This is a genomic window from Taylorella asinigenitalis MCE3, assembly GCF_000226625.1.
Classification (GTDB): domain Bacteria; phylum Pseudomonadota; class Gammaproteobacteria; order Burkholderiales; family Burkholderiaceae_B; genus Taylorella; species Taylorella asinigenitalis.
The window spans coordinates 1,499,461-1,557,131 of the sequence record NC_016043.1; the positions used below are offsets into that span (position 1 = coordinate 1,499,461).

Genomic DNA, 57,671 nt, shown 5'->3' on the forward strand with positions numbered 1-57,671 from the left:
TTGCTTAGAAGGGATAATTACATCAGGAAGGTCGGGAAACTCTTCTTGGCTGAAATCTTTTTTTGATATTTCTGAAAAAGAGGATTGAACTTCATCTTTGATTTGAGTGGCGTGTGTTTTTATACTTTGGGCAGCATCTGTCAATGATGATTTTATAGATCGCAGTTCATCTGCATCAATTTCATGCTCCATATCCTTTTTAAAATCGCTCATATATCGATTTACGCGGCCAGTAATGTGCCCTATGCTTCTGGCAACTTTTGGGAGCTTTTCGGGGCCGAACACCAATAAGGCGACCACCCCAATAACGAAAAATTCGCTAAAACTTAATCCAAACATTAAGGATTTTTGATTTGATCAGAGTCAACTTGGTCTTTAACTGTAGGTTTAGGTACAGATATATCTTGATCTAAACCACCTGATGGCACAACTGGTGGGGATGGAATAACTGCAGGTTTAGAATCCTCGTAATCAGTATCAGCATCCTTCATACCTTTTTTAAATCCCTTAACTGCTCCACCAAGATCTTCACCGGCATTCCTTAGTCTCTTAGTACCAAAAACTAATATCACTACAAGTAATACTATTAACCAGTGCCAAATACTAAAACCACCCATAAATATCTCCTAATCGTTAATGGAATCTACTATATCAATAGCATCTTGTAGGCTATAGTTACCTTTATCAAGACATTTCCCTAAAATAATTCCATCTACTCCGTAATCGACCAAGGTTTTAATTTCTTTGAATCTACTGACTTGATCTATATCGCCGCAAGCTAACACGGGAACGTCCACATTTTGAGCAAAATTAATCGTAGCTTCATAATTAAGTTCAGTCATATCGCCGTTTGGACCCATATCTGTATAGATTATAGAATCAATCCCTTCATCTGTAAGTCTTTGGGCAATGCTTATGGCATCAAACTTAGTAACTTTAGACCAACTATCCGTCACAACTTTTCCGTCTCGTGCATCTAAACCCAAGATAACCTGACCATTAAAAGCTGAACAAGCATCGTTCATAAAATGCGGGTCTTTCACCCCTGCAGATCCAACAACTACATAATCAAACCCCATATCTAGATAAGATTCAATCGAAGCCATTGTTTTAATACCGCCAGCAATTTGAAGTGGCAAGTAATGACTAACTTCATCTACAATTTTACCCAGCACATCATTGTTTTTTGAATATGTTGCCGCATTTTGCGAAGCCGCATTGGGACCAAGTTGAACAATGTGCAATCTATCAGCTCCAAGATCGGCCCATTTTTTAGCCTGTTCAACTGGATCTACATCAAAAGGCGTAGAGCTAGTCTTATCGCCATAACTAACATGGACACATTTGCCATCTTGAATAAAAATTGAAGGAATAATCCACATACAAATTACTTTTATTTAGGAGATTCTTTCTATATCTACACCAACTTTTTTGAGCTTTTCTTCTATCTTGTAATAACCGCGGTCAAGATGATAAATACGATCAATTATCGTCTCACCTTCAGCGGCAAGTGCTGCTATTATAAGGCTTGCAGACGCCCTAAGGTCAGTGGCCATCACTTTTGCACCTTGAAGTCTCTCAATACCGTGTATTTGAGCCTTATTTTCTATAACATTTATATCCGCACCCATTCGATTTAATTCTGGCACATGCATAAATCTATTCTCGAAGATGCGTTCATCAATTGTGCTCTCCCCGTCAGCCAATGCATTTACTGCCATAAATTGTGCTTGCATATCTGTTGGAAAGCCTGGATATTCTTTAGTAACTATAGAAACAGGTTTTGGTCTTCTGTTCATTGTAGCTTTGATTGAATTCTCTCTGACCTCTATTTCTAGCCCTGCTTCAGTTAATTTTTCAAGAATGCAATCCATTGTATGTGGCAATGCATTCGTTAACTCTAATGTACCTCCTGTAGCACCCACGCAGCATAAAAAGGTTCCAGCTTCTATCCTATCAGGCATGATACTGTAATCAGTGCCATGCAATTTTTCTACACCCTCGATAGTGATCCTAGATGTTCCATGCCCTGAGATTTTAGCCCCCATAGAATTTAGCATCTCTGCAAGGTCGTACACTTCAGGCTCTTGAGCTGCATTTTCCAAAACAGTAGATCCAGAAGCTAATGAAGCCGCCATAAGAAATTGTTCGGTTCCACCAACTGTAACCATGTCTGTACGAATAGAAGCACCTTTCAAGCGTTCGGCTTTTGCAACAACAAACCCATGTTCTATTTCAATATCGGCCGATAGGGTTTTAAGTCCCTTAATATGCTGGTCTACTGGCCTCTGACCAATTGCACATCCCCCTGGCAAGCTAACTTTAGCTTCTCCAAATCTAGTTAATAGTGGACCCAAAACTAAGATTGAAGCACGCATTGTTTTAACTAATTCATATGGAGCCTCGTAGGATTTAATATCGTCAGCTTGTAATTTCAGAACTTCTGGCTCAACCCACTCAGCTTTAACTCCGAGCTGTTGCAAAACTTTTATCGAAGTTTTGATATCGTTTAGTTTTGGAACATTTCTAAGAATTACTGGCTCTGATGTAAGTAATGTGGCACATAATATAGGTAGAGCCGCATTTTTTGCACCTGAAACTTTGATTGACCCTTCTAGCCGTTTGCCGCCTATGACTTTTAGTTTATCCATTATCCCTGCTTGGCCTTGTGTTCTTCTGGTGTAAGTGTAGTCATGGATAAGGCGTGGATTTCTTCTTTCATACGATCCCCCAAAATTTCATAAACCATCTGATGACGCTGTATAAGTCGCTTTCCTGTAAAAGCTTCACTCACGATAGTAGCAAAAAAATGAGTCCCGTCCCCTTCAACATAAATGAATTCGCAAGGTATTTCGGTGGCAATGAGCTCTTTAATTAAATCTTCTCTTGATTGCGTCATAGTAATTAAGAACGAAGTTTGTAACCTGTCTTTATGATTCTAATGGTAACTAAGGAAACAATAATAAAACAAACAAGTACCACTATTAAGCTATGCCAAGGCGAAACATCGGAGACACCAAAAAAGGCATACCTAAAACCATCTATCATATAAAAAACTGGGTTGTAATACGATACAGACTGCCAAAAATTAGGCAAACTGTGGATTGAATAAAACACTCCTGATAAAAATGTCATGGGCATTACTAAAAATGTCTGGAAATTTGCTAATTGGTCCCATTTATCCGCAACAACTCCATTGAGTAATCCTAAAGCGGCAAAAGTCGCACTACATAAAATAGCAAAAACAATTAGCCACAAAATATTTTCAGGGATTATTAATGCATATAAAAGACTGCACAACCAAATAACAAAGCCAACTAAGATTGCCCGAGCCACTCCCGCTAATGTATAAGCAAAATACATCTCATAGGTCGATATCGGTGGCAATAGAATAAATACAATATTGCCGCTCATTTTAGACTGCAAAAACGAAGAAGCTGAATTGCTATAAGCATTTTGCATCATAGACATCATCATAAGTCCTGGTGTTAAGAACTTAACGTATGGTATTGAGCCATAAGCTACCCTATCACTTAATACTTGAGCAAATACCACTAAGTACAAAATTGTGGTCATAGTAGGAGCAGCTACAGTTTGAAAAATAATTTTTTTGAATCTATCAATTTCCTTACTTAATAGTGCGGGAAATCCAGAACCAAACTCTAATTTGGATTGCAGTCTATGGTTTTCCATTAAATCAACTCTCTTCTGGAAGTATCATAAAAATCATCTAATTGACTTAACTTCATAAATGCACTCTCTAGATTGTTAACGCCCAATGAATTTAATAGATTTGAAGTTTCGTCTAACGCAACTAGATTCCCGTGGCTTAAAAAGGCAATACGATCACACATCTCTTGAGCTTCTTCAAGGTAGTGAGTAGTAAGAAGTATAGTATGTCCCTGTGCATTTAATTCTTTGATAAATTTCCAAAGGCTCTGACGAAGTTCAACGTCAACGCCAGCTGTTGGTTCATCAAGGATAATTACTGGTGGTTTATGAACTAGTGCTTGAGCAACTAACACCCTTCTCTTCATGCCACCCGACAAAGCTCGCATATTAGTATTAGCTTTATCTGTAAGATTTAGTTTTTCTAGAAGTTCTTCAATCCAAGACTCATTTTTATATAGCCCATAAAAACCAGATTGATTTCTTAAAGTCTCTATCACAGTAAAAAAAGGGTCAAAAACTAACTCCTGTGGTACGACTCCTAAACACCTTCTAGCTTGTTTATAGTTATCTTGAACATCAAAATTAAAAATCTTTGCACTACCTGAGGTAGGAATTGATAAGCCAGCTAGAATGGAAATAATCGATGTTTTACCTGCACCATTAGGCCCAAGTAAACCAAAAAACTCACCCTCTTTAATATTAAAACTGACTTCTTTTAATGCTTGAAAACCAGCTCCAACAGGTCGGCCTAAAAGGCTTTTGATAAAGCTGGTTTTCTTTGCATAAATTTTTGTTATATTTTTTATGCTTACTGCTTCAGACATAACCTAATTGTTTTTCTCCAGAGCTTGAATCAAGCCATCGATCCCGCCTTTGTTGATTTCTCCAGCGAACTGATTTCTATAGTTTTGTATCAACCATATATTCTCTACATTAAAGTCATAGAACTTCCAAGTGTCACCAGATTTTTCTAATCGGTAGTCAACTTCAACTATTCCTGAATTGTTTTTGATTTTAGTTCTTACAACAGCATCATTTGCGTTAGGATCACCGCGAAAAGGTTCCATAATAATCTCTGTAGAATCGTCTACTTTTGAGAACGCACCACTATAAGTACGAATAAGTGTTTTCTTAAAAGCCTCTGTAAGTGCTGATTTTTGCTCAGGAGTAGCTTTTCTCCATGGCTGACCAGTAGCTAAACGAGTAGTTTTTTGTATATTAGAAACTGGGATTAATTTATCGTTTACGATTTTTTGGATTGCAGCAGTATCTCCGCTTTTAGCCGCAGCATCGTTTTGAATAACTTTAATAGTATCCTCAGCCACTTTCTTTACGAAATCATTTGGATTTTCTGCCGCTTGTATGCCTATTGTTAAAGCAAAGAGAGAACTAGCCAAAAGAGTTTTAGTTAATTTATTCATATCTCCTCCTGTGTTTATAAGTTGTATGTATTAATAATAAATTATTAAATAAGACACTATAGAATTAAAAGTAGAAATAATATTTCAATTAATTCCTTATTCACCAGGATCTTCGTATTGAGGAACTGATGGATCTACATACTGGGGAGTGCTTGGCGAAGCAGCCTCTGGATCCTCGTACTGAGGTAAATCACTCTCTGGGTCATCGTATTGAGGGAGGTTTGACTCAGGATCTTCGTACACAGGTAAATTATCTTTCTGAATCAAAACTTTTGATTGTTTTGCCCTTTTTTCAGCAGCCAATTCTTCTTGATATAAACCATTAGGCTCCAACTTGCTTCTAACCAAGGCACGTCGGTTTTGTAAGTAAGCATCACGAATGAAGGCATACTCATCTAAAGCCAAACCTTTAGTCATGTTTTCAACTTCCAAAAGCTTATACCTTATATCTGTATATTTAAGCCCTAGTAGAGTATTGCGCAACCTAACATTTTCTATTGCTGAAGGTGATGAATACACTAACGTGGTACCCACTGAATCTCCTAAAAGACCTACACCATCTCTTAAATTCGATGGTCCTAGAATGGGAAGATATAAATATGGACCTTCACCCAACCCCCAAACAGCTAGTGTTGTTCCAAAATCGTTTGGAATTTTAGGAACACCATTCTTAGTTGCGACATCGAAGCATCCACCAACACCCATAGTTGAATTTTGTACAACCCTACCTAAAGTGTTGAAGAAATCGACACCTCTACCCTGAAGTAAACTGTTTATACCCGACCAAACATCATCTAAATTTGAGAATATATTTGATATACACCTCTTAGCTCCACCAGGCAAAACTGCAGAATAAAGTTCCGCAACGGGACGTACAATAGCATCATCCACTGTTTTATTTACTTTATATATTGTGCGATTCATACTTTCATATGGATCACCTTTGGTAGGATGTTGTACAGATACGCAAGCTGATAAGATGCTGACTAAAAATAATGATTTGATAGCTCGGATTATATGTTTATTCATTCTTTAGTAGTCCCTTCTTTTTCTGCCGTAGAGAAAAGGAACTTACTAATCAATTCCTCCAAAACAATTGCACTTTGAGTGTACATAATCTCATCACCTTCTTTAAGATTACTCTCCTCAGCTCCAGGAGTAAGACCAATATATTGCTCTCCTAATATTCCTGATGTCATGATTGTTGCAGAGGTATCTAAAGGAAACAAATATTTTTGATTAATATCTAAAGACACCACACCTTTAAATTCAGAATTATCAAATTCTACCGAATCAACTCTACCTACAACCACACCATTACTACGAATTGCTGCTCTTGCTTTAAGAGAGCCCACATTATCGAATTTTGCAGTTATGCGATAAGTTTTCTCAAATGTGTATGTATTTAGATTGCCTGCTTTGAGAGCTAAAAATGCTATTGCTACAAGACCTAAAAGAAAAAATAATCCAACTAAAAAATTTGTTTTGTTGCTGTGCATAATCCGAACACCTATGTAAACATTACAGCAGTAAGCAAGAAATCAAGTCCAAGCACACAAAGCGAAGACTTGACGACAGTATGAGTAGTAGCTTTTGCTACGCCCTCTGGGGTTGGAACTGAATACCAGCCCTCATATAAAGCAATCAACATGGCGGCTACACCAAAGACGAAACTTTTGATAACACCATTTAATATGTCATGAACTATATCGGTACCAGACTGCATCTGTGACCAAAAAGAACCTGAATCAACGTCAATTAATACGACCCCCACTACCCAGCCACCAATTACACCAATAGATGAAAAAATAGCAGCCAATATAGGCATGGCAATGGTACCGCCCCAAAATCTAGGCACAATAATTCGATTAATTGGATTTATACCCATAACATCCATTGCGGCTAATTGTTCACCTGATTTCATAAGCCCAATTTCAGCAGTTATTGCAGTTCCTGCTCGTCCAGCGAACAACAAAGCAGTAATTACTGGTCCTAATTCACGGGTAAGTGCCAATGAAACCACCAATCCCAAAGAAGACTCAGATCCATACATGGATAAGGTATGGTAGCCTTGAAGACCTAACACAAAGCCTACAAACAACCCAGAAACAGCAATAATAATTAGAGAGTGATTACCTATAAAATGAAGCTGTTCAATAACTAATGATGGTCGTCTTATACTAGTGCCTATTCCTAAGAATATGGCCCACATAAATTTAGCAAAAGCACCCGCAGCACTTATGGCTGCGATAATAAAAGCTCCAAATCGAGAAATTAAGTTAAACACCCAGTTTCTCTCCTCTGGACTTGTACCACATATCAAAACTATCTGTCATTGGATATTCAAAGACAACGGGCCCATCAGGTTTGCCATATAAAAATTGATTAACATAATCATCACTTGATTCACGTAGTTGATCGGGGGTACCTTCAGCTATAACTCTACCCTGACCAATCATATATACATAATCAACAATAGCAAATGACTCCTCAATGTCGTGAGTAATAAGTATGGAGCCGCAATTTAAACGGTCCGCTGTATCCCGAATAAGCTTAGCCGTCATACCAAGCGATATAGGGTCCAACCCTGCAAAGGGTTCGTCATAAAGAATTACTTTAGGCTCTAAAATAATCGCTCGAGCAAGTCCAACCCTGCGAGCCATACCACCAGAGATTTCAGATAATTTAAGATGTGCTGCAGTCTTAAGACCAACAGAATCCAAAGTCATAAGAACCTTTTTAAATATCTCTTTTTCGTTATCTTTCGTAAGCTCTCTTAATGGAAAAGCGACATTATCGTAAACATTAAGATTTGTAAAAAGAGCCCCATGTTGAAATAGAACCCCCATTTGCTGACGTAATTTGTCCAGTTTGGCTTTAGAAATATTATTAAGGTCTTGGCCAAATAGAGTAATATGCCCAGCCTGTGGTTTTAATTGCCCAGTAGCAGCTCTAAGAATAGTAGTTTTGCCCGAGCCAGATCCACCGATTAAAGCAATAATCTGTCCTTTTTGTAAACGAACATGCAAATCGGAAATGATAACATTAGGACCATAACCCAAAGTAACATGATCAAATTGTAATAAGGTCTCTGAATCCGACACGTTCTTTAAATCACTTAAATAAAAACTGACATTTTAACAATTTATTGCTTTCTGGTAGTTACCATTAGAGAGCTTTGTAATTCTGCCCTCAATTTCCCAATTAATTAAATTCTCTATAGCTGCATCTATGGGCATGCCTAAAGAGTACACTAAATCACTTATTGTAAATTCGTGATAACCTATAGAGTCAAGAGGGTGATGCACATTTCTTATTTCAGAGTGTCCCAAAAGATCTGATTCCTTAATTTTGCCATCGCCCCAAGCTATATTCTTTATAACAAACTCAGCAGTATCAGCAAGCATCGCACCTTGTTGTATCAAGTTATGACAACCTTTATGAAAATCAGTAAGAATCGAACCAGGTACAGCAAACACATCTCGCCCATTTGTCATAGCTAGTTCAGCAGTATAAAGAGAACCACTCTTCTTAGCGGCCTCTACAACTACAACTCCGAGGGACAGTCCCGCAATAATTCTATTTCTAGCAGGAAAATGAAAATTTTTTGGTTCAGTACCCAAGGCATATTCAGAAATTAAAAGACCTTTTTGTGCAATTTCTTCTGATAAAGATTCATTTTCTATGGGGTAAGTTATATCTAGTCCACATCCCATCACAGCTATAGTACTCATATCAGATGTACTACTTAAAGCACCAATGTGAGCATTAGAATCTATTCCTCTAGCCATACCACTTACAACACAAAATCCACTGTTTGCAAAACCTTTAGCAAAACTTCGTGCCGTGAAATTCGAGTGATACGTTGACTTACGTGAACCTACTAGGGCTATGCATGGTTTGCTTATTGTTTCTCTTTTTCCGCGTAAATATAAAAGTACTGGTGGATCTGGAATTTTTTTAAGCAATGGTGGATAGTCCGAATCGAAAATACTTAATATCTGATTATGTTCTTCTTCAAGCCAATCCAGTGTTCTATTTAGCTGGCTATGGTTAAAGCGATTTTCTTGATGTATTAAGGTATAAATATCTCCCCTATAGTATCCACCAGATGCTTTAAATAAACTTAACGCAGAATTAAATTCAGACTCTTGAACCTCAAATACTTTATGTGCCTCCTTAAAATGTTTGATTAAGAAAAAAATTAGTTTCGATGGTAACTCATCAAATAATGAGAGCTTTATAAGAGATTTTGTGTTTTGCATGTGAACTCAAAAAATCCCAGTATAAGAATTAACGCAGATTCATTTAAGGGGGTGGAAAAATTTGTCCATAATGAGTTTTTACTATAATTAGCTATTCATAATTTCATTTTTAACTATGGCTTTATTACCTATTCTTAAGTATCCTGACCCTCGTTTAAAAAAAATAGCTAGTGATGTTGAAGTCGTTGACGATTCTGTTCGAAAAATTGTTGAGGATATGGCAGAAACGATGTATGCATCAAATGGTGTTGGACTGGCGGCCACACAAGTTGATATTCATAAACGCATAGTTGTGATTGATGTGAGCGAAGAAAGAAATAACCTACTCGTATTAATTAATCCTGAAATTACTTGGTTTAGTCCAGAAAAAATTGTGCATGAGGAAGGCTGCCTTTCTGTTCCAACAATTTACGATAATGTTGAACGATTTTCAGAGGTGCGAGTTAAGGCCTTAGATTTAAACGGCAAAGAATTTGAACTAAAAGCTGATGGGCTATTAGCGATTTGTATTCAACATGAACTTGACCACTTAATGGGTAAAGTTTTTGTAGAAAAACTGTCGGCCTTAAAACTAAATCGAATAAAAACTAAGATTAAAAAAATGCAAAGGGAAGAAAGTAAAAACTAAATTCTCTCAGACATACCTTGTTTATAATCACGGTCACCGAAAATTGCGGTTCCAATTCGAATTTCAGTGGCCCCTTCCTGAATTGCAATTTCAAAATCTCCACTCATACCCATAGATAATTGTGGCAATGCTAAACCTGTAATATCACGGCAACGCTCCGCCAACTCTCTTAAGTCAGAAAAGCACTTACGAACTGCATCTTGATTTGAAGTATTTTCCGCAATCGTCATAAATCCTTGTAGATCTAGAGTTTGTATACCTGATTCTTTTAATTCATTTAAAAATTTAGGAACTTCGCTAATTTCTAGACCAGATTTCGTCTCCTCAGGACTTGTTTTTACTTGTATCAAAGCTTTAATTGATTTCCCAGCGGATTGAAGACGGTTATCCAAGGCTTTAGCTAATTCGATACGATCTAAAGATTGAATCTCTGAAGCATAAGTAGCAACTTCTTTAGATTTATTAGTTTGTAAATAGCCGATAATCACCCACTTTAATTGATCGTATTCTTCAAGTTCGATTGCTTTTTCCTTTAATTCTTGAGCCTTATTTTCTGCGAACCTGTGATATCCCAAATCGATGGCCATTTTAATGGTATCAGTGGAAAACGTTTTTGTAACTGGCAATATATTTACTGACCCTGGCTCTCTTCCAGCTTGCTTACAGGCTTCGTTTACTCTTTGCTCTATTGCACGAAAATTATCTGCTAAAAAAGTCATAATAAATCCTCGAATCAAAAAAATTAAAAAATGTAATAATTTAGCCTTAAAATGAAAAACCTTGTTTTTAAAATGGTGGTGGCACCAACTATATGATAGATATATTAATAATCTTATTTCTAACCTTCATTAATGGCATATTCGCCATGTCCGAAATCGCAGTAGTGTCATCCAAAAAAACACGCCTTCAAAAACAAGCAGAAGATGGAAAATTATCAGCAAAAGCTGCACTAGCACTTCAACATGATCCATCAAGATTCCTATCTACAGTTCAAATTGGTATTACCTTAATAGGAATTTTTTCGGGTGCTTTTGGTCAAGCTTCTTTAGTTTCAAAGCTGACTCCAATTTTAACGCCTATTTTCGGCAATTTTGCCAGTGAAATATCTTTAGCAATAGTAGTTATATCAATTACTTTCTTATCGATAGTTTTTGGGGAGTTGGTTCCCAAACGACTTGCGATTCACTATCCGGAGCGCATTGCCAACTTAATATCGCGGCCTATGACCATACTATCAAAAGCCGTTGCTCCATTTGTGTGGATTCTTTCTTTTAGTACCAACCTTGTTTTAAAACTAATCGGTATATCAAAAAAAGAAGAAAACAGTTTGACCGAGGAAGATATAAGTGGCATTTTGCATGAAGGGGCTTCGGCTGGTTTATTTGAGAAAACAGAACACAATATCGTGGAACGGGCACTTAGTCTTGATGACAGGCACATTGCCTCCATAATGACTCCTCGAAGTGAGATTCATTATATTGATATTAATGCACCATTGAGTGATACCCTAAATACTATTGCAGATAGTCCGTATTCAAGGTTTCCTGTGGTCGACGGGCAGTTAGATAATGTTTTGGGCATAGTTGATGCGGGTTCTTTATTTGAGCAGCAAATTCGTGGGCAAGAAACTGATATCCGCAAGACAATGAAGCCTGTTAAATTTGTTCCCGAAAACATAAGTGCCATGGATTTATTGGAATCATTGCAGGAACATAAATCTGAAATTGCTGTGGTCATAAATGAATATGGCGAAGTTGAAGGTGTTGTTACACTAAGAGATATATTGACTGTATTGGTAGGCCATACTATTCCAGTTAATGAAAATGAAATGCTAGATGCAGTCCAGAGAAAAGATGGTTCATGGCTTATTGATGGCACGATGACTCTTGAGAGATTTGAGGAAATTTTTGATCAAGATTTAGAGGAAGCAGGAGATGAAGACTCGCATTATCACACAGTTGCAGGCTTTATCATGCATAAATTGGGCCATATTCCTAGAGAAACTGAATCGGTTGAATGGAACAGCTATTATTTTGAAGTAGTTGATATGGACAAGCATAGAATCGATAGGGTATTGGTTAAGATTCAAAATTAACGCAATAGAATTACAAATTATTTCATGGGGTAGGCTGGTGGTCTACCCTTTTTCGTATAATTTATTACCGTTTTATTAAGCGTAAGTGGAGAGCAATATGTGCGGCATTGTGGGTGGCGTTACAGAAAGTAAAGATGTAACTTCAATCTTAATTGAGGGGCTTAAAAGGCTTGAGTATCGAGGATACGATTCATGCGGGGTTGCAGTAATACAAGACGGTGAACTACGTAGATCAAGAAGCACCCAAAGAGTACAAGAACTAAAGTTGCAAGTCGAATCTGATGGGCTGCATGGAAGCGTAGGCATTGCCCACACAAGATGGGCTACGCATGGAGCTCCTGAAACTTATAATGCTCATCCTCATTTTTCGCTTAAAGACGGAGTACCATTCATTGGCATAGTACATAACGGGATTATTGAAAACTATGAATCCTTACGTAACGACCTTACCCAAAAGGGATTTGTATTTGAAAGCCAAACAGACACAGAGGTAATCGCCCATCTGATCCATTCTTTGTACGAAGGGGATATTTATGAGGCCGTAAAAAAAGCTTGCAAATATCTTCAAGGTGCTTTTGCATTAGCTATTGTTTCGAAAACCGAACCCAATGTTTTAATAGCGGCTAGACGTGGGTCGCCTCTTGTAATTGGTTTGGGAGATGGACACAAAGCTAATTACATTGCCTCTGATGCACTTGCCCTCTCAGGTGTAACTTCTAAAATCATTTATCTTGAAGAAGGAGATATAGCAAGGGTTACGAAAGATTCAATTGAAATTGTCGATGAAGATTTAAACCCTGTCGAACGCGAATTTCATAACATAAATGCCTACACGGCTTCAGCTGAATTAGGGCCATATAGCCACTATATGCAGAAAGAAATATTTGAACAACCACGTGCAGTATCAGACACATTGCAGGATATTGAAAATATTAATCCGTCTTTATTTGGTGAAGGTGCTGAAGAGATTTTCAAACGTATAGATAAAATTCTAATCTTAGGATGTGGAACTTCTTATCATGCTGGATTGGTAGCGAAATATTGGATTGAATCTATAGCGAAAATACCTGTGTCTGTAGAAATTGCGTCTGAATATCGCTATCGTGACAGTGTTCCAAGCCCTAACACTCTTGTTATTACAATTTCTCAATCTGGAGAAACGGCAGATACTATTGCGGCCTTAAATCATGCAAAATCTCTTGGCATGGAAGACACTCTTACTGTTTGTAATGTGGCTACTTCGGCCATGGTTAGAGAATGTAAGCTTAGATTCTTAACAAGAGCCGGAGTTGAGGTTGGTGTCGCATCTACAAAAGCATTTACCACTCAATTAGTTGGGCTATATCTTTTGACAGTGTGTTTGGCTCATATTAAGGGACATGTTTCGCAACAAGATCAAGAAAATTTCATTAAGCAGCTGCGTCATTTGCCAGTTGCAATCTCATCGATTTTAGCTCTAGAGCCACAAATAATCGCATGGGCCGAAAAATTTTCTCCTCGTGAACATGCATTATTTTTAGGGCGTGGTGTTCACTACCCTATAGCAAAAGAAGGTGCTTTAAAACTAAAAGAAATTAGCTATATTCATGCTGAAGCATATCCAGCAGGAGAATTAAAACATGGACCTCTTGCACTTGTCACAAGAGAGATGCCAGTCGTGGTCATTGCCCCCCATGACAAACTATTAGAAAAACTTAAATCAAACATGCAAGAAGTCAAAGCACGTGGCGGTCAATTATATGTGCTTGCAGATTCCGATACGCATATTGTTCAAGCTGATGGAATGCATGTAATTCGAATGCCTGAACATTATGGGCATTTATCGCCGATTCTTCATACTGTGCCTTTGCAATTATTGGCTTATCATACGGCCATTGCCAGAGGTACAGATGTAGATAAACCTAGAAATTTAGCAAAAAGTGTAACCGTTGAATAAAGAGACTTACCTATGGGTAAATTTTTGAAAGTTTTATTTTCTGTGTTCTTAGTGGCTGCAACTCAGATTGCTTGCTCACAAGCAAAATCTAATAGCACACTATCGCAACTAAAGGACGTGGACAACAAAAGTTTTAATATTGATTCGTCAAAACCAACACTAATTAAATTTTGGGCTAGTTGGTGTCCATTATGTTTGGGTGAACTGCCAGATGTAGAAAATTGGTATAAGGATGAAGCATTTAAAGGAGTTAATCTCGTGACCATTGCCTCCCCTTCATATCTATCAGAAAAAAAGGAAGAGGCCTTTAAAAATTGGGCCAAGCAATCTGGTATATATAAAAGTGGAAGCTTCCCAATATATGTAGATCCTAAGGGTTCACACGCAAAAAAATGGGGCATAAAGGTCTACCCTTCATGGGTGCTTTTAGATAAAAATCAACAAGTTCAAAGAATTATCAAAGGAAGCATTTCTAAAAAACAAGCATTAGCACTAATAAACAATAAGGATGCAAATTTAATGGAAACCGAAAAAAAATACTATAAAGAATCAAATAACGGAGAAAGCAAAATACCTCTACGCACAGAGACAATTTATCTTGCAGGGGGCTGCTTTTGGGGCGTTGAAGCTTACTTTCAAAAAATACCTGGCATAGTGGATGCCGTATCAGGCTACGCAAATGGCAATGTTGAAAACCCTCATTATCGTTTGGTCACAACTGGCACCACTGGATTTACAGAAACCGTAAAAATTACATACGATATCGATAAAATCGGTATACAAGAGATTCTTGCACATTACTTTAGGATTATTGATCCTACAAGTTTAAATAAGCAAGGTAATGATAGGGGCACGCAATATCGTACTGGTATTTATTACGAAAAACCTGAATACAAAGAGATTGTCGCTAAGGCTTTGGAAGACTTACAGAAAAAATATTCTGAACCAGTAGTCGTAGAAAATATGCAATTGAAAAACTTCTACATGGCCGAGGAATATCATCAGGATTATCTTATCAAAAATCCAAACGGATATTGCCATATTGATTTAAGTTTAGCGGACAAACCTCTTGAGGGAGTTAAAAAAATGAAAAAGGGATTCGATGAGGCTTCATACGTAAAACCGTCAGACGAGGAATTAAGAAAAACATTGACACCTGAACAATATCGTGTGACTCAAGAGGAAGGTACTGAGTTCGCATTTAGCCATGAATACGACAATTTATTCGAACCTGGTATCTACGTGGATGTTGTAAGTGGAGAGCCCTTATTTAGTTCAGATGATAAATATAATTCTGGATGCGGTTGGCCAAGCTTCTCTAAACCAATTGAAGACGATAATATTCACGAGAAAAAAGATTTCAAAATCGGATATCCACGTACTGAAGTTCGCAGTAGTGCCGCTGACTCGCACCTTGGTCATGTTTTTAATGACGGTCCTAAGGAATTGGGTGGCCTTCGTTATTGCATAAATGGAGCTAGTTTGCGATTCATTCCTTATAGCGAAATGAAAGAGCAAGGCTATGAAGAATGGATGGATAAAGTTAAACCAATCAAAGGCGGTGCTACCGAAGTAAATAAAAAATAATCGCACATTAATAATGACTAGGGGGCCTATTGAAGGCCCTTTTTTATATATTTATGCATTCTTTAATAAAGTTCGAATAACTATTTCCGTTAGAGTCTAATTCCAGTAAAAAACCCACATAAAAGTGGGTCATAAAAATTAGAATGGAAAATCATCTACTACAAAATCAACATCCGAATGAGAAGAACCTACATTCGGGGCATCAGGTCTAGTAGAGCTTGAACCTGTGCCATATCCAGTTCCTGAAGATCTGCTAGGCCTTTGATTGCTAGTAGATTCTCTTGAGTAACCGCTGCTACTATCAGAATCACCCTTACTACCAAGCATCTTGAGAGTTTCAGCGATAATGTCAGTAGAGTATTTTTCTATGCCATCCTTATCTTGATATTTATTAGTTTTAAGACGCCCTTCCACGTAAACTTGAGCACCTTTTTTAAGATAATCTCTAGCTACTTCAGCAGTGCGTCCGAAAAACACTACTCGATGCCACTCTGTTTCTTCGCGGCGCTCTCCAGTATTTCTATCATTCCAAACTAGGTTGGTACCAAGACTAATCCTAGTCACTACTCTGTTATCCTGACCAGTTCGAACATCTGGATCATTTCCCAACCTACCAATAAGAATAACTTTATTTACTGTCATAAGAGCACCTTGAATTTGATTATTTAGTAATTTTAACGGTAAAAAATCAAAAAAGCGTCGAATTAATTTGCTTCAATCATTTCGATTTCTTCCTCCCCTTCTGCCTCATGACCTCCATTATCCTGACTAGGTGGGCGATTAAGCATAAGCATAGTATTCGCATAGATTTCGGTGATATATTGATCATTTCCATCTTCGTCCTCCCATTTCCTGTTTCTTAGACGTCCCTCTATATAAACATGACTTACTGTTTTAAGAAATTTCTCAGCCAAATCCGCAAGGTATCCGAACATAATTACGCGATGCCAGTCGGTGCGTTCATGACGTTCTGAATTTTCCTTATCCGTCCAAACCACAGAGGTGGCAATGCTTAGTGTCGCTACTTTTGTATTATTTTTATTCGTACGTATTTCTGGATTACGGCCAAGATGACCTATAAGAGTTACTTTATTTAAATTTGCCATGATATCTCCTTAAAAAGTAATAGCCTTATTAGATTAAGAAGATAAAGCTTGATTTTTAAGGGGCTGGATAAAAAAGTCTATTAGGATTTAGACGCAGAGAACTTGCTTGAGAATGCCACTACAAGCCATGATGCATAAAGTAATGCAATTAATAAAAAAAGTGATACTTCACTGTAGTATTGAAGAACATAACCGCCTACAAAACCGCCAAAAGCCACACCAATGGCTTGAGCCATGTTATAAAGCCCCATAGCCAATCCCTTATGCTCAATAGGCGTTACACGTGAAACCATAGAAGGAATCAAAGCCTCGATAACATTAAATGCCGTAAAAAATACCGTAAGCAACGCAGCCGTCCACCAAAACGAACTCAGATTCACTGCCCAAAGCAATGCTATCGCTAATAACAATAAAACGCTAGCTATCAACCCCTCTTTATGCTTATAACGTGTCTCTATGCGAATTATGGCAGGAATCATTGCGACAATAGCAATAAGAATAACCGGAAGATAAACGGTCCATAAATTCCCGACAGCAATGCCCATTCGTCCTAGCAAATCGGGCATAAGCACAAACAAAGCCATAAGAGAGGCATGCAGAACAAACATGCCATAATTAAGACGCATCAACTCAGGAGAAAAAAATACGCTCGCAATAGATGCATTGGACATGGACTTCGTACTCATATCTACCACTGGAGTAAGCAAGGTGGCAATGCCTATGCATACTATCCCTAGTCCTGTAATCACCCAAAATAGCCCGCTCAATCCAAGATATTTAACCAATAATGGCCCAAGAACAAGCGATAGTGCAAAAGATAAACCGATAGAAGATCCTACCATAGCCATGGCACGTGTTCGAACTTCTTCGCGAGTGGCATCAGCCACCCAAGCTGTGATAGCCGCAGATACGGCTCCAGCCCCTTGTATGGCCCGTCCAATCATTACTAAATGCAACGAATCAGCAAGTGCACAAATGGCTCCACCAATTACAAAAAGTGAAGTGCCGATAATAATAATGGGTTTTCTACCATATCGATCTGACAAAAATCCAAATGGCAACTGCATTATTGCTTGTGTAATGCCGTAAATTCCAATGGCGAGCCCGACTAAGGATTTTTGATCACCGCCTTCTAATTCAACAGCGGCAGCAGCAAAGACTGGGGTAAGAAGAAATAACCCGAGCATGCGAATAGCAAATAAAAATGCCAGTGAGGAAGATGTTTTTTTCTCAAGGGATGTAAAGGAAACTTTACTTTCTTTAGGCATATTTACTGGGTTAAAATGATAAATTAGTCGTAAATTTTAGCAAAGCTTTTTGGGGATATGAATAATTTCATTAGAATTCGTGGGGCTAGAACTCACAATCTAAAGAACATATCGATCGATATACCTCGAGAAAAATTCGTAGTAATTACGGGTGTTTCTGGATCTGGTAAGTCGTCGCTAGCATTTGACACCCTATTTGCTGAAGGACAAAGAAGGTATGTTGAAAGCCTCTCCCCATATGCTCGTCAATTTTTACAGCAAATGGGCAAACCTGATGTGGACTTGATAGAGGGTCTTTCGCCTGCTATTGCTATTGAACAAAGGTCTGCTAGCCAAAATCCTCGCTCTACAGTAGCAACGACAACCGAGATACATGATTATTTGCGCCTACTTTATGCACGAGTAGGCACCCCATATTGTCCCGATCATCATATTCCTATGATAGCCACGACTGTAACTGAGATAGTCGATATGATACTGAGTCAGGCGAATGAAGATAAGATTATGATATACGCACCCATTGCCACAGGGATTACGGGAGCTCAGGGTATTTCTGATCTGAAATCTAAAATCGCACAATTTGTATCTCAAGGGTATATAAGGGCAAGGCTAAACGGAGAGACTTATCTACTGGAGTCATTGCCACCTCTATCTGAAAATGAGATATATGATCTGCAATTAGTTGTGGATAGGCTTCGTGCAAAACCTGATAATAAGCAACGCTTAGCCGATAGTTTAGAGATGGCTTATGAACTCTCAGGGGGGCGACTTATTGTAGAACGCGATAACGGCAAGGAAACGACTGCCGCTATTTATTCGAGCAATTTCTCCTGCCCTATGTGTGAGCGGAATATACCTGAGCTAGAGCCTAGGCTTTTTAGCTTTAATAACCCGGTGGGGGCTTGTCCGCATTGCAAGGGGCTTGGGCAGCTTGATGTATTTGATGAGCGGAAAGTGGTGTCATTGCCATCGCTAAGTATTAACGGTGGGGCTATTGCGGGATGGGACATGCGAAACAGTTTCACTCGAAGCATTATGAGCAGTTTAGCGGATCATTACGGCTTTAGCTTAGATATACCATATGAAGAATTGTCGGCACAGGTCCGCGAAGTTCTTTTGCACGGATCTGGAGATGAAAACATAGGTTTTGCTTATCTTGGGCAAAATGGTCGAACAAGCATTCAATATCATCCTTTCGAAGGGATTATGCCTAATTTGCTTAGGCGTTGGGAAACGACCGATTCTTCAAACGTTAAAGAGGCTTTAGGCAAGCTTCGCACTAATACAGTTTGTCCAAGCTGTCATGGTTCTCGATTAAGGGAAGAGGCACGATTCGTAATGCTTGGAGATCAAAAGCGTGAAGATTCAGAGAGCATGAAGGGCCTAGGAATCTATGAGATTGAGGGGCTATCTCTTGTTGATTGTTTAAGCTGGTTTAAGGAACTAAAACTTGAAGGTGCGAAGGGAGACATTGCCACCCCAATGCTGCGGGAAGTTGTGAATCGCCTTCAGTTTTTAAATGATGTAGGTCTATCATATCTATCGCTTGATCGGCGGGCAGACACCATCTCGGGCGGAGAGGCTCAGCGCATCAAGCTTGCTTCGCAAATCGGGTCGGGCCTATCGGGTGTGATGTATGTTTTGGATGAGCCTTCAATTGGTCTTCATCAACGAGATAATGAGAAATTAATTCGCACTTTGCAAAATCTTCGTGATATTGGAAATACAGTAATTGTGGTCGAGCATGACGAGGACATGATTCGCGAGGCAGATTGGATTATCGATATGGGGCCAGCTGCTGGAGAACATGGTGGACTCGTGATTTCGCAAGGTACTTTCGATGAAATACTGGCTGATAATGCATCTGTGACGGGTCAATATTTAGGCGGTAAGGTGAGCATGATCTCAAGTGAGGCTCGTGGGCTGGATGAAGAACAAAAATGGCTTAAATTCACTGGCTGCCGAGGAAATAATCTGAAGAATATCGATGTGCAGATTCCGCTAGGGCGATTCGTATGCTTTACGGGAGTTTCGGGCTCAGGGAAATCGACTTTGGTAAACGAGACCATTGCCACCACATTAGCGAGAAAACTAAATCGAGCACAGGCTGAATCTCAACCATTCGACGAAGTGCATGGACTCGAGTTCTTGGACAATGTAATAGTTGTAGATCAAAGCCCAATTGGACGAACGCCAAGAAGTAATCCTGCGACATATGTGGGCGTTTTTATAGCGATTCGAGAACTTTTTGCATCTACTAAGGACGCCCGTCAACGCGGATATGATGCGGGCCGCTTCTCATTTAACATTAAGGGCGGGCGATGCGACGTGTGCGATGGGGACGGCATAAAAAAAGTGCAGATGCATTTTTTGCCGGATATGTATGTTAAATGCGAGGCCTGTGATGGTACGCGATATAACCGTGAGACGCGTGAAATTTATTATCGCGGGAAAAACATAAGCGATGTGCTTGAGATGACCGTAGAGCAAGCAGCCGAATTTTTTGCGAATATTCCTAAGATTTCAAATAAGCTTTCGACATTAGTTGAGGTGGGACTTGGGTATATCAAACTTGGGCAAAGTGCGACCACATTATCAGGCGGTGAGGCTCAACGCGTGAAATTGGCCCTGGAACTATCTAAGCGAAGTACAGGGCGCTCTGTTTATATTTTGGATGAGCCTACTACTGGATTGCATTTTTCTGATATTGATCAGCTGCTTCGTGTTTTGCAAAAATTTGTTGACAGCGGAAATACTGTGATTGTGATTGAACATAATCTTGATGTTATTAAGAATGCCGATTGGATTATTGATCTCGGTCCAGAAGGTGGCAATGGTGGCGGCCAAATCATCGCATTTGGTACTCCTAAAGATATCGCAAAACATCCTAAGAGTGAGACAGGAAAGTATTTGGCTAAATTGATTTAGGTGTTAAGTTCTGATTTATAATTATCAGAACTTAAGAAGGTTTTTATATATGCTTAATGTCTTTGATGTTGCAGATTATTTCCTTAGTCCCGCTAATAATGAGGACTCGGAACTTATCACTCATCTTAAACTACAAAAACTTCTTTATTATGCTCAAGGTTACAGTCTTGCATTGCTAGATGAACCACTATTTCCAGAAGAAATTTTAAAATGGGAGCATGGTCCAGTTGTAGTTGAAATATGGAACACTTACAAAAAATATTTAGCCACACCCCTACCACAATCAATGTTTGAAGTTTTAAAATTCAGCGATAAACAACTCCATTTGTTGGAAAGGGTGAGAAAAGAAAAAGGGATGTATACAGCTTGGGCTCTTAGAGATATGACTCACAATGAAGCTCCTTGGCTTAATACAGGATATGATCAGATAATGCAAAAAGATTATTTAAAAGCTTATTTCAAATCTACTATCGAAAAGCCCGTTTTAACTTTTGATTTGGAACGCATTAAGAATTCAATTGAATCGGGATTTATCGAACTCCCTAAATTTGATGACATTGAAGAGGGATTGAAATATTTAGAAGAAACTACATGAAAGTATTCTTAAGTAATTTCTTTTTTAAAAATTTCTGTAATTTCCCTAAAGTCGATAAAGAAAAAATTATTAAGTTCATAATTCATGTCGAAAATTATGGATTGACAAACTTAGAAGGAAAACTTAAGAGGTCTGACGAAATTCCTAATGATCATCCCAACTGGCTTGAAATTATAACTTTTGTTCAAGAGTATAATCTATGGCACTATCACATAGGTATACCAGAGTATATTTATTCGGACAAGGGAAATACATCTAAATACTTATTGCATTTTTTAAGAGGAGAAAATTATATTAAGATAGTAGATATGAATGACCACCCTCCTTTTGCTCTACCTGATATTAACAGTTTTACATAATCAAAACTTAAACAAAAAACCAAGTTCTTTGTTAGTTCCCTACATTGAAAATCTTTTTATGTTCTTTGATTGCAAATCTGTCTGTCATCCCCGCCACATAATCCGTTACAGATAAAATCAATTCATCTCTAGATGATTTTTGGTAATCAGGTGGCAATAATCTCGGTTCCTCCATAAACACATCAAATAAATCTGTGATGATTTTCTGTGCTTTGAATGCCATTCTCCAGACCTTATAGTGCCTATAAAGATTAGTTAGCAAAAATTTTCTAAGCTCCGCCTCTTTTAAAGCCATATCAGGAGAGAACTCAACCAAAACTGGGGCTTTATATACATCTTCCAACGATTTAATATCGTGAGCAACAATATTTTTTCTTGTTTGCTCAACCAAATTCACGATTAAGGTATTAATCATGCGACGAGTAGTTTCCGATATGATGCGTCGTCCTTTGAGATTTGGATATTCTGCCATAACCACATCAAAATGTTCTTTAAATAGAACGACTTCCTGCAGTTGCTCAAGGTTTATAAGCCCAGATCGCACCCCGTCATCTATATCATGATTATTGTAGGCAATGCCATCGGCTACATTCGTTACTTGTGCCTCCAAACTTGGCCGCTTATTGCTTAAAAATCGCTCTGCAATATCCCCAAGTCGTAATGCATTTTTTCGAGAGCAATGCTTTAGTATTCCTGCACGTGTCTCAAAACTCAAATTAAGCCCTGGAAATTCCGCATACCTTTCTTCGAGCAAATCTACAATCCGCAAACTATGCATATTATGCTCAAATCCAAAACCGTCGGGGTCATATCGTTTAACGCAATCGTTTAAGGCATCTTGCCCTGCGTGACCAAATGGTGTGTGACCTAAATCGTGAGCAAGGGCTATGGATTCGACTAAATCTTCATTAAGATGCAGTTGTCTGGCAATGGCTCTGGCTATCTGTGCAACCTCTAATGTATGCGTCAGACGGGTTCTAAATAAGTCTCCTTCGTGATTAACAAAAACTTGCGTTTTATATTCAAGCCTACGAAAGGCTGTACTATGGGTTATACGATCCCTGTCTCTTTGAAACACGCTTCTTGCTGGATCAGAGGGTTCACTGTGAATTCGGCCTCGAGTTTCATCCTCTTTGGTCGCATATGAAGCGTGATATTGTGCACAAAAACTAGAAGTCATAAGCATTGCCATTTCAATAGGTTTAAATCTTAACATTTCACCATAGAAATGACTTAAAAATAATGCTTATAGGATAAAATTGCCATATGAGCAAAAAAGTAAATAGTACAACTAAGAAGCCCTCAAAAACCAATAAGAGTTCCTTCTTATCTCGATATATCCTTAAGCCCCTAGTATTTGTTGCGGGCTTAGGTTTATGTTTTCTTTTAATAGCCGTTCTAGCAATCAAGTTGACATGGTCATCATTGCCAGATTTAAGTGCTATGACGGAATATAAACCTAGACTACCGCTTTATGTATATTCTAGTGATGGCGTTCTATTAGGTGAATATGGGGACGAAAGACGTAATGTTTTGAATCTCCAAGAAATTCCTATGGTCATGCGTCAGGCGATTCTTGCAGCTGAAGATGATGGATTTTATAAGCATGGTGGTGTGGATTGGAAGTCCATGGGACGAGCAGTGCTTGCCAACCTTACTTCAGGAAGACATAGCCAAGGGGCCAGTACTATTACGATGCAGGTTGCACGTAATTTCTATTTATCTTCAGAAAAGAAACTCACTCGTAAGTTCTATGAGTTGTTATTGACCTACAAGATTGAGCAAACACTAACTAAAGATCAGATTCTTGAACTCTATATGAATCAGATTTATTTAGGTCACAGGTCATATGGATTCGCAGCTGCAGCTAGGACTTACTTTAATAAACCGCTTTCGGATGTAACTTTAGCCGAAGCGGCTGCACTTGCTACCATCCCCAAATCACCTTCTCGCACCAATCCTCGAACAAATCTTAAAGCCGTAAAAATCCGTCAAAAATATGTTCTTAGAAGGATGGAGGAACTTGGTTTTATAACGCAAGCAGAGATGGATGCTGCACTTAAAGAATCATTAATTCCGCAAGAGGTTGAAGTTGAACGCGATAAAAACTTCGCTCTATTTGGTCAATACGTTGCTGAAACTACAAGACAGTTGATCTATTCAATGTATGGAGAAAATACATATGGACGCGGCTTAAAAGTTGTGACCACAGTAAGTTCCGAGGATCAGAGAGCTGCTTATAGAGCTGTTCGCAATGGGGTTATGTCCTATACTCGTCGCAAACCTTATCCAGGTCCTGCTGGATACATAGAGCTTCCTAAAGATATAGAAAAAGATCAGGAAGCTATGGTTGAAATTCTAGAAAGAATGCACGAAAAATATCCAGATAACGATGAATTAGTTGGAGCTCTTGTACTGGAAGCAAGTCCGACTAAGGTAGTTGTTGTTCGTAACGAGGATGAGATAATTGAACTTCAAAAAGATCAATTAAAAACCGTACAAAGAGCTCTAAAACCTAATGCTAAAGATAATGTAAAAATTAAACGTGGTTCAGTAGTATATCTAGAACAGATTAAACTGAAGGATGAGTATGTATGGAGTATTATAAATTTACCGATTGTACAAGGCGCACTCATTGCCATGAACCCAAATAATGGGGCTATTAAAGCTATGATTGGCGGCTTTGATTTTACAAATGGTGGATTTAATAGGACCACTCAAGCATGGAGGCAGCCAGGGTCTACATTTAAACCATTTATTTATGCTGCTGGTATAGAGAAAGGACTTACACCTGAGTCTAATATATCGGATCAACCTTTTGTTTTATCCTCACGTCAAACAGGGGGCAAACCATGGACTCCGAAGAACTACGGGAATAACTATACTGTAAGCCAAACTGTACGCAGGGGCTTATATAAATCGAAAAACATGATTTCAATTCGAGTATTAAAAATAGCCGGTGCTGATTATGCTGCTGATTTTTTAACTCGCATGGGTTTTGATATGAAGAATCAACCTCCTAAAGGTGCATATCTAACTATGGCTTTGGGTGCTGGAAGTGTAACACCTCTTCAAATGGCCACTGGATATTCGATTTTCGCAAATGGTGGATTCCGCATTAATCCTTACCTTATCGATTATGTTGAAGATTTAAATGTTCAAGAAGACGAACCTGTAGTAATTATGCGAGCTCAGCCGATTAAAGCAGGAAATGAAGCGAATCGTGCAATTGATGCAAGGACAGCTTGGATTATGAATAATCTTCTTCATGGCGTTGCTACCTCTGGTACAGCTGCAAGGTCAACTGTACAGCTAAAACGTCGTGATTTGCACGGAAAAACTGGTACAACTAACCGTTCTGTGGATGCGTGGTTTGTTGGATATACCCCAGAGTTGGTAGGTGTTACATGGCTAGGTTTTGACCAACCAACTCCATTGGGTAATCGTGAGACTGGTGGTGGATTGGCTATGCCTATGTGGATTGAATTTATGAAAACTGCCCTAAAAGACATACCACAGGCTAAACCAGCTCCAAGACCTAAGGGAATTATTGCTTCAGGAGGTAATTACTATTTAACAGAGTATCCTCCAGGAAAAGCAATCGCAAATGTGGGAGTCGATGGCCTTCCTACTAACAACTTAACAGCACCAGTATTTACATCGATAAGTACAAGGCCTAAGGCACCAGATGCAATCGGTGACTTAATTAAGTCCATCACTCCAAACTCAAATTAGAGTTGTGCTTTAAGCCATATCTAAATAGTTTGTTCTAGACTCCATATGTCCTTAATGTTCTGAGCTTTGCGAATTTGATAAAGCTCAGAACCGTCAACCATATATTCGGCTAAAAATGGGCGAGAATTATAATTGCTGGCCATGGTCGTACCATAGGCACCCACAGACTCAATAGCAATTAGATCGCCCTCTTGAATGCTAAGATTTCTATCCTTAGCCAACCAATCACCTGTCTCACAAATTGGCCCTACAATATCGTAAGTATCAGTATCTCCATCCCGTTCTATCACAGGCAACACGCCATGAAAAGCTTCGTATAAGCTTGGCCTAATAAGATCGTTCATACCTGCATTAAGAATCACAAAATTCTTAAATTCAGTCTTTTTGATCACAATAACAGAAGCCACGAGAATCGCCGAATTAGCGACTAATGAGCGGCCTGGTTCCATAATTACTTGCATATCGCCCAATTCCGCTTCCCGCAGCTTTGAGTCGAGTGCCTGACGCAAATAGATAATATCTAGCGGCTTTTCATCCAAATATCGGATACCAAAGCCACCCCCGATATCGATATGTTTTAGCTCAATCCCTGCTTGCACAAGGGCTTTAATTAAATCAATCACGCGATCAACCGCATCAAGATACGGCTCAGTCTCTAAAATCTGTGAGCCAATATGACAATCAATACCAACAATCTCAAGAGAATCAAGAGTAGCCGCCCTTTTAAAAATATCTAAAGCCCTAGAAAATTCAATACCAAATTTATTTTCCTTAAGCCCTGTAGATATGTAGGGATGTGTTCTTGCATCGATATCTGGATTAACTCTGATTGAAACTTTAGCTTTAATACCCGCTTCCCTCCCTATGGTGGCAATGCGCTCGAGTTCGGACTCACTCTCTACATTAAAGCATTTAATACCACTCTCCAGTGCAAGTTTTATCTCCCAATCCTGTTTGCCCACTCCAGAGAATATAATTTTTTTCGGGTCGGCCCCTATCTCCAAACATCTTAATAATTCACCGCCCGATACAATATCGAATCCAGAACCCGCACGAGCAAAATACTGAAGTATTGCGAGATTAGAATTTGCCTTCACGGCATAGCAAATTAAAGTATTAGGATAATTTTTTGCAATACTGCCATATGCTGACCAAGCCTCATCTAATGCAGCTTTAGAATAAAGAACAAAAGGTGTTTGCACATTTTTTTTTGAAATTGTTTCTGAAACTGAAAGGTTTTCTACGTAAAGAAAACCGTTTTTGTAATGTATATGTGGAAATGAAATTGGAGATTGCAAAATAAATCCTTAATTTGTTGGTTTGCTTGTAGTTTGGATAGCTTTCGCTTCTTGTTTTTTCTTAGCCTCTAAACGACGAGCCTCTTTTCTAGCTTTGATTCTTGCATTTCTTTCTTTTACTTGTTGAAGCTCTTCATCAGTAGGAATTCGTAGATCAGTTTTATAGCCGCAAGCAGACAAAAACCCTAAAAGCATAATTGCTAAAACGGTCTTATTGATAGAGGATTTAGTAAAATTAAGCATCTTCAAAGTTTTAAATCAAAATGACGGAATCAGAATTTTTAATACAAGCAAATAATTATCTTACAAAAATCGAAACCTTAGCAGAAAAATGGATTGATGAAAATATAGATATAGACTGTTCTCGTCAAGGTAATGTTCTAACTCTTGATTTTAATGGACAACAAGTCGTTTTGAATATACAGACACCTATGAAAGAGTTGTGGATAGCTTCTAAGTCAGGTGCATACCATTACAAATTCGACGGTTTAAAATGGGTTAATACAAGAGAGGGAAAGAACGACTTAGATACTGAACTAACTGAAGTTTGCTCATCCCTCTCAGGCGTCAAGCTGACAGTTTAAAGCTGCCCGTAAGAGTGAAGTCCCGATAAGAATATATTCACTCCAATAAATGCAAAAGTAGTTATAACCAATCCGATTAATGCCCAATAAGCGGCTACTAATCCTCGCATACCCTTAATAAATCTTAAGTGAAGCCAAGTTGCGTAATTTAACCAAACAACTAATGCCCAAGTTTCTTTAGGGTCCCACTGCCAATATGTGCCCCAAGCATCAGCCGCCCAAAAGGCCCCTAATACTGTAGCGATAGTGAAGAATACAAATCCCACGGCAATCGACTTATACATAATATCGTCTAGCACTTCAAAAGAAGGCAATTTGCGTGCAAGTCTTTTGCGAATCATAAGTATGCCTGCAACAAGCACTAAACTTATTGCAAAATAGACTAGCCAAAATATTGAAATTTTGCCGCGATTACCGAATATAAATACTTCTGCCACTAACATAGCACCTACTATTAATACAGGCAGTAATGACTTCCACGAAGTTGTATTTTCGTGATGCTTCACTATATAGGCAAACCCAACCATAGCTGCAAGTGCAAAGGTGCCATAACCAACAAAATTTGCAGGGACATGTAGTTTCATCCACCAGCTATCGAGTGCATTATTTAGAGGGCGAATAACTGCCGCATCGCGTTCAAACGTATACCATAACAAGAAAATAACTGCGGCTGAAACGACCAACATAACAAAGCCACCAAGTGACCTAGTTTGATATCGTCTTTCGTAGAATAGATAAAAAAGAGTAGTAATTAAAGCAAATAGAATAAATACTTCATAAAGATTAGATACTGGAATATGGCCTAACTCATAGGCAATCAAATGCCCCTCACGCCATCGAACCAATAACCCAGAAAAACCAAGACCTATACCTAGCCATGTAAATAGGCTGCCCATCCAGCTTAAACGTTCCACAAAATAACCAAGCCAGTATGAGACTGTGGCAATGATAAACATCGCACTCATCCAAAGTATGGATGATTGCGAAGATAATAAGTATTTAAGCCAAAATTTCTGGTCCCCATTTGCGATATTACCGTCGTACATTCCAATGGCTAATAAAGCCATAGATCCAGATATAAGGGCAACTTTTCTAATAGCTGGCCAATACCAACCTAGTGCAGATAATACTATAACCATACCGACCAATATCCACTTCTCGTAAATATTCATAGAATCTGGCCAATACATTAATAGATATGCAGCTCCTGCGGCTAACAATAAGAAAAATGCAATATCCCACAGCGTAATGCCTCGTGATGAAGTCTTTTCTTTTAATTTAATTTTTTTCTGTACGGTCCATTTATCAGAATTTAATGGAACTTTAGTTTGAATAGTGCTAGACATGTGAATCCGTCCTCGCTAACTCTTTAAAATCATTTTTAAATTCCTCGAAATCTTCATGGAAATCGAGCGTGTTTTTCTTACTGTTCATGGCGGCTTCAAGATGCACTCCACCATCTTGTAGAGGTGTCATCCACACCCAGATTCTACGTTCAGTGATATAGGTCATCAGATAAATACCAAACATTAAGAATACACATCCTAAGTATACAATCCATTTACCTGGTGAACGAGTAGCTTGTAACACCGAAGCTTGAATATGGTTATATTCTTTAATTTGAAAGGCAATAGGTGAAGGGTAGAAACTTAAATCTGAAATCGCTTTAATAGCTGTATCAAACCATAATGCAGATTTTTTATAAGCTTCTTGGTCTAACTTATCGTACTCAATTTTAGGCATTCCAATTCTTTCACGCACAAGTGTACGCAATTCAACAGAAGCAAAAATTAAATACTCTGCTATTATTTGTTTCATAGGCTCTCGAATTCTTTCAGGAATTCTCTCGGCTTCTGGTATCCCTACTCCGTTAACGAAATCTTCCACCCCTTTAAACCCATTTTCGGAGAATACTTTAAGAGCTCTCTCTGCAAGGGTGGCAATGGCCGCCTTCTCTAATCTATCATCTTTTACCTTATTGCTATATGCTCGAGCAGCTCTAGCTCTTAAAGCTGCATCACTAAAAGCAGCCCTAAAAGCTTGGAATTCATCTAAAGAAATATTTTCGTCTGCAGGAATGCGAATATACCTAAATCCAGGTTGTCCTGGATATTCGACACCAAATAAATAAATTAATTGCTCATCTAACTCAATAGGAAGCATGTAATTTTGGTATTTGATGGACTGATTGCTTTTATCAGTAAGTGTGTATTTAACAAGAGGGCCTACATTCCTCTGATTTGCAGCATTTTTATCTTGAGCCGCACCAGTTACATCGAGAATTCTTTCTTGAAAAGATTTCTCTTTAGCCATGCTATTTGTATCGTTAATATTCTCTACATTTATAGGTCGAAAATCATCAACAGTTAATTTATAAACCCTATCTTCGCCCTTAAAGGAAAATTTGATTTCTGAAGATTTTCCTACAAATGTTTTAAGCTCAAATGGCTCGTTAGTATTACCTTTTAGAGGAACACCAGTAAGTGTTAATTTAGAGCCACCATCATGAAAACTTGATTGATATAAAGTAATTCCATGAATAGTGTAAGGGTGATTTACTTCAACGATTTTATTGATAATCTTATCGTTATTTAAGTGATCAGTAATGGTTATGTCACTAGCAAATCGTTTAGGCATACCATTTGTTTCGTAGTACTCAATAATAAATTTATTAAGTTTTACAGTAAATGGTAATCTTTGAAGATAAAACCCATCATCAAGTTGAAGCATGGCATTATTTGCTGAAGCCCCTTCAGAGATTGAAATATTTCCTCTAAATGATGGATTTCTAGAATTAAATATTGAGGCTTCAGGAACATCAGATACAAACCTAAGCTCTGAACTAATGGGGTGCTTATTATATAGATTTATTAAAATTCTATTTGGTATATCACTATCAAGAAGCCCACCAATACAAATAACAATAATTGATAGATGGGCAAATAAATAACCCAATCTACTATAACTACCTTTACGTGCAGCTAAAAGAGTAGTTCCATCTTGGTCTTTTACTTTGAATTTAAAGGAATGATTCTTAAGCCAAGCAGACACCATTTCTTGAAGTTCAGCTTGTTTAAAATCGGATTTAATATCAACTTTGTGCTTAAAGGCCCGCATACTTGTCTTTTTGACATACTCTTTGAAGGAGCGGACATCCTTCATAATCTTAGGAGTAGTTCTGATTACACAAAGAGTAGTAGAAATGACCAAAAAGGCCATTATTACTGTAAACCACGTGGTATCGTATATTTGAGAAACACCAAATTTCTCAAAGACTTGGGCCCAAAAAACGCCGAAAAGATCAATATAGAAAATCTCTTCACGGTTTTGCTCAATTAGAGTACCTATAGCACTTGCTATACAGATAACAACTAAGAAAGCAACTGCAAATCTCATAGAGCCTAATAGCTCTATGATATCGCCCCTTAAATTGCGTTTTTTCTTTGGTGTATGAGAGTGTGACAAATTAAAAATTTAACTATCTAAGACCAGCTGCATAGTCAGCCACTGCTTTCATGTCAGCAATACTCATACGATTAGCGATAGTACCCATCATATTTTCGGTACCACCATTATTTCGGTAACCATCAGCGAATGCACGCAACTGACCATATAAATATTCTGGATGTTGCCCAGCTAAAAATGGATATTGCTCTGGCATACCTTTACCAGAAACCCCATGACATGCGGCACATGCAGGAACACCTCTTTCAGGGATACCAGCTCGCCAAATTTCACGACCTCTATGAACAAATTCAAGATCCCCAGCATTTTGAGATTTTGCCGGACCTGTTAATTTCAAACCTGACACATAAGCAGCAATATCCGCCCTATCTTGAGGAGTAAGAGCTGGTGCAACAGCCATCATAACCATAGAGTTAGTAAAACCCTCGTAGTTATTACGGTGCTTTTGAGGGCCTTCTGGAGTAAGGTCAAGATTGTTTAACTGAGCAACAATATACCCAGCAGGATGACCAGCTAAGGAAGGTTGAGTTGCAATCACACTATTACCGCCCTCTCCATGGCATGAGAAGCAAGGGATAACACCACGATTCACGTCTCCTTGAGTAAATAAGAGTTCACCGCGTTTAGGGTCAGGTGTGATAGTAGCATCTTGAGCTAGTGCAGTCTGCGTACAGGTAGCAAATGCAAATGCTATGCCGAGACCTTTTAATAATTTTTTCATTGATAAAACCTCAACCTACATAATATATGGGCTATATTTTACAAAAATTCATAAAAAAATATTAGGTCACAATGTATTAATATGTTAATTATCTCTATAACAGTAAAATAGTTATCCTAGAAATTAATAAGAGGTTTTAGTGTCACTATTACACAAAGCTAAGTTTTTTGTATCAGCTTCACAATTAAAGCAGCTTCCAGAGCCATCAGTTCCTGAAGTTTGCTTTGTTGGACGTTCGAATGTCGGAAAATCCTCCGCAATTAATGTTTTATGTAATCAAAAGAAACTTGCCTATGCCTCTAAAACCCCAGGTCGCACTAGACTTATAAACCTATTTGGAATACCAAGCTCGGAAGATCCAGATCAGGCCTCTGCATTTTTAGTTGACCTTCCTGGGTATGGATACGCTTCCGTAGCCCAAAATACTAAGGAAGAATGGGCTGAGACCTTAGGAAGTTATTTAAGAACTCGCTCTTCATTAGCGGCTGTCGTGCTTTTAATAGATATTCGTAGAGGATTAACAACATTAGACAAAATGCTAATTGATTGGATTGCACCTTATGAAATCCCACTTTTAGTTTTACTTACGAAAGCAGATAAACTTCCATATGGGCAGAGAAAAACAACTACATTTGCAATTAGTAAGTCAATTAAACAAATAAAAAATTTAACAGTTATTCCCTTCTCATCTACAGAACGTTTAGGAATTGAAGAAGCGGACGAAGCAATTTTGAATTATTTAGGTCTTTCAAAGGATTAAAATTAAAATAAATTATTTTTACCTAGAAGACCATGTATTCATTATTGCCACCAAAATATCCAACTCAAAGACTTCGTCGCAACCGTAAAGACGGATTCTCACGTCGCCTTGTACAGGAAAATCACTTAAATGCTAGCGATTTTATTTATCCTGTATTTGTTCAAGATTCGCAGAAAGAGCCAGTGGCAGTGGAATCATTGCCAGGTGTAGTAAGGCATAGTTTAGAGAGCCTACTGCCTGTTGCGGAAGAATGTGTGAAGCTGGGTATACCAGTGATGGCCCTATTTCCAGCTATTGAATCGGATCTAAAAACCCCAGATGGTATTGAAGCTTGTAATCCAGATGGCTTGATTCCTACCGTTGTTTCTCGTTTAAAGAAAGAATTTCCCGACTTAGGCATATTGTGTGATGTAGCCCTTGACCCTTACACCAGTCATGGGCAGGACGGTATCATCGACGAAAATGGCTATGTTTTAAATGATGAAACCATAGAGGTGCTTCGTAAACAGGCACTAACACAAGCTCAAGCAGGCGCAGATTATGTAGCACCTAGTGATATGATGGATGGACGCATTGGACAGGTACGTGAAATACTAGACTCAAACGACCTTATTTATACCAAAATAATGGCCTATTCCGCTAAGTACGCAAGTTCTTTTTATGGACCATTCCGCGATGCTGTTGGATCTGCAAGCAATCTTGGTAAATCAAATAAATATACATACCAAATCGATCCAGCAAACAGACTTGAAGCCTTTCATGAAGTCGCAGCCGATATACAAGAAGGGGCAGACCTAGTTATGGTTAAGCCTGGCCTACCCTACTTAGATATTCTTCGCGAAGTTAAAGATATGTTTGCTAAGCCTACATTTGCTTATCAGGTCAGCGGCGAATATTGCATGTTAAAAGCTGCTGCTGCAAATGGTTGGATTAATCATGACGCCGTTATGATGGAATCTTTGCTCTGCTTTAAGCGCGCAGGGGCCGATGGAATCCTTACATATAGTGCGATTGAGGCCGCAAGGCTCTTGAAAAATATTTAATTTGTAAGCAACTAGTATCCGTTTGTAAAATTCAATTCAATTTATTTATAGTGTTTTAGTATCAGATAAATTTTTACGATAATAGTTGCATTTAAAATCCGTATTTATTAATTTATGAGAAAAATTTTTCGTTTATTTTTATTTGCTTTTTTAGTTATTGGCTTTAACTTTCAATTTGGCAATGATGCCGTTGCCCAAAAGTCATTGCTTTCAAGTCCTGGTCTAAATTCTCAAGAAGAATTTTTAGAACCAAATCAAGCATTTAAATTAGATGCAAGTATCGTAGACGGAAAAGAACTCAGACTATTTTTTGAAATCGCACAGAATTACTACATGTACAGAGAGCAATTTGAGTTCTCTGTAATTAGAAACGGAAAATACGTAGAGAAGCTTACTCCTTCAAAAATTCCAGAAGGTGTCATTAAATTCGACCCAACTTTCAACAAGGATCTAGAGGTATATCACGATAATGTTGAGATTAGGTTCGCATTGCCACCTCAAGGAGAAGCATTTACGCTAGAGGCACGCTCTCAAGGATGTGCAGAGGCTGGATTGTGCTACCCACCTGCTTATTTTCACGTACCAATTGTTCCTATGAAAGATGGATATGAGATTACATTGCCAAAAAGAAAAGAGATTAAAGGGCAAGTAGAATCGCCTGAAGCATTGTACGAGAGTCGGGCTGGGAAGACTTGGTATGAAGTGCCTATGAGTGAGGAATCGTGGGAGGATTCAAATGGTGCTACGGGAGCTAGTTCTGATAGTGGCGGTTCTGGCGGTTCTGGTGCGTCTGATGGGTCGGATAACGCAAGCTCAAGTGGCTCTAGTGGTGCGTTTTCCTTCGGAGCATTATTTGAAAACAATGACATTGCCATAGCGGATTTTTTGCAAAACAATAACATTGCCATCATGGTATTGGGGGCGTTCTTTTTAGGCGTTTTACTATCATTTACTCCGTGTGTTCTACCTATGCTTCCAATATTACTTTCTGTTTTAGTTGGGCATCAGGGCGGGCGTTCAATGGTCATGGCTGGAGCTGGTGCGGGTGCTGGAACTGGTGCGGGAGGCGTTTCTGCATCTAGGGTTGCGGACTCTACATATGAGAAAAAAAGGTCAGCAGGCAGTCTACGACTTACGCTTTTTTATGTGCTTGGCACTAGTATCGTTTATACAATTTTAGGTGTGCTAGCTGCGAGCATCGGTGCGAGCCTCTCTAATTGGATTCAAAATCCATGGGTGGTAGCGGTTTTTGCATTATTTTTAGTGGCGTTTGCATTATCAATGTTCGGTGTTTTTACCTTTCAAATGCCAAGCTCGATTCAGACCAAACTAACGGTTTTGCAAAACAAACTGCCTGCGGGAAGTGGTGTTGGAGCCATGGTCATGGGTATGATTTCGGCCTTGATTGCGGGACCTTGTGTGGCGGCTCCATTGGCAGGGGTGTTGCTTTTTATTTCGCAAACAGGGAATGTGGCTCTTGGTGCACTAATTCTTTTTGTTCTGGCATGGGGCCAAGGAACATCGTTGATATTGGTGGGTAGTAGCTCCCATGCCCTGCTTCCAAAAGCTGGTAAATGGATGGAAAAGGTAAAAACCGCATGCGGCATACTATTATTGGCCGCAGCGGTTTGGATGATATGGCCAGTAGTGGGGAATTTATTTGGTGATTCTCGCGAGGGGGGTTCAGGTTCTGCTCTGAATTTCGTTAAGGTGGAGCGAATTGAGGAATTTGAGTCTCAGTTGAAGGGTGCGGTGGCTGATGGGAAGCCTACGATGCTTTATATCTCAGCTGAATGGTGCATCTCTTGCCGTGAGCTGAAACACTTCACCTTTTCCGATTCTAAGGTTCAGGAAGAATTAAGTAAGTTTAAGGTTGTGGAAGCGGATGTGACCACGAACAAAGCCTATCACAGAGATCTGCTTAAAAATTTCAAATTATTTGGACCACCAGGACTGATTTTCTTTGATAAAGAAGGCAATCAAAGCAAATTGAGAATTGTTGGATTTGAAGGGCCAGAAGATTTTGTTAAAGAAATAAAGTCTTCAAATTTGTATTAGCTTTTTAGGATTCTCTTCTTATTTAAGTTGGGTATAGGTTTTCGCTTATATCCAACTTAATTTTTATTAACCTTTATATATCTTTTTGTTTTACAGAATTCCTATCTTCGCCAAAAAGTTCCTCGTGTTTATCGACTATTTTTAAATAATCCTCTTTATATACACAAGCAGCTTCATGTCTCTCAAGGGCTTCTTCAGCCAGTTTACGAGCTTGTTGAACAATAGCTGGATTTGGCGAATTTCTAGAAATACCAGCAAGTATTTTTTGCGTTACGATTCCGACCTCAAGACTACTTGCACCATCCCTTAAAATTGGAAGCATAAATTCACTAATCCATTCCCCTGCATCTGTTGGAGGCATATAAATGCGGTCGTATTTGCATTCTTCTTGCTCTGGCAATGGTTCCACGACCAAAGCCATCATGTTATGCATCGCTTGAATCGCAGTTCCCTGATCATTTATCCCTGATGACAATGCCTTAGCCGCAACCTCCGACAACACCACAAATCCCCAACCTGGGTCTTGTTTGTAATTGCGTTTTTTATCGACAAGAATAGTGGATTTAAGCTGATCTCTAAGCTCAGTCTCTAAATCCTTATTTACTCTCATAATCGGAGTGTCTTGAAATACTAAATCACCTGGCCTTGTAAGAATTTCAATATAAATATCCAAATCTTCAGCAAGTTTGTTTAAACCAGCCATATTGATATTTACAACAAATCCCGCTTCTTTCATATACACTGTCACGGGCTCAATACCGTTCCACTCCAAATTCCAACACGCACCCAATGTTGGATTTTTATAGTGCTCCGTTAGAGAAATTTTCGTATGGTCATGGATTTTTTTAATCGTATTTTCCATACGACCTAGCTCTGAAAGAGTACGTACCCACATAATCAATCGCACTACCACATGCAAAACCATAAGCAATGAGCTTATAAATAGAATAAATAAGCCGTTTGGTGAGTAATACCCGATGCCTAACGCAATTTTTGCGATTATGGCATAAATAAACGCCGCAATAAAGGTGGCAATGGTCCTGCGTGTGTTATCGTCCCCCATCACAAGTTCCGTAGCCCTTGGGGTAGCAGCACTTGAAGCAGAAGCTGCCGCAGAAACCATAATAGATAAGGAGAACGTACTAACTGCAAGCATGCTACTTGCAAGAATGTCGATTAATCCATTAACCGTTTCTAATTTTATGGTCGGTAAGAAATCCTGAGGAATCAATCCCCCAAAATAATCGGCCAAAAGCACCCATAGAACAGCAAATAGCCCCCACCCTGCAGGTTCAATCCATAACCTATTACTAGGTCGGTTAAGAATTAATAAAAATCGTTGAAACATAAACTATTTAACCAAGTAATTAATAAGCCAAGTGTGCCAAGGAACAGAAACAATATCGATAAGCACTGCCCCACACAGAGGTATGATTAAAAATGCTTTTGGAGAATGAACACCATATCGTTCAGTTACTGAAGACATATTTGCTACTGCATTTGGAGTCGCACCTAGTCCATGCCCCATCATACCAGCACACATCACTGCAGAATCATATGATTTTCCAAGCAACCTAAACAGAACAAACACAGTCAACACAACCAGACACAGAACCTGTATAACCAACATAAGAATCAACGGTCCCGCAACATCGGCCAATTCCCAAAGACGCATATTCATCATGGCCATAGTAAGGAAAATACCTAAAGAAATCTCAGCTATCAAATTCACAGCTTTTTCGTTCAACGTAACCATATGCACCATATCATTAAAATTTCGCATAACTATGGCTACAAGCATAGAACCTACATAAGCTGGCAATGAATATCCTGTGCTCTGAGTGATTAGGCCTGCAACATATTCTCCTAAAACCATAGCTACAAGTAAAAGCGCCAATGTGTGAATAAATGTATAAGCTCGCACCTCTGAGTGTCTATCGTGTTTTGTTTCGTATGTAATCTCTTCGGCTTCGATCTTAAGATTGTGTTTGCGAATCAAGTAACCACCGATTGGACCACCTAAAAGGCTTCCTGCAATCAAACCGAATGTAGCTGCCGCAATGGCCACGGCTGTAGAGGAGCTAACACCGAGATCCTCAGCCATGCTGCCGAATGCGGCGGCATTGCCATGGCCACCCTCAAGTGCTACAGCTCCAGACATAACACCTATCACGGGATGTATATCCATAATCGATGCGAGCAAGACTCCAAGACCACTTTGATAAAAAGCTACAAACCAACATAACAAGAGGTAAACAATCATGGCCTTACCGCCAGCTTTTAAAAGTGTATAACTTCCGCCTAAGCCAACAGTCGTGAAGAATGCGACCATAAGCGGCGTTTGAAGCTGCACATCAAACAGAATATCTACTCCAAAAACTTTCTTTAAAATTAGAACAATAATACTGGCAATAAACCCGCCAATCACTGGCGTAGGTATCAAAAATCGCTCAAAAAATTTCACATTCACCCTGAGCGAACGACCAATTAAGAGCATCACACATGCAATCAAAAGAGTAGTTACAGAATTGAATTGAACGTGCATCTAAAGTCCTCCATGTGCAAATTCATAAACTATGTGAGCCGCTAATTTAGCGGTCCTAGAGTCGATATCATAATTTGGATTTAGTTCAGCCACTTCGAGCAAAAGTGTCTTATTGGACTTAAAGATATGTCGAAGTAACGGATGGACGATATTGTAGCCTACTCCGAGAGGTGCTGGTGCACTAACACCTGGGGCTTGTGATTGTGGAAATACATCTAGATCAATGCTTAAATGCAAAATATCTATCTGCTCGAGAAACTTATCAATGGCCGATACAAGCTGTGCGTGCGGCTTTGTGATCATTTCATAATCAAGAATATATTGCACCCCAAGTGCATTAGCACGGTCAAAAAGAATTTTTGTATTGGATTGGGTGGCAATACCCAAGGCCATATACTTCGCATTATCATATGCGTGGAGACCTTGATAGAATGGTGTGCCTGAAGTTGAATAGCCGTGAGTCCAATCTTGTGGTGTGTTTAGTGTTTTCTTTATTTCAGGGGGCTGGCCAGATTTGAGGGAATTGCTGAACACATGGAATTCGGGAGGTTCCGGTGTTTTAGGAGGCTCTCGCAAATCAAAATGAGCATCGAAATTGATAATGCCCAGTTTTTTATTTTGCGATCTTGCATACTGTGTAGTTGCTAGCAAAGAGCCGAATGCAACCTCGTGCCCTCCTCCAAGTACTATATTTTTATTATGTTCACTTAAGTGGGGCAGTATCGTTTCAGCGAGCAGAGTTTGTGCATTTTCAAGGTTGCTATCCTCACATGAAACTGTACCTAAATCTTGAATAAAAAAAGGTTTATGAACAGCAAAGCCTGCAAGCTGTTTACGAATTAAATTTGGTGCTTGGGCGGCTCCAATTCTTCCGTGATTTCTTCCAACACCCTCATCAGATGCAAATCCTACAATGAAGTTATCGGCTGGTTTTTCTGTATTAATGCAATTATGAATGCGGGCATGTGCCTCACCTTCACCATCTGAACGTCCAGTCCATTCAAAATCTTTTAATAATTTAGCCAAAACAAATTCTCTAAAAGCTAATTGAGAATGCCTATTTTAAAGGATTGTGTTGAGACTATTCAAAAGTAATATCATTTAAACGAGGATAGTCTTAAAAGCAAAAACATTGCCACAATCAAGGAATTTAAATTTTTCATCAACTCTTATAAAGCAAACTAAGACGACCTAAATGCTTACGATTTTAAATAAAAAAACCTAGCAACGGCAGGCATTGCTAGGTTTACAAAACGCTTAAAAGAAACTAGAACTATTCGTCTACTTCTTCGTCCTCAGTAGGCTCTGGACGATCTACAAATTCCATGTAAGCCATTGGAGCATTATCCCCTTGGCGGAAGCCCATTTTAAGAATGCGAGTGTAGCCACCTGGACGCTCTTTGAATCGAGGACCAAGCTCATTAAAAAGTTTCACAACTGCATCGCGGTCACGAAGACGTGCGAAAGCAATACGGCGATTTGCAACTGTAGGCTCTTTGGCTAAAGTAATTAGAGGCTCAATAATTCGACGAAGCTCTTTTGCTTTTGGCAATGTTGTTTTGATAGCTTCATGGTGAATTAGAGAAACAGACATATTTCTGAACATAGCCAAACGATGGCTTGATGTTCTATTTAATTTACGGAGACCTTGACGGTGACGCATGTTTTTTCCTTATGAATCTAAAAATACGGGTCTTCTATCCTCAAGAGGCGGCCCGTTTAAGTTAAAAATTATGGGCGTTCCAAACCAATTGGAGGCCAGTTTTCAAGCTTCATACCTAATGACAAACCGCGAGCTGTAAGCACATCTTTAATTTCATTAAGTGACTTACGACCAAGGTTTGGTGTTTTAAGTAATTCATTTTCTGTCTTCTGAATTAGATCGCCAATGTAGAATACATTTTCTGCTTTAAGGCAGTTTGCTGATCGAACTGTAAGCTCAAGGTCATCAACTGAGCGAAGAAGTACAGGGTCGATTTGCGGTGTACCACGTGCTGGTGCTTCATACATATTCGGAGAACCTTCAAGAGAAGCAAAGACACTTATTTGATCCATTAAGATGCGAGCAGCTTGACGTACCGCATCTTCAGGAGTAAGTACACCGTTAGTTTCGATATCAAGAATTAATTTATCTTGGTCTGTGCGTTGACCAACACGTGCATTTTCTACTTCATAGCTTACACGACGGATTGGGCTATATGAAGCATCAAGAATAATACGACCAATAGAGTGATGACGGTCTTCACGTAGAGCACGTACATTTCCTGGGACATAGCCGCAACCTTGCTCTACTTTAATATGCATATCAAGTTTACCGCCCTCTTGTAAGTTTGCGATAACGTGATTTGGATTAATAATTTCTACATCATGTGGCAGCTCAATATCAGAAGCTTTAATTTCGCCTGGCTCAGATTTTGAAAGTGAAAGAGTAACTTCCTCGCGACCATGCAATTTAAATACAACGCCTTTAAGGTTAAGAAGAATATCAACAACGTCTTCTTGTACGCCTTGAATTGATGCATACTCATGCACAACACCTGCGATTTGCACTTCAGTAGCTGCATAACCTGTCATAGATGACAAAAGAATACGTCTTAGTGCGTTACCTAGTGTATGACCAAATCCACGCTCGAACGGTTCCATAACAACTTTTGCATGGAAATCCGTAATTGGATTTACGATTATTGTTCTTGGTTTTAAGAATGCTTCTGACATAAATTTTCCTTTTCAATACCCTCGGCTCGTTACACCGATAAGGCTGATGGATAAAAATATGCATCACACTGCAAAGTGGCAATGCGATGCAATCTATACTATCGAGAATAAAGCTCTACGATTAGTGATTCGTTAATATCACGTGCAACATCAGCACGATCAGGAACTTGTTTAAATGTACCTTCGAATTTTTTAGTATCTACAGAAACCCACTCAGGGAATGTTAAGCTTTCAGCCAAATCTAATGCAGATTTAATGCGAGCTTGCCCTTTTGATTTTTCACGTACTGAAACTACGTCACCTGATTTAACGATAATTGAAGGAATGTCAGCTTTCTTGCCGTTTAATTCAATAGCTCCATGGCTTACTAACTGACGTGCTTCTGCACGAGTTGAGCCAAATCCCATGCGATATACAACATTATCTAGACGAGATTCAAGAAGTTGAATAAGAGTTTCACCAGTGTTACCGCGACGACGCTCAGCCTCAGCAAAATATTTACGGAATTGCTTCTCTAGTACACCGTACATACGTTTTAGTTTTTGTTTTTCACGTAATTGAGTACCGTAGTCTGATGTACGAGCACCAGAAGTACGTCCATGCTGACCCGGTTTAGATTCAAACTTACATTTAGAATCTAATGGGCGACGTGCGCTTTTTAGAAATAGATCAATACCTTCACGACGTGAAAGTTTACATTTAGGACCTGTGTAACGTGCCATTTATTATTGTTCCTTTAAGTTGCTAGATACGACGACGTTTAGGAGGACGGCAACCATTGTGCGGAACAGGAGTAATATCTGAAATGCTAGTGATTTTGATACCTAAAGCATTTAATGCACGCACAGAAGATTCACGACCAGGGCCAGGGCCTTTGATACGTACATCTAAAGAGCTGATACCATATTCCATAGCAACACGTCCCGCTGACTCGGCTGCAACCTGCGCTGCAAAAGGCGTCGATTTGCGTGAGCCTTTAAAGCCCGCTCCACCCGACGTCGCCCATGACAAGGCATTGCCTTGACGGTCAGTAATTGTGATGATGGTGTTATTAAAAGATGCGTGAACGTGGGCAATACCCTCGCTTACAACTTTTCTTACTTTTTTACGCGCACGAGTTGCGCTGTTAGAAGCTTTTGCCATTATTTAGCTACTCCGATTATTTCTTCAACGATTGAGCCGCACGACGTGGACCCTTGCGTGTACGTGCATTAGTACGAGTGCGCTGACCACGTACTGGCAGACCACGTCTGTGACGCATGCCACGATAAGTTCCAAGGTCGATAAGACGCTTAATCGAAAGTTGAACTTCACGTCGCAAATCACCTTCTACTGTAAATTCACCGATTTTTTCGCGAATTTTTTCTAATTCTTCGTCGGTTAGATCTTTTACCTTTTTAGTAGTCTCAACGCCTGCAGCTTCGCAAATTAAGCGAGAGCGTGAACGTCCGATTCCATAAATAGCAGTTAGACCGATTTCAGCATGCTGATGCGGCGGAATATTAATACCTGCGATACGAGCCATGTATTTTCCTCTATGATTGCATCAAGGCTTAGCCCTGACGTTGCTTATGTCTAGGATCTGTGCAGATTACACGCACAACTCCGTGACGTTTAATAATTTTACAATTGCGGCAAATACGCTTTACCGATGCCATGACTTTCATTTGTCACTCCTAAATAAATCCACTACTTAGAGCGGAAAACAATCCTACCGCGACTTAGATCGTATGGAGTTAATTCCACAGTCACTTTATCGCCCGGAAGAATACGGATGTAGTGCATCCTCATCTTTCCAGAAATATGACCTAACACAACATGGTCATTTTCTAGTTTCACACGAAATGTAGCGTTCGGAAGATTCTCGATCACCTCACCCTGCATTTGAATTACGTCGTCTTTAGCCATGTATCTACACCTAGAAACTTATGCCGATTATCTCATCGGTAAATTGCCGCGGAAATTTGATTTCTTAAGCAAGGCATCGTATTGATGAGACATCAAATAAGCCTGTACTTGAGCTAAAAAATCCATAGCAACAACCACAATAATTAGTAGAGATGTACCACCAAAATAAAATGGTACATTACGCCACTGCATACGCAAGAACTCTGGCATTAAGCAAACTAATGTAATGTAAACAGCTCCCACAAGAGTCAAACGCATCAAAATCTTATCGATATATTTTGCTGTATTCTGTCCTGGACGAATACCTGGGACAAAAGCCCCTGACTTTTTCAAATTATCTGCAGTTTCTCGGCTGTTAAACACAAGGGCCGTATAGAAGAAGCAGAAAAATATAACTAAAGCAGCAAATAAAGTCGTATACAAAGGTTGACCTGGGCTTAATGTAGCCGCTAAGTCGCTTAACCAACGAATGTCGCTAGAACCTGAAAACCATTGTGCAATAGTCGCAGGGAACAAAATAATTGAAGATGCAAAGATTGGTGGAATTACACCAGCCATATTAATCTTAAGCGGAAGGTGCGATGACTGCCCACCCATAATTTTGTTTCCTACTTGACGTTTTGCATAGTTGACTGTGATACGTCTTTGAGCACGCTCCACAAAAACCACAAGCATAGTAACGCCTATAACCAAAGCCAAGATAATCATCGTAGCTAAAGCACTGATCTGATTTTGAGATACCAACTCGAACATCCCAGCCAATGCCGCAGGCAATCCAGCAACAATACCTGCAAAGATAATGATTGAAATACCGTTACCTAAACCGCGTTCAGTAATTTGCTCACCTAGCCACATCAAGAACATAGTTCCAGTCACAAGACTTACTACAGTAGTAAATATGAACATAGGACCTGGTGTATAAACTAATCCAGGATACGATTCCATAAATCCTTGTAGCGATGCGGCAATACCAAATGCTTGTAAGGTGGCAATGAGCACGGTGCCATATCTTGTATATTGCGTAATCTTACGACGTCCTGCTTCACCCTCTTTCTTAATAGCTTCAAGCGACGGGATTGTCGAGGTCATCAATTGCATAATAATAGATGACGAAATATAAGGCATAATCCCTAGTGCAAACACCGAGAATCGTGATAATGCACCGCCTGAGAACATATTAAAGAAACCTAAAATCCCGCCTGACTGAGAAGAAAACACTTGCTCCATCACGGTTGGATTGATACCTGGTACAGGTATATGAGTTCCTAAACGATAGACAACTAAAGCTAATAATAAAAACACAAGACGAGAAGTCAAATCGCCATACTTCTTAGTATTTCCTAATTGATCAGGCAATGATGATTTTCTACTAGTCTGAGTTTTCTGAGCTTTTGCCACTAAATACCCCTTATTCAGATAAAGAGCCACCAGCCGCTTCAATAGCAGCTTTTGCACCAGCAGTTGCTTTAATTCCGCGAAGAACCACTTTGCGAGAAATCTCACCTGATTTGATAAGTTTCACAAATTTAACTGCTTGATCAACAATACCAGCAGCTTTAAGTGATTGAACATCGACTTCTTCGTCAGTTAACTTTTGTAAATCAGATAAACGAATTTGAGAGTACAAATGCTGATTAAACGGAGTAAAACCACGTTTTGGTAAACGACGATGAAGAGGCATTTGGCCACCTTCAAAACCTACTTTATGAAAACCACCAGAACGTGATTTTTGACCTTTGTGTCCACGTCCAGAAGTTTTACCTAAACCGGAACCAATACCACGACCAACTCTACGTTTTGCGTGTTTGCTTCCTTCAGCAGGTGATAATGTATTAAGTTGCATTTCAGCCATCATGATTCCTTTAGACTTCTGAAACTTTTACTAGATAATCCACTTTGCGGATCATGCCGCGAATCTCTGGAGTATCAAGAAGAACACGACTGCTATTTACTTTACCTAAACCTAAACCACGCACTGTAGCACGATGGTCGCTTTTAGTACCAATAACAGATCGAACTAATGTAACTTTAATTTGCTTTTGAGACATGACTTATCCTAGAATTTCTTCAACAGTTTTACCGCGTTTAGCAGCAACGTCTGATGGTGTCATGCAAGCGTTTAAGCCGTTTAAAGTAGCACGTACTAAGTTATATGGATTTGAAGAACCCAAACTTTTAGCCACAACATTACGGACACCCATAACTTCGAAAATTGCACGCATAGGACCACCAGCAATTACACCAGTACCTTCAGCAGCTGGAGAAATTAGTACTGTAGATGCACCATGTTTACCTACTACTGTGTGATGTAATGTACCATTAATAAGAGGGATCTTAGTCATACCACGACGAGCTTGTTCCATAGCCTTTTGAACCGCAACAAGAACTTCACGTGCTTTACCTTTACCCACACCGATACGACCATCACCGTCGCCGACCACTGTTAAAGCTGCGAAGCTCATAGTGCGACCACCTTTTACAGTTTTGCTAACGCGGTTTACTGCGATCATTTTTTCGCGAAAACCGTCATCACGTTCTTGGTCAGCAGTGTTTTTATTTTGTGCTTTAGCCATTTAAAACCCTTTCTTAGAACTTAAGACCAGCTTCGCGAGCAGCTTCTGCAAGCGCTTTTACGCGGCCATGATAACGGAAACCGGCACGATCAAATGCAACTGATTCGATCCCCTCAGCTTTAGCTTTTTCTGCAATACGTTTTCCAACGATAGCTGCGGCTGCCACATTTCCCCCGAATTTTTTATCGTTAGCTAGTTCTTGACGAACTTCAGGCTCTAGAGTAGAAGCCGTAACTAACACTTTGTCGCCCTCTGGCGAAATAATATTTGCGTAGATGTGCAGATTCGTACGATGTACAGATAAACGATGTACGCGTAACTGAGCAATTTTGCGGCGGGAAGCCACTGCACGACGCAAACGAGATAATTTCTTGTCCATGATATTTCCTTGCTTGCGTTATTATTTTTTCTTAACTTCTTTGATGGCAACATGCTCATCTGCGTATCTAACGCCCTTACCTTTATAAGGCTCAGGTGGACGATATGCACGAATATTTGCTGCAACTTGACCTACTGCTTGCTTATCGTGAGATTTAAGAACGATCTCAGTTTGCGATGGGCATTCAGCTTTAACACCTTGTGGCAATGGATGAATAATATCGTGCGAATAACCTAATTCAAGTTTAAGATTTTGACCTTGAACTTGTGCACGATAACCGACACCGATAAGTGTTAAGCGACGCTCAAAACCTTTACTCACACCAGTAACCATATTATTTACTAGAGCACGCAATGTTCCTGACATTGCATTTGCGTGACGTGAGTCGTTTGCTACAGCAAATGTGATTTTTCCGTCATCTAAGCTAACAACTACATCGTTTGAAAGTTCCTGTTTAAGCTCACCTAAAGGACCTTTTACGTTTATGCTATCAGCTGCGATTTTAACTTCAACTCCACTAGGTACTACTACTGGATTTTTTGCGACACGAGACATCTATATACCCCCTTACGCTACGTAGCAGATAACTTCACCGCCAACGCCTTCAGAGCGCGCTTTGCGGTCTGTCATAACGCCACGGGATGTGGAAACAATAGCAACACCTAAGCCATTCATAACTTGAGGAATGCTGTCATGACCTTTGTACACGCGAAGACCAGGACGAGATACACGTTCGATACGTGAGATTACTGGTTCATCTTTATAGTACTTAAGTTCAATCTCAAGTTGAGGCTTAGTTTTATCGCCGTTAACTTGATAGTTTTCGATATAACCTTCTTCTTTTAGAACTGCAGCAATAGCTACTTTTAGCTTAGAAGATGGCATAGAAACTGATACTTTTTCGACTTGCTGTGCATTACGAATGCGAGTCAACATATCTGCGATTGGATCGCTCATGCTCATAATATTTCTCCTACCAGCTCGCTTTAGTCATACCAGGCACTTCACCACGCATAGCTGTCTCGCGTAGTTTGTGACGAGTTAAACCAAACTTGCTGAATACGCCACGTGGACGTCCAGTAACAGAACAACGGTTACGTACACGAGTTGGATTCGCGTTACGTGGAAGTTGCTGTAACTTCAAACGTGCTTGATAACGCTCTTCATCAGTTTTAGATTGATCATCGATAATCGCTTTAAGAGCCGCACGTTTAGCTGAATATTTTTCAACTAATTTTGCACGCTTGATATCACGATTTATAAGTGAAAGTTTAGCCACTATATCGCCCCTTAGTTTCTGAATGGGAAGTTGAAGGCTTTTAATAAAGCTTTTGCTTCCTCATCTGTTTTAGCTGACGTGGTGATACTAATGTTTAAACCACGTAAAGCATCAATTTTGTCGTACTCAATTTCAGGGAAGATAATTTGCTCTTTAACCCCTACGTTGTAGTTACCGCGTCCGTCAAATGCACGGCCAGAAATACCACGAAAGTCTCTTACACGTGGCAATGCTACCGTAACTAAACGATCAATAAATTCATACATGCGTTGACCACGTAAAGTCACCATGCAACCAATTGGATAGTTTTCGCGAATCTTAAATCCCGCAATCGCTTTACGAGTTTTAGTAACTACAGGTTTTTGACCAGCGATTTTAGTTAAATCCGCAACTGCGTTTTCGATAACTTTTTTATCTGATACAGCCTCAGAAACACCCATATTAAGTGTTACTTTAGTAATGCGAGGCACTTCCATATCGCTTTTGTAGTTAAATTGAGATTTCAATTCAGCTACGATTTTATCTTTGTATAAATCTTGTAAACGAGCCATAATTCACCGCCTATGCTTTAACGCCAACGACTTCGCCGTTGCTACGGAACACACGAACTTTACGACCGTCTTCTTCTTTAAAAACTACTTTATCCGCTTTACCTGTAGCAGCATTGAAAATCTGCACATTAGAAATATGGATAGGTAAATTTTTAGACACAATACCACCAGGATTATTAGCCATAGGGTTTGGTCGAGTGTGTTTTTTAACTACGTTAACGCCTTCTACGATTACGTGATCAGCATCAACCCTCTCAAGCACTACACCACGACGTTTTTTGTCGCGACCTGCGATAACAATAACTTCATCGCCTTTACGAATTTTATGCATAGTGCCGCTCCTTAAATAACTTCTGGAGCCAATGAAACGATCTTCATAAAACGCTCTGTACGTAATTCACGAGTTACAGGGCCGAAGATACGAGTACCAATAGGCTCTAGTTTAGAGTTAAGAAGTACCGCAGCATTTCCGCCGAAACGGATTAGAGAACCGTCTTTACGACGCACACCTTTAGCTGTGCGTACAACTACTGCGTTATAAACTTCACCTTTTTTTACGCGGCCGCGAGGTGCAGCATCTTTAACGCTTACTTTGATTATGTCACCAATAGAAGCGTAACGGCGCTTAGATCCGCCTAATACCTTAATGCACATAATGCGGCGTGCACCAGTGTTATCAGCCACGTCTAACGTGCTTTGCATTTGTATCATGATGTCAATCTTCCGATTTATAAATCCAACTTAATTCCTAAAAGGCAAAAGTCACATTAAGGCTGGGTGCCATAATTGAGCTTTACAAAAAGCCTAATAAAAATCAGTTTTGGCCAAGCAAAATTGCTTAAAATCTACTAGATTAAATTTCTAAATAAGCTAATAGATTACTAACGTTGCGGCTAATACTTATTTGTTTTTATACGCACTAATCCGCTAAAAATCTTTAAAATTTCTTTTTTTATCCTTTCTCTTTTTGTATTAAAAAGAAAAAGTAAAGACTCACATTCTAAAAAAAATTTTAAATTAATGCAAGATATTTTGCTAAATTTATATATACAACCGTTGATTTTTATCATTTTTTGTACGAAAACCACAAAAACTCCTAAGGGCAAATACCTATTTTTAAAATTTTTTTGAAATTGAGTGTATCTTTTTTAGTAATGTTTAATATTTTTTTCGGAGGGCGTCATGAATGCAGTTGTGCTAGCAGTGATTGTAATGCTTGTTTTAGCAGTGTCACGCATGCACGTTGTACTAAGCCTTCTGATTGCAGCTTTAGTAGGTGGTCTTGTTTCTGGCCTTTCACTTATAGAGACGGTTGATGCTTTTCAAGCTGGTTTAGGAAACGGTGCACAAGTTGCATTGTCTTATGCTCTATTAGGTGCTTTTGCAATGGCTATTGCACACTCAGGACTACCTGAGATGTTATCAAGTAAAGTAATTACTACTATACGAAATAATCCTCGAAGCACAAATCTAAAATGGATGGTTATCACTGTCGTTGTGATTATGGGCATGCTCTCTCAAAACATAATCCCTATCCACATTGCCTTTATACCGATTGTAATTCCTCCGCTTTTAGTTGTATTTAACCAATTTAAAGTAGATCGTCGCATGATTGCTTGTGCTATTAGCTTTGGTTTAGTCACATGTTATATGACCCTACCTTATGGATTTGGTGAAATTTATCTTAACCAAATTCTTCTTCCTAATATCGAGCAGGCGGGTCTAAGCACATCAGATATTAGCATTATTAAAGTTATGCTTATTCCTGCTTTAGGTATGATTTTTGGTTTGTTATTTGCTATTTTTGTAAGTTATCGCAAACCACGTACATATCTTGATGCAGATTCTACTAATATGGTAGCAAATATGAAGGCTCCTGAGATTTCTAGCTTTAGGAGTCTTGTTGCAATTGGTGCAATTGTAGCGGCTTTCGTTGTGCAACTAATAACAGACTCATTGATTTTAGGAGCTCTGTCTGGGTTCGCTCTATTTATAGTAACTGGTGTTATTAAATGGAAAGCATCAGAAGGAATATTCTCTGAGGGGCTTCGTTTAATGTGTATGATTGGCTTTATCATGATTACAGCTCAAGGATTTGCTGAAGTTATGAAAGCTACTAAAGAGATTGAGCCTCTAGTTCGTGCTTCTACTGAGATTTTCGGTGATAGCAAGTTGATGGCTGCTTTTTCGATGTTACTTGTTGGATTGCTAGTAACTATGGGTATCGGTAGCTCATTCTCTACTCTTCCAATTATTGCTGCCATTTTTGTTCCAATTTGTACAGCATTAGGATTTAGTCCTGCAGCTACGGTTGCACTTATCGGCACAGCTGGTGCACTTGGTGACACAGGGTCTCCAGCTTCTGATTCTACACTTGGCCCAACTTCAGGTCTAAATATCGACGGTCAGCATGATCATATTAGGGATACTGTTATCCCTACTTTCCTGCATTACAACGTACCTTTACTTATTGCCGGGACGATCGCTGCCTTAGTACTCTAAATTAACTTTAGCAAATGCGACCCTAGGACCGGCAGGTTCTAGGGTCTTTTTTTTACTTCTTTAAAAAGGAAATTATTATGAACTCAGTAGTTTTAGCCGTGATAGTGATGCTTGTGTTATCAATAGCACGCGTTCACGTGATTCTAGCCCTGATTATCGGGGCATTGGTTGGAGGCCTGGCCTCGGGACTATCCCTGTCAGATACCTTAGGTGCTATGTCAGATGGCCTTGGCAATGGTGCCGAAACCGCCCTCTCTTACGCTTTACTAGGCGCTTTTGCTATGGGTATCGCTCATTCAGGATTACCTGAATTCATCACAAGCAAAGTGATTGAGAGCACTAGGAGAAATCCCAAAAGTACGACCATAAAATGGGCCGTCATATTTGTTCTTTTCCTACTCGGTTGCTTCAGCCAAAACCTAATCCCAATTCACATTGCGTTCATTCCTATCGTAGTTCCACCTCTAATCATTATTTTCAACACATTTAAGATGGATCGCCGCATGATTGCGTGTGCTCTAAGCTTTGGTATGGTTGCGTGTTATATGGCATTTCCATATGGATTTGGTGATATTTTCTTAAACAAAATCATTATCCCTAATGTAAATAATGCAGGTAAGCCATATGGCCTTGACGTAAGCAATGTAAATATTATCGGATCAATGATAATTCCATTTATCGGGATGTTTATCGGCTTACTTATTGCCATTTTCATCTCATATCGCAAACCTCGCGAATATCGTACAGTCGAAAGCGTTGCAGATACATCATTAGAAACCACAGATCAACCGCAATACTCTACATTCCGCAATTTAGTGGCTCTTGGCTCAATCGTGGTTGCGTTTGTAGTTCAGCTTGCGACAGGCTCGTTACTTATGGGGGCAATGCTCGGGTTCGCATTATTCCTAGTAACTGGAGTGATTAAGTGGAAATCTGCAGACGGCATTTTCACTGAAGGTTTGAAAATGATGTGCATGATTGGATTTATCATGATTACCGCTCAAGGCTTTGCTTCCGTGATGAATGCCACTAAAGAAATTGAACCCCTTGTTCGTTCATCTATCGAGATATTCGGTGGCAGCAAAATGATGGCTTCATTTGCAATGCTGGCAGTTGGTTTGCTTGTAACTATGGGCATTGGTAGCTCGTTCTCGACAATCCCTATTATTACGACTATTTTCGTTCCTATTTGTGCAAGTCTTGGATTTTCGCCTGAGGCTACTATCGCATTAATCGCTACAGCTGGTGCTCTTGGAGATACAGGGTCCCCTGCATCCGATCAAACCCTAGGCCCTTCTTCAGGTTTAAATGTCGATGGACAACACGACCACATCAAGGACACAGTAATTCCTACTTTTGTTCACTTTAATATTCCTTTACTTCTTGCTGGAGTAGTAGCAACTATGGTTTTATAGTTGCTAGGGTGGCAATGCGAACGTATTGCCACCAAACGTTGTTTTAAAACTAAATCCCCTAAAAAACGTACGGAATCTAAGTTATTGATATAGTATGGGGCGGCTTAAAAAATTGATTCAAATCAATTTATTGTCCACACAATATACTAAACTATTAGCAGAGACCTAAATTTTTTTAAGGGGAGTTATATGAAACAAAAACTAATTCTTTCGGCACTATTGGCGGCGTCAGTGTTTGGCGGAGGCATTGCCACAGCACAAGAAGCTGCTCCAGCAACCACAGGCGGACTACCTGGCTATGAAGTTAAAAAGGCACCAGATTCAATCAAGGACCTTGAACGCGTAAAACTCGATTTGAAAGAGCCTCCGTTTGTTCATGAACATAGTCTAGAGGCACCTGCGGCTCCTCGCCTAGTAGAAGTTACTATGGAAATCGAGGAAAAAGAAATTGAAGTTGAGCCTGGTGTGTTTATGTGGGCTTTTGCATATAACGGAAGTGTTCCTGGTCCGCTTATTGTTGTACATGAAGGCGACTATGTTGAATTGACTCTTAAAAACAAAGCGACAAACACGTTGGTTCATAATATTGACTTTCACGCATCAACTGGTGCTCTAGGAGGTGGAGAATTAACTTATGTGGCTCCTGGTCAAGAAGTTAAGCTTCGTTGGAAAGCAATTAAACCAGGCGTTCATATCTATCACTGTGCTCCAGGTGGTGCTATGATTCCTTGGCACGTAGTTCATGGCATGAACGGTGCTGTTGTAGTTCTTCCTAAAGAAGGGCTTCGCGATAAAGAGGGTAATAAACTAACTTACGATAAAGCTTTTTATATCGGTGAACAAGACTTCTATATTCCTAAAGATAAAGATGGAAAATGGATGCGCTTTGAAAATGCGTCTATGTCTTACGCTGAAGACGTAGCAACTATGAACACTCTTATTCCTACTCATATCGTATTCGGTGAACGCAAACACCAATACACAGGCGAAAATGCTATGACTGCTAAAGTTGGCGAAACTGTGATGATTTATCACTCACAAGCGAACCGTCAGTCATATCCTCACCTCATCGGTGGTCATGGTGAATATGTTTGGGAACGCGGTAATTTTAACGATGCTCCTGTTACTGACATAGAAACTTGGATGATTGCTGGTGGGTCGGCTGGTGCAGCTATGTATAAATTCAAACAACCTGGCACCTATACTTATCTGAGCCATAACTTGATTGAAGCAGTGAACTTCGGTGCATTGGCACATATAAAAGTAGATGGTGTTTGGGATAATGATCTTATGGAACAAACATTAGCTCCTACTATGATGGACCAAGAGGCTGCTAAAGCTGAAGAGCCTGCACAAGACAAAGCTAAGAAATAAGCTAAATTCTGTGTAATATATAAGGCGGCTTTTATGGGCCGCCTTTTCTACATTTTATGAGTTAAACATGATTAGATTATTGATGGCAATGCTCCTGCTCTTATCAACTCCAATCCTTTCAGCACAAAGTGCTATCCAAGGGAAGCCGCTAGAGTTCAAGCTAATGGACAATTTGGGCACTAAAACAGAGGCTGATTTCAAGGGCAAATATATGCTTTTGGCTTTTGGATATACATCTTGTCCCGATATATGTCCGATGACATTGGCACAAATTAATGAAGCCCTAGATAAGATTCCAAACGATGTGGCTCAAAATATTGTTCCAGTATTCGTAAATATCGATCCAGTTAATTCAACGCCTGAAACTCTTAATGCATATGTTGATTATTTTGATGAACGATTTGTTGGATTGACGGGAAGCATAGATTCTGTGCAATCTTTGACAAATCAGTTAGGTGCTACATTTGGATATCGTCTTGACGGGAAAAAACTAGAGGAGCCTAAGCTTGGGATGATGTACACGGTATATCACAGCACTCTAATTTATCTTATTGGACCAGATTCAAAACTTCTAGACACATACGATTATCAAATCGCACCAGAGGATTTAGCTAATAAGGTGACTGAGGCTATTGCCCCTAATATTACTAACGAAAGAGAGCCAGAAAAGAAAAAGATCACATCAATATCTAAGCAAGTGGCACATAAGAGAAGCGAGAAGGCGTGTGCATTGCCAGAGGGATTTAAAGAAGCGAAAACAGGTTTTGAACTCTCTCAAATCGATGCGATAAAAAGTAGCGGAAAAAAAGTGGAATTACTTAATATGTGGGCTTTGTGGTGTGCTCCTTGTCGCAAAGAGTTGCCTGTACTACATGAATTCAAAAAGCATAGTAGTGAAATGGGCGTAATCACGCTAAATTTAGCCGATGGGGAAGAGAAAATCACAAAATTTTTCGATGAGCAAAAGTTTGTCCATCTAGACAAATTCACCTATCCTAAAATGGATTTACTTCGCAAACTCGGAGGAATCGGATTGCCGTTTAATGCCTTATTTGTAGATGGAAAACAAGTTGCATTTAAAAACGGAATTATTAAAGAGACAGAGTCACTAAGTGAATACGCAAATTGCGTTGCAAAATGATATGAAAAATTCGAGAAGATCTTTTCTTAAGGGTGTTGCGGCAGGTGCATGTGGACTAGGTTTTGGGGGGAAGCTGGGGGCTCAGGCATTTCCACGGCAAGATTTAAAAATTGAGCCTAAGTATCAATCAAAAAAATCTTTACATGAGCCGACTCGATATCTTTTTATTACCGATATTATGTCTACATATTTGAGTGTATATGATATTGAAACTGCTCATCGTGTTGCACATATTAATTTAAATTTTAGGCCCGATACCATTGAGATGGCACGCGACGATAGTATGCTTGCAATTGGAAATCGTGAGCTAAATGGGCTGGTGCTTCTTGACCTTAAAGATGCATCTTTCCGCACACTTATGATGCCCTCACCTGTGCATCAAATATTTTTCATTCCGCAAACTAAGTTGCTGGCAGTGGGTTTGAGAGATCAGGTAGGTGTCGTCGATTACGAAAACGATAAGGTCGATATTTTTTCAAGAAAATTCGATTCTGAAAATCGCACAAACTCTCAGTTCACTTATTACAAACTTCTGTTTAGCTCTTTTAGTCAAACATATTGGGTGTTAGATCGCGAAAAGCCCACTATCTATCGCAAGAATGGCTTGGATAAAAGCGATTGGACAACCTTAGATCTTAGTAAGCGGCTACGAAAGCCGGCTGGATTGGACAAGGGCATTGCCAGTCCAGAAGATTTTATGCTTGCCTTCAATACTTTTGAAGGAGACGAGGGGCTCATCTATTTTCCACAAGAGGATAAGCTTTTAAGCACAGGCCCAATGTACACGGTGGGCTCAACATGGCGGCCGCTAGTTATGCCCTATATCGATCAGTATTCGCAACGTGTGATTTTTGCGGATATGTCAGGACATGTGGCCTATTTTGATTTACGCGAAAAGGATCCTAAGCCGCATCGGTTTGAGCTGCCTTTTTCGCCGCGAATCATACGAAGCGGATGGCTTGAATCGACTTGGATTGTGGGCGGCGATAAGGCTTTGCATTTTCAATCATATGAAGACCCGTCGGATAAGGTCACCTATGAATTCCCATATCAAGTTGTCGATATGTGGGTGACAGGCGATAGCAAAACCTTACTGCTCACTGTAGACGAAGGGCCAGCCGAGATCTGGAGATTCGATATTCGATCCCGCGAGATGCTCGACCCAATTAGCGTGCGTGGCGTTGTTATGGCCAACCAGATTCGTATGGGAAGCAACAACAGTATTTGCTACTAAAATTTCCTCAAACGCATAGCATTTGTGACCACGCTTATCGAGCTAAGAGCCATGCATAGTGCGGCTAATGAAGGAGTAAGATATCCAGCCGCTGCTAGTGGAATGCCTACTGCGTTGTACACAAGTGCGAAAAATAAATTTTGTTTTATATTACGCACAGTAGATTTTGCAATGCTAATCGCATGACCTACGTTTGCGATATTATTCTTCACTAATGTAATATCGGCTACCTGCTCAGCCACAGCTGCAGCGGATTTCACGGAAATACCTACGTCTGCCTGTGCAAGTGCGGCGGCATCGTTTATTCCGTCCCCGACCATAGCGACAATATTTCCCTGCGATTGAAGTTCCTTGATTTTTTCAAGCTTATCGCGTGGTTTAACTTCAGCAAAGAGCCGTGTGATACCTAGTTCTTGGGCGATTCGCTTTACTGTGCTTTCGCGATCTCCTGATAGCAAAAAAGCGGCCACTTCGTGCCGACCCAATTCATCGAGTACAGCTTTACTATCTTCTCGAAGTTCATCTGCGATCAAAACAGTCCCTAAGAGCTCGCTTGTTTCTGCGTTTGAGATACATATGATGGATCCTCGTCCTTCCCACTTCTCAAGTATGTTCGATGGCACTTGAGCTTGCGTAAATGCAGGGCTTCCTACTTTAAGTGGCAATGCCCCCGCTTCCATCTCCACTTTTCCGCTTGCACCCTCTCCGACTATATTCTCCACATTATCGGCAAAGTGCAAATCAAGCCCTTCTTCATAAGCTTTGCTTACTATTGCGTGTGCTAGTGGATGCTGAATAAATTGCTCCAATGAAGCCGCCAATTGCAAGGCATTATGCGAACCAAAGTTTTCATACTCCACAACAGTTGGCTGCCCCCGTGTCAATGTCCCCGTCTTATCAAAAACTACAGTATCGACTTTTGCAGTTTGCTCAAGTGTGGCCGCCTCCTTAACCCAGATACCTTTACGAAATGCATTTCCAAGGCCGACCATCATAGCCGCTGGAGTAGCAAGCCCTAACGCACATGGACACGCAATCACAAGCACAGCCACTGCATTCATAAGCCCCCTCTCCCATTGAGGCAGATACCACAAGAAAGTGACCGCAGAAATAAGAATGACCACAGGAACAAAAACAGCTGAGACTCTATCCGCAATACGTGAAATTGGCGCTTGGCTGCCCTGAGCTTCCGATAATGCCGCCATTAAATCACCCAAGAATGTCTCGCGCCCCACGCTTGTGGCAATGTATTCGACACTCCCATCCTCTACTAATGCGCCCGCAGAAACAATATCTCCAACAGCCTTTTTAACCAACTCCGACTCACCAGTAAGATGACTCTCATTGCACATCGCTACGCCCTGATACACCTCTCCATCTGTGGCAATGCGATCGCCGTGATTCGACCTAATTCGATCCCCAACTTTAACTTTATGAAGTGGAACCTTCATCCACTCTCCATCTCTGAAAGCCATGACCTCAGGCGGGAGCAGCTTCAATAGCGACTGAAGACTATTAAGACTTTGCTTTTTATTGCGAGTTTCTAAAAATTTACCGAGGCTTACAAAAGCCACAATCATCACTGAGCCTTCAAAATAGACAGCATGTGCATGACCATAAACGAGCCACGTTACAACTGAATACACATAAATGGCAGTCGTTCCTAAAACGACAAGCACGTCCATATTTGCCATGCCACCGCGAACCGATGCCCATGCACTTTTATAAAATGGCAATGCTATCCAAAATTGCACCACAGTTGCGAGCAAGAACTGAAGCCATGCTGGAATCATCCACGAATGCGAGCCAAAAAGCATTCCAATCATGCCCACAAAAAATGGCAATGAAATTAAAATCAAAACTTTCAGACGCAAAGGCAACTTCATCTCTACAATAGTGTCTTTTTGAAGCTCACCTTTAAAGCCTCCTGACTGCATTGCTAATAAAATCTTCGGCATCACATAGTCGCGATCCGTTCCATCATGAAGTTCAATCTGAGCCTCTTCACTTGCAAAATTTACAGAGGCTTCTTTTACATAGGGTTGAGAATTAAGTAGTTTTGTCAGACGCGTTGAGCAACCCTGACAATGCATTCCACTCACAGAAAGTCGAAGTTTATCAGTGGCTGTATTATTAGACATGTTAAAATTATCCCCTTTAAAATCCAATAGATACGTTCAATTAATCCACCCATCATGATAATTAAAAACGAGCAAGACTTCTATAGTGGCCTTATGTTTATGGCATTTGGCGGCTTCTTTGCGGTCTACTCATATATCAAATATGATATGGGCGATCTTATGCGATTAGGTCCAGGATTTTTCCCTCTCGCCTTAGGCTTATTGCTTGTTGTGATTGGTGCAATCGTTGGACTGCAAGGGCTTCGTGGAGAAGCTAATCCCGAGACTCGCATCGGAAAATTCGATTGGGATATTTTAATACTTATTATCGGCTCAGTACTCTTTTTTGCATTTGCACTTAAAGCACTGGGACTAATGCTCACAATTGTTTGCGTGTGCCTTCTAAGTAGC

Annotated in this window: 63 protein-coding genes (2 of these 63 only partly in view); 18 read left to right on the forward strand and 45 right to left on the reverse strand. The window is 39.6% G+C overall.

Going from position 1 to position 57,671, the window contains the following annotated elements:
* The 13 genes from tatB to dprA form a co-directional block, all read right to left on the reverse strand.
* Positions 1-339 carry the 5' portion of a Sec-independent protein translocase protein TatB gene (tatB, locus tag TASI_RS07070; RefSeq protein WP_014112079.1) on the reverse strand. Its footprint begins 18 nt before the window's first position, so 339 of the gene's 357 nt are visible here — the first part of the coding sequence; its start codon is at positions 337-339; its stop codon lies beyond the left edge, outside the window.
* On the reverse strand, positions 339-617 hold the full coding sequence (gene tatA / locus TASI_RS07075; protein ID WP_014112080.1) for a Sec-independent protein translocase subunit TatA: 279 nt from the start codon (positions 615-617) through the stop codon (positions 339-341). The genes tatB and tatA overlap by 1 nt, the downstream gene beginning before the upstream one ends.
* A 9-nt stretch (positions 618-626) precedes the next feature.
* Positions 627-1,382 carry a 1-(5-phosphoribosyl)-5-[(5-phosphoribosylamino)methylideneamino]imidazole-4-carboxamide isomerase gene (locus tag TASI_RS07080; RefSeq protein WP_014112081.1) on the reverse strand — a complete coding sequence of 252 codons (756 nt, stop codon included), beginning with the start codon at positions 1,380-1,382 and terminating at the stop codon, positions 627-629.
* 15 nt (positions 1,383-1,397) lie between these two features.
* A complete protein-coding gene (murA, locus tag TASI_RS07085; RefSeq protein ID WP_014112082.1) occupies positions 1,398-2,651 on the reverse strand; it encodes a UDP-N-acetylglucosamine 1-carboxyvinyltransferase in 1,254 nt (417 codons plus the stop codon).
* Positions 2,651-2,899 (reverse strand): BolA family protein, encoded by a 249-nt coding sequence (locus TASI_RS07090; RefSeq protein WP_014112083.1) that lies wholly within the window; start codon positions 2,897-2,899, stop codon positions 2,651-2,653. The genes murA and TASI_RS07090 overlap by 1 nt, the downstream gene beginning before the upstream one ends.
* Before the next feature lie 5 nt (positions 2,900-2,904).
* Positions 2,905-3,693, reverse strand: a complete 789-nt coding sequence (locus TASI_RS07095; protein ID WP_014112084.1) for an ABC transporter permease — start codon at positions 3,691-3,693, stop codon at positions 2,905-2,907.
* Positions 3,693-4,496 (reverse strand): ABC transporter ATP-binding protein, encoded by an 804-nt coding sequence (locus TASI_RS07100; RefSeq protein WP_014112085.1) that lies wholly within the window; start codon positions 4,494-4,496, stop codon positions 3,693-3,695. The genes TASI_RS07095 and TASI_RS07100 overlap by 1 nt, the downstream gene beginning before the upstream one ends.
* A 3-nt stretch (positions 4,497-4,499) precedes the next feature.
* Positions 4,500-5,093 carry an MlaC/ttg2D family ABC transporter substrate-binding protein gene (locus TASI_RS07105; protein WP_014112086.1) on the reverse strand — a complete coding sequence of 198 codons (594 nt, stop codon included), beginning with the start codon at positions 5,091-5,093 and terminating at the stop codon, positions 4,500-4,502.
* 96 nt (positions 5,094-5,189) lie between these two features.
* Positions 5,190-6,122 carry an MlaA family lipoprotein gene (locus TASI_RS07110; RefSeq protein ID WP_028884371.1) on the reverse strand — a complete coding sequence of 311 codons (933 nt, stop codon included), beginning with the start codon at positions 6,120-6,122 and terminating at the stop codon, positions 5,190-5,192.
* Positions 6,119-6,592, reverse strand: coding sequence for an outer membrane lipid asymmetry maintenance protein MlaD (gene mlaD / locus TASI_RS07115; protein WP_014112088.1), 474 nt, complete (start codon positions 6,590-6,592; stop codon positions 6,119-6,121). Before mlaD ends, TASI_RS07110 begins: the two co-directional genes overlap by 4 nt.
* 11 nt (positions 6,593-6,603) lie before the next feature.
* Positions 6,604-7,335, reverse strand: coding sequence for a lipid asymmetry maintenance ABC transporter permease subunit MlaE (gene mlaE, locus TASI_RS07120; RefSeq protein ID WP_266105244.1), 732 nt, complete (start codon positions 7,333-7,335; stop codon positions 6,604-6,606).
* Positions 7,336-7,372: 37 nt separating this feature from the next.
* The gene (locus tag TASI_RS07125; protein ID WP_028884369.1) at positions 7,373-8,197 is read right to left on the reverse strand and encodes an ABC transporter ATP-binding protein; all 825 of its coding nucleotides are present in this window, start codon (positions 8,195-8,197) and stop codon (positions 7,373-7,375) included.
* A gap of 33 nt (positions 8,198-8,230) precedes the next feature.
* Positions 8,231-9,358, reverse strand: a complete 1,128-nt coding sequence (gene dprA, locus TASI_RS07130) for a DNA-processing protein DprA (protein ID WP_014112091.1) — start codon at positions 9,356-9,358, stop codon at positions 8,231-8,233.
* Between the two features lie 115 nt (positions 9,359-9,473).
* On the opposite strand from dprA, the gene def reads away from it, so the two are divergent.
* A complete protein-coding gene (def, locus tag TASI_RS07135) occupies positions 9,474-9,986 on the forward strand; it encodes a peptide deformylase (RefSeq protein WP_014112092.1) in 513 nt (170 codons plus the stop codon).
* Here the strand turns inward: def and TASI_RS07140 are convergent.
* A complete protein-coding gene (locus TASI_RS07140) occupies positions 9,983-10,705 on the reverse strand; it encodes a YggS family pyridoxal phosphate-dependent enzyme (RefSeq protein WP_014112093.1) in 723 nt (240 codons plus the stop codon). The genes def and TASI_RS07140 overlap by 4 nt on opposite strands.
* A gap of 92 nt (positions 10,706-10,797) precedes the next feature.
* On the opposite strand from TASI_RS07140, the gene TASI_RS07145 reads away from it, so the two are divergent.
* The 3 genes from TASI_RS07145 (at position 10,798) to msrAB (ending at position 15,604) form a co-directional block, all read left to right on the forward strand.
* Complete coding sequence (locus TASI_RS07145; protein ID WP_044978165.1) at positions 10,798-12,081, forward strand: hemolysin family protein; 1,284 nt, start codon at positions 10,798-10,800, stop codon at positions 12,079-12,081.
* Between the two features lie 97 nt (positions 12,082-12,178).
* Entirely contained in the window at positions 12,179-14,017 is a 1,839-nt protein-coding gene (glmS, locus tag TASI_RS07150) for a glutamine--fructose-6-phosphate transaminase (isomerizing) (RefSeq protein ID WP_014112095.1), read from the forward strand.
* 12 nt (positions 14,018-14,029) lie between these two features.
* Entirely contained in the window at positions 14,030-15,604 is a 1,575-nt protein-coding gene (gene msrAB / locus TASI_RS07155) for a bifunctional peptide-methionine (S)-S-oxide reductase MsrA/peptide-methionine (R)-S-oxide reductase MsrB (protein ID WP_014112096.1), read from the forward strand.
* Positions 15,605-15,742: 138 nt separating this feature from the next.
* Here the strand turns inward: msrAB and ssb (TASI_RS07160) are convergent, their stop codons facing one another.
* The 3 genes from ssb (TASI_RS07160) to TASI_RS07170 form a co-directional block, all read right to left on the reverse strand.
* Positions 15,743-16,246, reverse strand: a complete 504-nt coding sequence (gene ssb, locus TASI_RS07160) for a single-stranded DNA-binding protein (RefSeq protein WP_014112097.1) — start codon at positions 16,244-16,246, stop codon at positions 15,743-15,745.
* 62 nt (positions 16,247-16,308) lie between these two features.
* A complete protein-coding gene (gene ssb / locus TASI_RS07165; RefSeq protein ID WP_014112098.1) occupies positions 16,309-16,710 on the reverse strand; it encodes a single-stranded DNA-binding protein in 402 nt (133 codons plus the stop codon).
* A gap of 80 nt (positions 16,711-16,790) precedes the next feature.
* A complete protein-coding gene (locus TASI_RS07170; RefSeq protein ID WP_014112099.1) occupies positions 16,791-17,978 on the reverse strand; it encodes an MFS transporter in 1,188 nt (395 codons plus the stop codon).
* Between the two features lie 57 nt (positions 17,979-18,035).
* On the opposite strand from TASI_RS07170, the gene uvrA reads away from it, so the two are divergent.
* The 3 genes from uvrA to TASI_RS07185 are packed head-to-tail and all read left to right on the forward strand — an operon-like array spanning position 18,036 to position 21,860.
* Positions 18,036-20,906, forward strand: coding sequence for an excinuclease ABC subunit UvrA (gene uvrA / locus TASI_RS07175; RefSeq protein WP_014112100.1), 2,871 nt, complete (start codon positions 18,036-18,038; stop codon positions 20,904-20,906).
* Positions 20,907-20,955: 49 nt separating this feature from the next.
* A complete protein-coding gene (locus TASI_RS07180; protein WP_014112101.1) occupies positions 20,956-21,501 on the forward strand; it encodes a Panacea domain-containing protein in 546 nt (181 codons plus the stop codon).
* Positions 21,498-21,860: a hypothetical protein gene (locus TASI_RS07185; protein WP_014112102.1), complete on the forward strand. Its 363-nt coding sequence runs from the start codon at positions 21,498-21,500 to the stop codon at positions 21,858-21,860. Before TASI_RS07180 ends, TASI_RS07185 begins: the two co-directional genes overlap by 4 nt.
* Positions 21,861-21,891: 31 nt before the next feature.
* On the opposite strand, the gene TASI_RS07190 is transcribed toward TASI_RS07185, so the two are convergent.
* Positions 21,892-23,076 carry a deoxyguanosinetriphosphate triphosphohydrolase gene (locus TASI_RS07190; protein WP_014112103.1) on the reverse strand — a complete coding sequence of 395 codons (1,185 nt, stop codon included), beginning with the start codon at positions 23,074-23,076 and terminating at the stop codon, positions 21,892-21,894.
* Between the two features lie 50 nt (positions 23,077-23,126).
* On the opposite strand from TASI_RS07190, the gene TASI_RS07195 reads away from it, so the two are divergent.
* Positions 23,127-25,595, forward strand: coding sequence for a penicillin-binding protein 1A (locus TASI_RS07195; protein ID WP_014112104.1), 2,469 nt, complete (start codon positions 23,127-23,129; stop codon positions 25,593-25,595).
* A 20-nt stretch (positions 25,596-25,615) separates the two neighbouring features.
* On the opposite strand, the gene lysA is transcribed toward TASI_RS07195, so the two are convergent.
* Together lysA and TASI_RS07205 are read right to left on the reverse strand one after the other, a co-directional pair.
* Positions 25,616-26,896 (reverse strand): diaminopimelate decarboxylase, encoded by a 1,281-nt coding sequence (gene lysA / locus TASI_RS07200; RefSeq protein ID WP_081462464.1) that lies wholly within the window; start codon positions 26,894-26,896, stop codon positions 25,616-25,618.
* A gap of 6 nt (positions 26,897-26,902) precedes the next feature.
* The gene (locus tag TASI_RS07205; RefSeq protein WP_014112106.1) at positions 26,903-27,136 is read right to left on the reverse strand and encodes a lipoprotein; all 234 of its coding nucleotides are present in this window, start codon (positions 27,134-27,136) and stop codon (positions 26,903-26,905) included.
* 20 nt (positions 27,137-27,156) lie between these two features.
* On the opposite strand from TASI_RS07205, the gene cyaY reads away from it, so the two are divergent.
* The gene (gene cyaY / locus TASI_RS07210; protein ID WP_014112107.1) at positions 27,157-27,477 is read left to right on the forward strand and encodes an iron donor protein CyaY; all 321 of its coding nucleotides are present in this window, start codon (positions 27,157-27,159) and stop codon (positions 27,475-27,477) included.
* Here the strand turns inward: cyaY and ccsB are convergent.
* The 3 genes from ccsB to TASI_RS07225 form a co-directional block, all read right to left on the reverse strand.
* Complete coding sequence (gene ccsB / locus TASI_RS07215) at positions 27,474-28,823, reverse strand: c-type cytochrome biogenesis protein CcsB (protein WP_014112108.1); 1,350 nt, start codon at positions 28,821-28,823, stop codon at positions 27,474-27,476. The two genes, cyaY and ccsB, sit on opposite strands and share 4 nt — an antisense overlap.
* Positions 28,816-30,873, reverse strand: a complete 2,058-nt coding sequence (locus TASI_RS07220) for a cytochrome c biogenesis protein ResB (protein WP_044978167.1) — start codon at positions 30,871-30,873, stop codon at positions 28,816-28,818. The genes ccsB and TASI_RS07220 overlap by 8 nt, the downstream gene beginning before the upstream one ends.
* A gap of 82 nt (positions 30,874-30,955) precedes the next feature.
* A complete protein-coding gene (locus TASI_RS07225; RefSeq protein WP_014112110.1) occupies positions 30,956-31,663 on the reverse strand; it encodes a c-type cytochrome in 708 nt (235 codons plus the stop codon).
* 139 nt (positions 31,664-31,802) lie between these two features.
* Between TASI_RS07225 and yihA the strand changes: the two genes are divergently transcribed.
* From yihA to TASI_RS07240, 3 genes are all read left to right on the forward strand, one after another.
* On the forward strand, positions 31,803-32,423 hold the full coding sequence (gene yihA, locus TASI_RS07230) for a ribosome biogenesis GTP-binding protein YihA/YsxC (protein WP_014112111.1): 621 nt from the start codon (positions 31,803-31,805) through the stop codon (positions 32,421-32,423).
* 32 nt (positions 32,424-32,455) lie between these two features.
* The gene (hemB, locus tag TASI_RS07235) at positions 32,456-33,466 is read left to right on the forward strand and encodes a porphobilinogen synthase (RefSeq protein ID WP_014112112.1); all 1,011 of its coding nucleotides are present in this window, start codon (positions 32,456-32,458) and stop codon (positions 33,464-33,466) included.
* Positions 33,467-33,580: 114 nt separating this feature from the next.
* A complete protein-coding gene (locus TASI_RS07240; RefSeq protein WP_014112113.1) occupies positions 33,581-35,524 on the forward strand; it encodes a cytochrome c biogenesis protein CcdA in 1,944 nt (647 codons plus the stop codon).
* A 73-nt stretch (positions 35,525-35,597) separates the two neighbouring features.
* Here TASI_RS07240 and TASI_RS07245 read toward each other — a convergent pair whose 3' ends face one another.
* The 21 genes from TASI_RS07245 to rplN form a co-directional block, all read right to left on the reverse strand.
* Positions 35,598-36,872 carry a DUF2254 domain-containing protein gene (locus TASI_RS07245; protein ID WP_014112114.1) on the reverse strand — a complete coding sequence of 425 codons (1,275 nt, stop codon included), beginning with the start codon at positions 36,870-36,872 and terminating at the stop codon, positions 35,598-35,600.
* A gap of 3 nt (positions 36,873-36,875) precedes the next feature.
* A complete protein-coding gene (gene gltS, locus TASI_RS07250; RefSeq protein ID WP_014112115.1) occupies positions 36,876-38,069 on the reverse strand; it encodes a sodium/glutamate symporter in 1,194 nt (397 codons plus the stop codon).
* Positions 38,070-39,095 carry a formimidoylglutamase gene (locus tag TASI_RS07255; protein WP_014112116.1) on the reverse strand — a complete coding sequence of 342 codons (1,026 nt, stop codon included), beginning with the start codon at positions 39,093-39,095 and terminating at the stop codon, positions 38,070-38,072.
* Positions 39,096-39,342: 247 nt separating this feature from the next.
* Positions 39,343-39,732, reverse strand: coding sequence for a 50S ribosomal protein L17 (rplQ, locus tag TASI_RS07260; RefSeq protein WP_014112117.1), 390 nt, complete (start codon positions 39,730-39,732; stop codon positions 39,343-39,345).
* Positions 39,733-39,800: 68 nt separating this feature from the next.
* Positions 39,801-40,784, reverse strand: a complete 984-nt coding sequence (locus TASI_RS07265; RefSeq protein WP_014112118.1) for a DNA-directed RNA polymerase subunit alpha — start codon at positions 40,782-40,784, stop codon at positions 39,801-39,803.
* Positions 40,785-40,882: 98 nt separating this feature from the next.
* Positions 40,883-41,506 (reverse strand): 30S ribosomal protein S4, encoded by a 624-nt coding sequence (gene rpsD, locus TASI_RS07270; RefSeq protein WP_014112119.1) that lies wholly within the window; start codon positions 41,504-41,506, stop codon positions 40,883-40,885.
* Positions 41,507-41,528: 22 nt separating this feature from the next.
* On the reverse strand, positions 41,529-41,927 hold the full coding sequence (rpsK, locus tag TASI_RS07275) for a 30S ribosomal protein S11 (RefSeq protein WP_013521707.1): 399 nt from the start codon (positions 41,925-41,927) through the stop codon (positions 41,529-41,531).
* A gap of 16 nt (positions 41,928-41,943) precedes the next feature.
* Positions 41,944-42,309 (reverse strand): 30S ribosomal protein S13, encoded by a 366-nt coding sequence (gene rpsM / locus TASI_RS07280; protein ID WP_014112120.1) that lies wholly within the window; start codon positions 42,307-42,309, stop codon positions 41,944-41,946.
* Between the two features lie 28 nt (positions 42,310-42,337).
* Positions 42,338-42,451, reverse strand: coding sequence for a 50S ribosomal protein L36 (rpmJ, locus tag TASI_RS07820; RefSeq protein ID WP_003805360.1), 114 nt, complete (start codon positions 42,449-42,451; stop codon positions 42,338-42,340).
* A 22-nt stretch (positions 42,452-42,473) separates the two neighbouring features.
* On the reverse strand, positions 42,474-42,692 hold the full coding sequence (infA, locus tag TASI_RS07285; protein ID WP_014112121.1) for a translation initiation factor IF-1: 219 nt from the start codon (positions 42,690-42,692) through the stop codon (positions 42,474-42,476).
* Positions 42,693-42,719: 27 nt separating this feature from the next.
* Positions 42,720-44,048 carry a preprotein translocase subunit SecY gene (gene secY / locus TASI_RS07290; protein WP_187286163.1) on the reverse strand — a complete coding sequence of 443 codons (1,329 nt, stop codon included), beginning with the start codon at positions 44,046-44,048 and terminating at the stop codon, positions 42,720-42,722.
* Positions 44,049-44,100: 52 nt separating this feature from the next.
* A complete protein-coding gene (gene rplO / locus TASI_RS07295) occupies positions 44,101-44,544 on the reverse strand; it encodes a 50S ribosomal protein L15 (protein ID WP_014112123.1) in 444 nt (147 codons plus the stop codon).
* A gap of 10 nt (positions 44,545-44,554) precedes the next feature.
* The gene (gene rpmD / locus TASI_RS07300) at positions 44,555-44,740 is read right to left on the reverse strand and encodes a 50S ribosomal protein L30 (protein WP_014112124.1); all 186 of its coding nucleotides are present in this window, start codon (positions 44,738-44,740) and stop codon (positions 44,555-44,557) included.
* A gap of 3 nt (positions 44,741-44,743) precedes the next feature.
* Positions 44,744-45,265 carry a 30S ribosomal protein S5 gene (gene rpsE, locus TASI_RS07305; protein ID WP_014112125.1) on the reverse strand — a complete coding sequence of 174 codons (522 nt, stop codon included), beginning with the start codon at positions 45,263-45,265 and terminating at the stop codon, positions 44,744-44,746.
* A 13-nt stretch (positions 45,266-45,278) separates the two neighbouring features.
* Positions 45,279-45,644 carry a 50S ribosomal protein L18 gene (gene rplR, locus TASI_RS07310; RefSeq protein WP_014112126.1) on the reverse strand — a complete coding sequence of 122 codons (366 nt, stop codon included), beginning with the start codon at positions 45,642-45,644 and terminating at the stop codon, positions 45,279-45,281.
* Positions 45,645-45,665: 21 nt separating this feature from the next.
* Positions 45,666-46,199: a 50S ribosomal protein L6 gene (rplF, locus tag TASI_RS07315; protein ID WP_014112127.1), complete on the reverse strand. Its 534-nt coding sequence runs from the start codon at positions 46,197-46,199 to the stop codon at positions 45,666-45,668.
* Between the two features lie 12 nt (positions 46,200-46,211).
* Entirely contained in the window at positions 46,212-46,607 is a 396-nt protein-coding gene (gene rpsH, locus TASI_RS07320; protein WP_014112128.1) for a 30S ribosomal protein S8, read from the reverse strand.
* Between the two features lie 10 nt (positions 46,608-46,617).
* On the reverse strand, positions 46,618-46,923 hold the full coding sequence (gene rpsN / locus TASI_RS07325; protein ID WP_014112129.1) for a 30S ribosomal protein S14: 306 nt from the start codon (positions 46,921-46,923) through the stop codon (positions 46,618-46,620).
* Between the two features lie 11 nt (positions 46,924-46,934).
* On the reverse strand, positions 46,935-47,474 hold the full coding sequence (gene rplE, locus TASI_RS07330) for a 50S ribosomal protein L5 (RefSeq protein ID WP_014112130.1): 540 nt from the start codon (positions 47,472-47,474) through the stop codon (positions 46,935-46,937).
* A 10-nt stretch (positions 47,475-47,484) separates the two neighbouring features.
* Complete coding sequence (gene rplX / locus TASI_RS07335; RefSeq protein WP_014112131.1) at positions 47,485-47,805, reverse strand: 50S ribosomal protein L24; 321 nt, start codon at positions 47,803-47,805, stop codon at positions 47,485-47,487.
* An 11-nt stretch (positions 47,806-47,816) separates the two neighbouring features.
* Positions 47,817-48,185: a 50S ribosomal protein L14 gene (rplN, locus tag TASI_RS07340; protein ID WP_014112132.1), complete on the reverse strand. Its 369-nt coding sequence runs from the start codon at positions 48,183-48,185 to the stop codon at positions 47,817-47,819.
* Positions 48,186-48,656: 471 nt separating this feature from the next.
* Between rplN and TASI_RS07350 the strand changes: the two genes are divergently transcribed.
* From TASI_RS07350 to TASI_RS07370, 5 genes are all read left to right on the forward strand, one after another.
* Positions 48,657-49,976, forward strand: coding sequence for a Na+/H+ antiporter family protein (locus tag TASI_RS07350; protein WP_014112133.1), 1,320 nt, complete (start codon positions 48,657-48,659; stop codon positions 49,974-49,976).
* A 77-nt stretch (positions 49,977-50,053) separates the two neighbouring features.
* A complete protein-coding gene (locus TASI_RS07355) occupies positions 50,054-51,391 on the forward strand; it encodes a Na+/H+ antiporter family protein (RefSeq protein ID WP_014112134.1) in 1,338 nt (445 codons plus the stop codon).
* A gap of 189 nt (positions 51,392-51,580) precedes the next feature.
* Complete coding sequence (gene nirK / locus TASI_RS07360; protein ID WP_014112135.1) at positions 51,581-52,765, forward strand: copper-containing nitrite reductase; 1,185 nt, start codon at positions 51,581-51,583, stop codon at positions 52,763-52,765.
* A 67-nt stretch (positions 52,766-52,832) separates the two neighbouring features.
* Complete coding sequence (locus tag TASI_RS07365; RefSeq protein ID WP_014112136.1) at positions 52,833-53,906, forward strand: SCO family protein; 1,074 nt, start codon at positions 52,833-52,835, stop codon at positions 53,904-53,906.
* Between the two features lies 1 nt (position 53,907).
* A complete protein-coding gene (locus TASI_RS07370; protein WP_014112137.1) occupies positions 53,908-55,140 on the forward strand; it encodes a twin-arginine translocation signal domain-containing protein in 1,233 nt (410 codons plus the stop codon).
* Here the strand turns inward: TASI_RS07370 and TASI_RS07375 are convergent.
* A complete protein-coding gene (locus TASI_RS07375; protein WP_014112138.1) occupies positions 55,137-57,281 on the reverse strand; it encodes a heavy metal translocating P-type ATPase in 2,145 nt (714 codons plus the stop codon). The two genes, TASI_RS07370 and TASI_RS07375, sit on opposite strands and share 4 nt — an antisense overlap.
* A gap of 54 nt (positions 57,282-57,335) precedes the next feature.
* On the opposite strand from TASI_RS07375, the gene TASI_RS07380 reads away from it, so the two are divergent.
* Positions 57,336-57,671 carry the 5' portion of a tripartite tricarboxylate transporter TctB family protein gene (locus TASI_RS07380; RefSeq protein WP_044978192.1) on the forward strand. The gene runs 225 nt beyond the window's last position, so the window shows 336 of its 561 coding nt (coding positions 1-336); its start codon is at positions 57,336-57,338; its stop codon lies off the right edge, out of view.

Coding starts and splice junctions, on each gene's coding strand:
- tatA (WP_014112080.1), bottom strand. CDS start 617: ATGGGTGGTTTTAGTATTTGGCACTGGTTAATAGTATTACTTGTAGTG.
- TASI_RS07080 (WP_014112081.1), bottom strand. CDS start 1,382: ATGTGGATTATTCCTTCAATTTTTATTCAAGATGGCAAATGTGTCCAT.
- murA (WP_014112082.1), bottom strand. CDS start 2,651: ATGGATAAACTAAAAGTCATAGGCGGCAAACGGCTAGAAGGGTCAATC.
- TASI_RS07090 (WP_014112083.1), bottom strand. CDS start 2,899: ATGACGCAATCAAGAGAAGATTTAATTAAAGAGCTCATTGCCACCGAA.
- TASI_RS07095 (WP_014112084.1), bottom strand. CDS start 3,693: ATGGAAAACCATAGACTGCAATCCAAATTAGAGTTTGGTTCTGGATTT.
- TASI_RS07100 (WP_014112085.1), bottom strand. CDS start 4,496: ATGTCTGAAGCAGTAAGCATAAAAAATATAACAAAAATTTATGCAAAG.
- TASI_RS07105 (WP_014112086.1), bottom strand. CDS start 5,093: ATGAATAAATTAACTAAAACTCTTTTGGCTAGTTCTCTCTTTGCTTTA.
- TASI_RS07110 (WP_028884371.1), bottom strand. CDS start 6,122: ATGAATAAACATATAATCCGAGCTATCAAATCATTATTTTTAGTCAGC.
- mlaD (WP_014112088.1), bottom strand. CDS start 6,592: ATGCACAGCAACAAAACAAATTTTTTAGTTGGATTATTTTTTCTTTTA.
- dprA (WP_014112091.1), bottom strand. CDS start 9,358: ATGCAAAACACAAAATCTCTTATAAAGCTCTCATTATTTGATGAGTTA.
- def (WP_014112092.1), top strand. CDS start 9,474: ATGGCTTTATTACCTATTCTTAAGTATCCTGACCCTCGTTTAAAAAAA.
- TASI_RS07140 (WP_014112093.1), bottom strand. CDS start 10,705: ATGACTTTTTTAGCAGATAATTTTCGTGCAATAGAGCAAAGAGTAAAC.
- TASI_RS07145 (WP_044978165.1), top strand. CDS start 10,798: ATGATAGATATATTAATAATCTTATTTCTAACCTTCATTAATGGCATA.
- glmS (WP_014112095.1), top strand. CDS start 12,179: ATGTGCGGCATTGTGGGTGGCGTTACAGAAAGTAAAGATGTAACTTCA.
- msrAB (WP_014112096.1), top strand. CDS start 14,030: ATGGGTAAATTTTTGAAAGTTTTATTTTCTGTGTTCTTAGTGGCTGCA.
- ssb (WP_014112097.1), bottom strand. CDS start 16,246: ATGACAGTAAATAAAGTTATTCTTATTGGTAGGTTGGGAAATGATCCA.
- ssb (WP_014112098.1), bottom strand. CDS start 16,710: ATGGCAAATTTAAATAAAGTAACTCTTATAGGTCATCTTGGCCGTAAT.
- TASI_RS07170 (WP_014112099.1), bottom strand. CDS start 17,978: ATGCCTAAAGAAAGTAAAGTTTCCTTTACATCCCTTGAGAAAAAAACA.
- uvrA (WP_014112100.1), top strand. CDS start 18,036: ATGAATAATTTCATTAGAATTCGTGGGGCTAGAACTCACAATCTAAAG.
- TASI_RS07180 (WP_014112101.1), top strand. CDS start 20,956: ATGCTTAATGTCTTTGATGTTGCAGATTATTTCCTTAGTCCCGCTAAT.
- TASI_RS07185 (WP_014112102.1), top strand. CDS start 21,498: ATGAAAGTATTCTTAAGTAATTTCTTTTTTAAAAATTTCTGTAATTTC.
- TASI_RS07190 (WP_014112103.1), bottom strand. CDS start 23,076: ATGTTAAGATTTAAACCTATTGAAATGGCAATGCTTATGACTTCTAGT.
- TASI_RS07195 (WP_014112104.1), top strand. CDS start 23,127: ATGAGCAAAAAAGTAAATAGTACAACTAAGAAGCCCTCAAAAACCAAT.
- TASI_RS07205 (WP_014112106.1), bottom strand. CDS start 27,136: ATGCTTAATTTTACTAAATCCTCTATCAATAAGACCGTTTTAGCAATT.
- cyaY (WP_014112107.1), top strand. CDS start 27,157: ATGACGGAATCAGAATTTTTAATACAAGCAAATAATTATCTTACAAAA.
- ccsB (WP_014112108.1), bottom strand. CDS start 28,823: ATGTCTAGCACTATTCAAACTAAAGTTCCATTAAATTCTGATAAATGG.
- TASI_RS07220 (WP_044978167.1), bottom strand. CDS start 30,873: ATGAGATTTGCAGTTGCTTTCTTAGTTGTTATCTGTATAGCAAGTGCT.
- TASI_RS07225 (WP_014112110.1), bottom strand. CDS start 31,663: ATGAAAAAATTATTAAAAGGTCTCGGCATAGCATTTGCATTTGCTACC.
- hemB (WP_014112112.1), top strand. CDS start 32,456: ATGTATTCATTATTGCCACCAAAATATCCAACTCAAAGACTTCGTCGC.
- TASI_RS07240 (WP_014112113.1), top strand. CDS start 33,581: ATGAGAAAAATTTTTCGTTTATTTTTATTTGCTTTTTTAGTTATTGGC.
- TASI_RS07245 (WP_014112114.1), bottom strand. CDS start 36,872: ATGTTTCAACGATTTTTATTAATTCTTAACCGACCTAGTAATAGGTTA.
- gltS (WP_014112115.1), bottom strand. CDS start 38,069: ATGCACGTTCAATTCAATTCTGTAACTACTCTTTTGATTGCATGTGTG.
- rplQ (WP_014112117.1), bottom strand. CDS start 39,732: ATGCGTCACCGTCAAGGTCTCCGTAAATTAAATAGAACATCAAGCCAT.
- TASI_RS07265 (WP_014112118.1), bottom strand. CDS start 40,784: ATGTCAGAAGCATTCTTAAAACCAAGAACAATAATCGTAAATCCAATT.
- rpsD (WP_014112119.1), bottom strand. CDS start 41,506: ATGGCACGTTACACAGGTCCTAAATGTAAACTTTCACGTCGTGAAGGT.
- rpsK (WP_013521707.1), bottom strand. CDS start 41,927: ATGGCAAAAGCTTCTAACAGCGCAACTCGTGCGCGTAAAAAAGTAAGA.
- rpsM (WP_014112120.1), bottom strand. CDS start 42,309: ATGGCTCGTATCGCAGGTATTAATATTCCGCCGCATCAGCATGCTGAA.
- rpmJ (WP_003805360.1), bottom strand. CDS start 42,451: ATGAAAGTCATGGCATCGGTAAAGCGTATTTGCCGCAATTGTAAAATT.
- infA (WP_014112121.1), bottom strand. CDS start 42,692: ATGGCTAAAGACGACGTAATTCAAATGCAGGGTGAGGTGATCGAGAAT.
- rplO (WP_014112123.1), bottom strand. CDS start 44,544: ATGGCTGAAATGCAACTTAATACATTATCACCTGCTGAAGGAAGCAAA.
- rpmD (WP_014112124.1), bottom strand. CDS start 44,740: ATGTCTCAAAAGCAAATTAAAGTTACATTAGTTCGATCTGTTATTGGT.
- rpsE (WP_014112125.1), bottom strand. CDS start 45,265: ATGGCTAAAGCACAAAATAAAAACACTGCTGACCAAGAACGTGATGAC.
- rplR (WP_014112126.1), bottom strand. CDS start 45,644: ATGGACAAGAAATTATCTCGTTTGCGTCGTGCAGTGGCTTCCCGCCGC.
- rplF (WP_014112127.1), bottom strand. CDS start 46,199: ATGTCTCGTGTCGCAAAAAATCCAGTAGTAGTACCTAGTGGAGTTGAA.
- rpsH (WP_014112128.1), bottom strand. CDS start 46,607: ATGAGCATGAGCGATCCAATCGCAGATATGTTGACTCGCATTCGTAAT.
- rplE (WP_014112130.1), bottom strand. CDS start 47,474: ATGGCTCGTTTACAAGATTTATACAAAGATAAAATCGTAGCTGAATTG.
- rplX (WP_014112131.1), bottom strand. CDS start 47,805: ATGCATAAAATTCGTAAAGGCGATGAAGTTATTGTTATCGCAGGTCGC.
- rplN (WP_014112132.1), bottom strand. CDS start 48,185: ATGATACAAATGCAAAGCACGTTAGACGTGGCTGATAACACTGGTGCA.
- TASI_RS07350 (WP_014112133.1), top strand. CDS start 48,657: ATGAATGCAGTTGTGCTAGCAGTGATTGTAATGCTTGTTTTAGCAGTG.
- TASI_RS07355 (WP_014112134.1), top strand. CDS start 50,054: ATGAACTCAGTAGTTTTAGCCGTGATAGTGATGCTTGTGTTATCAATA.
- nirK (WP_014112135.1), top strand. CDS start 51,581: ATGAAACAAAAACTAATTCTTTCGGCACTATTGGCGGCGTCAGTGTTT.
- TASI_RS07365 (WP_014112136.1), top strand. CDS start 52,833: ATGATTAGATTATTGATGGCAATGCTCCTGCTCTTATCAACTCCAATC.
- TASI_RS07370 (WP_014112137.1), top strand. CDS start 53,908: ATGAAAAATTCGAGAAGATCTTTTCTTAAGGGTGTTGCGGCAGGTGCA.
- TASI_RS07375 (WP_014112138.1), bottom strand. CDS start 57,281: ATGTCTAATAATACAGCCACTGATAAACTTCGACTTTCTGTGAGTGGA.